Below are 57,671 nucleotides of genomic sequence, written 5' to 3' on the forward strand. Positions count from 1 at the left end.
CTTCTGATACCTCCAGCCGACTTCTCAATCGACCTTCGCAGGCGTACAGAACGCTCCTCTACCACTCACGCTTACGCGTAAATCCGTAGCTTCGGTACTATGCTTAGCCCCGGTAAATCTTCCGCGCAGACCGACTCGACCAGTGAGCTATTACGCTTTCTTTAAAGGGTGGCTGCTTCTAAGCCAACCTCCTGGCTGTCTGGGCCTTTCCACATCGTTTCCCACTGAGCATAGATTTGGGGACCTTAGCTGACGGTCTGGGCTGTTTCCCTTTTCACGACGGACCTTATCACCCGCCGTGTGTCTCCCGTGCTTGCACTTTCTGGTATTCGGAGTTTGCATCGGGTTGGTAAGTCGGGATGACCCCCTAGCCGAAACAGTGCTCTACCCCCAGAAGCGATACACGAGGCGCTACCTAAATAGCTTTCGAGGAGAACCAGCTATCTCCGAGCTTGATTAGCCTTTCACTCCGATCCACAACTCATCCCCTACCTTTTCAACGGGAGTGGGTTCGGTCCTCCAGTGTGTGTTACCACACCTTCAACCTGGTCATGGATAGATCGCCCGGTTTCGGGTCTACACCTTGCGACTAAACGCCCTATTAAGACTCGGTTTCCCTACGCCTCCCCTATTCGGTTAAGCTTGCCACAAAATGTAAGTCGCTGACCCATTATACAAAAGGTACGCAGTCACCCCACGAAGGGGCTCCCACTGCTTGTACGCATACGGTTTCAGGTTCTATTTCACTCCGCTCTCCGCGGTTCTTTTCGCCTTTCCCTCACGGTACTGGTTCACTATCGGTCAGTAAGGAGTATTTAGCCTTGGAGGATGGTCCCCCCATATTCAGTCAACGTTTCACGTGCGCCGACCTACTCGATTTCACTAAAAACAGGTTTTCGTGTACGGGGCTATCACCCTGTATCGCCGGACTTTCCAGACCGTTCCACTAACCTAAATCTAGCTTAAGGGCTAGTCCCCGTTCGCTCGCCACTACTTAGGGAATCTCGGTTGATTTCTTTTCCTCCGGGTACTTAGATGTTTCAGTTCTCCGGGTTCGCTTCAGTGAGCTATGTATTCACTCAAAGATGACCAGCTTATGCTGGCCGGGTTGCCCCATTCAGAGATCGCCGGATCAAAGGTTGTTTGCCACCTCCCCGACGCTTTTCGCAGGCTACCACGTCTTTCATCGCCTCTTACTGCCTAGGCATCCACCGTATGCGCTTATTCACTTGACCATATAACCCGAATACGTCTGTATTTTGGTTATCAGTCGCTGACATGTTCGCTGATGTATTGCTTGAGAACGCTTTGCGTTTTTGACGTTCGTCTTGGCCTTGCGGCTGACGCGCGTTTCAATTCGCATTACGCTTCAGTTTTGATCGTTTCCGATCAAGACTTTACAGATTTCCATATTGTTAAAGAGCTATTGATACGAATATCAATGCTATAAACCCTGAGTTTCGATCACGGCCTTCCGGCATTGATCATCAAGTCTTATAGCGTTGCTATCGGTATCTTGGCAGGTTCGACGCGACGTTTATCCACTCATGTGGCTATGGTGGAGCCAGGGAGGATCGAACTCCCGACCTCCTGCGTGCAAGGCAGGCGCTCTCCCAGCTGAGCTATGGCCCCGATGTGATTAAGACTTTCGCCTTTTTCGTTAGTTGGTGGGTCTGGGAGGATTTGAACCTCCGACCTCACCCTTATCAGGGGTGCGCTCTAACCAACTGAGCTACAGACCCAGGTGCGTCTTTCAATCGAAATAATTTGTTGTGAGCACGTATCAGGTGTTCTGTCTTTGTAAGGAGGTGATCCAGCCCCAGGTTCCCCTAGGGCTACCTTGTTACGACTTCACCCCAGTCATGAATCACAAAGTGGTAAGCGCCCTCCCGAAGGTTAAACTACCTACTTCTTTTGCAACCCACTCCCATGGTGTGACGGGCGGTGTGTACAAGGCCCGGGAACGTATTCACCGCGGCATTCTGATCCGCGATTACTAGCGATTCCGACTTCATGCAGTCGAGTTGCAGACTGCAATCCGGACTAGGATCGGCTTTTTGGGATTGGCTGGCTCTCGCGAGTTCGCAACCCTCTGTACCGACCATTGTAGCACGTGTGTAGCCCTACCCATAAGGGCCATGATGACTTGACGTCGTCCCCACCTTCCTCCGGTTTATCACCGGCAGTCTCCCTAGAGTTCCCGGCCGAACCGCTGGCAACTAAGGATAAGGGTTGCGCTCGTTACGGGACTTAACCCAACATCTCACGACACGAGCTGACGACAGCCATGCAGCACCTGTCTCTCGGTTCCCGAAGGCACCAAGTCATCTCTGACAAGTTCCGAGGATGTCAAGGGTAGGTAAGGTTCTTCGCGTTGCATCGAATTAAACCACATGCTCCACCGCTTGTGCGGGCCCCCGTCAATTCATTTGAGTTTTAGCCTTGCGGCCGTACTCCCCAGGCGGTCAACTTAATACGTTAGCTCCACCACTAAGTTCTTTAAGAACCCAACGGTTAGTTGACATCGTTTACGGCGTGGACTACCAGGGTATCTAATCCTGTTTGCTACCCACGCTTTCGTACCTCAGCGTCAGTTTGAGTCCAGAGAGCCGCCTTCGCCACTGGTGTTCCTTCAGATCTCTACGCATTTCACCGCTACACCTGAAATTCCACTCTCCTCTACTCAACTCTAGTTCCCCAGTATCAAATGCAGTTCCCAGGTTAAGCCCAGGGCTTTCACATCTGACTTAAAAAACCGCCTACGCACGCTTTACGCCCAGTAATTCCGATTAACGCTTGCACCCTCCGTATTACCGCGGCTGCTGGCACGGAGTTAGCCGGTGCTTCTTGTATGGGTAATGTCAGTCTACCGGGTATTAACCGATAGGTGTTCCTTCCCATTGAAAGTGCTTTACAACCCTCAGGCCTTCTTCACACACGCGGTATTGCTGGATCAGGCTTGCGCCCATTGTCCAATATTCCCCACTGCTGCCTCCCGTAGGAGTCTGGGCCGTGTCTCAGTCCCAGTGTGGCTGATCATCCTCTCAGACCAGCTACGGATCGTCGCCTTGGTAGGCCTTTACCCCACCAACTAGCTAATCCGACATAGGCTCATCTATTAGCGCCAGGCCCGAAGGTCCCCGGCTTTCCTCCGTAGAGCGTATGCGGTATTAGCGTGAGTTTCCCCACGTTATCCCCCACTAATAGGCAGATTCCTATGCATTACTCACCCGTCCGCCACTCATCCAGGTGCAAGCACCCTTCAGCGTTCGACTTGCATGTGTTAAGCATACCGCCAGCGTTCAATCTGAGCCATGATCAAACTCTTCAGTTTAATTTTGCTTTGTGACTATATGATTAGCCACCAATCTTGACTCGATTACAGAACGTCATTTAAGCTTTAAATTGACGCGGTCTGTACCGATAATTTCCAACAGAAACTTCTCCGATACATGCCCACACAAATTATTTCGATTCTTCTTGTTAAAGAGCTAAGGGCATTCATTCCGCCCTGTTGAGCCGATGCATTCTACAGCATCTCAACTCATTGTCAAATTTATTTTTTCGAGGCCTTCAAAAAACAACACCCCGAAACCATAAATCAGGGCAACCAAAAACTTTACCCCTCTCGAAGCATTTGCTTTCAAACAACCCCGAAGAGCCGACCATTCTACAGCCCTCAGCATGAATGTCAAGAAATTATTTCGACTTTGGCGAATTTCCTCTTACCTACCTGATAAACATGCTGACTAGACAAAGCCAACACCGCTTTCGTATCCTCCAGTTTTTCACCATCAATTTTGACCGCCCCCTGCTTGATCATCCGCAGCGCCTCGGATGTACTGGCCACCAAACCCGCCTCCTTCAATAGGTTGGCTATCGGCAAACCCGCCGAATCGGCCTTGAGTTGAATTTGCGGCATATCATCCGGCATAGCTCCGCGTTGAAAACGCGCCTCAAATTCTTCCAGAGCTCTTCTTGCCGCCTCAGCGCCATGAAACCTAGCAACAATTTCTTGCCCCAAACTGACCTTAAAGTTTCTTGGATTAGCACCTTCGCCACATTCACGCCGCCACTTCTCGATTTCGGTCATCGGCTTGAAGCTCAGCAGCTCGAAATAACGCCACATCAATTCATCGGAAATCGACATGATCTTGCCGAACATATCATCCGGCGCATCGGCGATCCCTATATAGTTGTTCAATGACTTGGACATTTTCTGCACACCATCCAGACCTTCCAGGATTGGCATCGTCAACACCACTTGCGGCTTTTGTCCATGCATTTCCTGCAGATGCCGCCCCATCAACAGATTGAATTTCTGATCAGTCCCACCCAACTCGACATCGGCCTTCATCACCACCGAATCGTAGCCTTGAATCAATGGATACAAAAACTCATGGATCGCAATCGGCTGGCCATTTTTGTAACGCTTATGAAAGTCATCCCTTTCCAACATGCGCGCCACAGTATGTTTGGCTGCCAACTGAATCACTTCAGCACTGGACATCACCCCCATCCACTCCGAGTTGAACTTGATCTCGGTTTTTTCTGGATCGAGAATCTTGAACACCTGCTCTTGATAGGTCTTGGCATTTTCCACCACATCCTCTCGACTCAACGGCTTGCGAGTAACATTTTTACCCGTAGGATCACCAATCATCGCGGTAAAGTCGCCAATCAGAAATTGGACTCTATGTCCCGCATCCTGAAACTGCTTGAGCTTATTGATCAACACGGTATGCCCCAAATGCAAATCCGGTGCCGTCGGATCAAAACCCGCCTTGATGGTCAGAGGCCTATTTTCTTCCAGTTTTTTAATCAACTCCGCTTCGAGTAAAACTTCATCTGCGCCGTATCGCAACTGCGCCAAGGTTTCTTGCACCAATTTCTTCTCCTGAAAACCGATAAATTTCCCGCATTATAAATTATCGCTTCGCGAATCAAGGACAAAAAATCCCCATTAAGTTGGCCATAACCCGGAAAATTGCCTACAATGAACCGCTCGACAACCATTGAAGTGTGATTGCTGTGAAAAACAGAATACTCAAGACGGTACTCCTAAGTACCTGTACCGTCGTTGCCGCTAGCGCAAGTTATGGATTAATTCCGCATAAAAACTTTTTCGAAGACACCCGAAACCAAGAACAAGAGCGACTAATCTCTTCCAAAGTCAATCAGTACACCAACTACGTCGCCCCGGCCGACCCAATCGAAGAAGCCGCTTTTTCCGAAGACCTGGAACATACCGTCAAATCCGGCGAAAATTTATCCACCATATTCTCGGCATTGAATCTAAGCCCCGAGGATTTACACAAAATCATCCATTCCAATGATACCGGCAAACAATTCGCCGATGTTCTCCCCGGTCAAGACGTAGTGGCAACGGTTGACGCCGAAGGCAAACTGGAACAACTGACCTATGCCAAAAACCCTTTTGAAACCCTGGTCGCCACTCGCCATGACGATGGTTTCGACGTCAAATTGTTCAGCAAAAAAATTGATTATCAAATCAGCAGCGCCAAAGCCACCATCCATTCGTCCTTGTTCGAAGATGGCGTAAAAGCCGGCCTGTCAGAGAAAATCATCTTGAAATTGGCCGATATTTTCGCCTGGGACATCGATTTTGCGTTAAATTTACAAGATGGCGACGAATTCACCGTGGTCTATGAAAAGCTATTCGTGGACGGTAAGGAATTCGATACCGGCGAGGTATTGTCGGTAGAATTCGTCAACCAAGGTAAAACCTACGCCGCCGTCCGTTTCGAAGACAACCAGGGGCATACGGGTTATTACACACCGGAAGGCAACAGCTTGCGGAAGGCGTTTTTGCAAACACCGATGGATTTTGCCAAGATCAGCTCGCATTTCAATCTGCATCGCAAACACCCGATTCTGAACACGATCCGCGCACATAAAGGCGTTGATTATTCTGCCTCCATCGGCACGCCGGTCAAGACCACCGGCGACGGAAAAATCGTATTTCAAGGGGTCAAAAATGGCTATGGCAATGTCGTAGAAATTCAACATTGGCAAAAATATTCCACGCTCTATGCCCATTTATCCCGTTTCAAATCCGGCCACAAAGTTGGCAGCGCTGTCAAACAGGGCGATGTGATTGGCTATGTCGGCAAAACCGGCTTGGCAACCGGGCCACATTTGCATTATGAATTTCGCATAGCAGGTCAACACGTCAACCCGTTGACGGCGAAATTACCGCGCTCTTTGCCGATGGATAAATCACTGTTAGCCAAATTCAAGGCCCAAACCCAGCCATTGATGGCACAATTACACAAAGCCAAAGGCGGCGAGTTGCTTGCAAAAAACTAAGCCCTCATCGGAACTTTATATTGGCTTAATGTCCGGGACCAGCCTCGATGGCATCGACGCTGGTCTCGTCGATTTAAGCAACGACCAAACCAAGGTCCTTGCCTTTCATTATCAACCTTTTCCGGCCGAACTCAGGCAACAGATTCATCAACTCAGCCAGCCAGACCAGCCCGTTTTACTTGAAGAATACGGCGCTATCGATGCCGAACTAGGCCAATTATTTGCCGAAGCTACCTTGGCCTTGCTCGAAAAAGCAAAAGTTTCGGCGACATCTATTTGCGCCATCGGCAGCCACGGACAGACGGTTTATCATGCCCCGAATGGCCCTCACGGCTTTTCCTTACAAATCAGCGACCCGAACCGCATCGCCCAAATCACCGGCATTACCACTGTCGCCGACTTCCGCCGCCGCGACATTGCCGCTGGAGGACAAGGCGCCCCGTTAGTGCCCGCCTTTCATCATGCCATGTTCAGCCGGCCCGACCAAGCCATAACGGTACTCAATATCGGCGGCATCGCAAACATCACGGTACTCAAGCAAGACGTCATCCTCGGTTTCGATACAGGCCCTGGCAATACCTTGATGGATTACTGGTGCCTACAAAACCTGGGGCAGAATTATGACGCTAATGGTAACTGGGCGAGCAAAGGCAAAGCTAATGACGAGTTGCTATCGCACTTGCTCGACGACACATACTTCCGCGCAATTCCGCCCAAAAGCACCGGTAAAGAGTATTTTTCTCCCACCTGGCTGGAACAAAAGCTCTCGCCTTTCCGGGCCGGCCCGGCCGAAGACATCCAGGCCACATTGTGCCAATTCACCGCCAATAGCATCGCTGATGCCATTTTGAAGTATGCCGCCGACAGTCATGAAATCTTAGTCTGTGGTGGTGGCGTACATAATCTGCAACTATTGTCCATGCTGCGAGAACGACTGCCGGCCCCGATGACATCCACAGCCGAATACGGCATCGATCCCGACCATGTCGAAGCCATTGCCTTTGCCTGGTTAGCCAAACAGACCCTACACAATAGACCGGGCAACTTGTGCAGTGTAACCGGCGCCCGTACGCCAGTGGTGCTCGGTGGAATTTATCCAGGCCGCAACTGATTAAGGTACACTTTTCCAAGATTCAGTGACTTTAACGGAATTTATTCCCCACCCATTGCGAAATTTAGCGTCCATACAGGGATTATGATCCATGAAAAAAGCGCCGTTACCTCCATCGGAACTTTATAAGTCGTGTAACCTCGAGCAATTGCATTTCACTTCTACGGATGAACTGGAAGACATTGACATCATCGTCGGCCAGGAACGCGCGCTGGATGCTCTGAAGTTTGGCATCCGCATCAAAAAAGAAGGCTATAACATTTTCGCGATGGCGCCCGATGGCACCGGCAAGCTGACCACAGTCAAACAACTGGCCGAACACGAAGCCGCCCGCCAACCCGTGCCACTCGACTGGTGCTATGTCCATAATTTCAGTCATCCGGCAAAACCGACGGCTATTCACCTGGAACCAGGGCAAGGCAAGGTATTTCAGGAGGACATGGCCGAACTGATAGACGAATTGAGCGTCGCGATACCGGCTGCTTTCGACGGCGATGAATACCGTTCCAGGGCTGGCGAACTGGAAAGCGAATCCCGCCAGCGCGAATTGAATGAAATCAGCCAAATTCGAGAAGAAGCCGAACAAGCGCATATCATTTTTACCGAAACCGCCACCGGCTATGCCTTTTTGCCCGCCGACGAGAATAATGAGCCTCTGACGCCGGAACAATTCAACAAACTGGACAAGGAACAGCAGCATCGCTATCAGGAAACCGTCCTCAAATTGCAAGAACGGGTACAAGCCGCGATCAAAAAATTCCCGGTCTGGCGAAAGGAAACCAAGCGCAAACTGCAAGCCTTGAATCGAGAAGTGGCCGAACTGGCGGTCAACCATTCCATCGATGAATTAAAGGATAAATACGCCAAATCGCAAGCGGTATTGAATTATCTGACCGCCGTGCAAAAAGACATCATCGACCATGTGCGCGACTTCATTCCGCACAGCGAAAAAGTCATTTCCTTCATGGAATTGCCACAAGAGCCCAACCCGTTCAAACGCTATCAGGTCAACCTGATGGTCGATTTGAGCCATAAACGTTCGGCGCCGGTGATCTGCGAGGATTTGCCGAACTATGGCAATCTGCTCGGCCGCATCGATCACCAAGCCCACATGGGGTCACTGGTTACCGACTTTACGATGATCAAACCCGGTGCATTGCACAAAGCCAACGGCGGCTATTTGATCATCGATGCCCGCAAGGTCTTGATGCAACCCTACGCCTGGGAAACCTTGAAGCGCAGCCTGAAATCCGGCGAAATCCGCATAGAATCCTTAGAGCGCGCGCTGAGCCTGATCAGCACCTCATCCCTGGAGCCGGAACCGATTCCGCTGGACATCAAAGTCATCCTACTAGGCGACCCCATCATCTATTATCTGCTGAGTTTCTACGATCCGGAGTTCCAGGATTTCTTCAAGGTAGCCGCCGATTTTGCCGGCAGCGTCAATCGTGGCGATAACATCATCGATTACACGCGCATGCTGGCCACCATCGCCCGCCGGGAAAAGCTGCGCCCGTTGAGCCAACAAGCCGTGGCCCGTGTCATCGAGCACAGCGCCAGAATGGCCGGCGACGCCGAAAAATTACTGACGCATCTGCGCAGCATAAAGGATTTGCTGACCGAGGCGGACTTCTGGGCCGCCGAAAACGGCCATACCCAAATCACCCACAGCGACGTGCAGCAAGCCATCGATCAAAAAATCAAACGCCTGGATAAAATCCGCGAACGCATCTACGAAAACATCCAGCGCGGCACCATCATGATTGACACCAGTGACAAAGTGGTCGGTCAAATCAATGGTTTGTCGGTATTGCAATTGGGCGAATTCGCCTTCGGCCAACCGTCCAGAATCACCGCCACCACCCGTATGGGCAGCGGCAAGGTAGTGGACATCGAACGAGAAACCGAGCTGGGCGGCGCCATTCATTCCAAGGGCGTGTTGATTCTGTCCAGCTTCATCGCCTCCCGTTACGCCCGCACCACACCGTTTTCGTTATCCGCCAGCCTAGTGTTCGAACAATCCTACGGCCACGTCGAAGGCGACAGCGCTTCGCTGGCGGAATTGTGCGCAATCCTGTCGTCTTTGGCGCAAGTGCCTTTGCGCCAGGATTTGGCAATGACGGGTTCGGTCAACCAGCTCGGCCAGGTCCAACCCATCGGCGGCGTCAACGAAAAAATCGAGGGTTTCTTCGACGTCTGCTCGGCTCGCGGCCTGACCGGCAACCAAGGCGTCATCATTCCCGCCGCCAACATACCGTTCCTGATGTTGCGCTGGGACGTCGTGCACGCCGCCCAAAGCGGCAAGTTTCACATTTATGCGGTGAATACCGTCGATGAAGCCCTGGAGCTCTTGAGCGACATGGAAGCCGGCAACGCCGACGACCAAGGCCAGTACCCGGCGGATTCCTTAAACGCCAAGATCGATGCGCAGTTGCAGCAGTTTACGACGTTGCGGAAGGCGTTTAGCACTAAGGAAGGGAATGGGGCGGAGAAATAATCCAGCTTGGATACGCCGGGCAATGGCGATGCGCATCGATTACACTATGAAGCATCCTTTCGGATACAAAAATGGTAAGCAATGCGTACCCTACATGACTGCTTGGTCAAGATGGTAATCGCTGGTAAACTCATCGAAAACCGAGATGCGCATGGCAACGATTACGTTCGACACCCACGAATTTATCAAAGAGCTGAAAAAAGCCGGTTTCAGTGAAGAGCAGGCGGAAGTCATTACCAAATTGCAAAAAACCGCCGTGGCTACGACACTCGAACAGGCAAGGCACGATTTCGAGTTGGACGACTTGGCGACCAAGCGTGACTTAAAGGCGCTGGAAACCGAATTAAAACGCGATATCAAGGAACTAGAGCTCAAGCAGGATGCAAAACTGGCAGAAACCAAGTCGGAACTGATACGTTGGGTCGTTAGCGTTGGCCTACTACAGACGGCGCTAATAGCCGCCCTATTGCTCAAAATCATATCAGCGCTTCCAGGCTAATCCGGTCGCTACGATGCTACCCTTTTCGCACCTTTCTTGGACGCATCAAGGGTACAGCGCCACCGTTTCCAGGCCCTGATTCTCACGCAAGCCAAACATCAAATTCATGTTCTGAACGGCCTGCCCCGACGCGCCTTTCACCAGATTGTCGATCACCGACAAAATCACCACCGTGTCGCCGCCTTGCGGTTGATGCACGGCGATTTGGCAGCGGTTGCTGCCGCGCACGTTGCGGGTGTCGGCATGGCTGCCGGCCGGCAATACGTCGACGAAATACTCGTTTTGATAACGCTGTTCGAACAAGCCTTGTAAATCCACTTCGCCGGTCAACCGCGCATACAAAGTCGCATGGATGCCGCGTATCATCGGCGTCAGATGCGGCACGAAGGTCAGGCCGATATTTTGTCCGGTTGCCAATTGCAAGCCTTGCTTAATCTCGGGCAAATGCCGATGTCCCGGCACGCCGTAAGCCTTGAAGCTTTCGCCGGCTTCGCTCATCAGCGACGGGATTTCCGCCTTGCGCCCCGCTCCGCTGACACCGGACTTGGCGTCGGCGATCAAATGGCCGGCGTCGATGACGCCGGCTTCCAGCAACGGCAAAAAACCCAGTTGCACGGCGGTCGGATAACACCCGGGACAAGCGATCAAGCGGGCTTGCTTGATCGCCTCGCGGTTGATTTCCGGCAGACCATAAACGGCTTCGGCGACCAAATCCGGGCTGGCGTGGCTCATGCCGTACCATTTTTCCCATTCTTCAATGTCCTTGATGCGAAAATCCGCCGACAGGTCGATGATTTTGATCCCGCGCGCCAGCAAGTCGGTGGCCATGTTCATCGCCGTGCCGTTCGGCGTGGCGAAAAACACCACGTCGCAATCGGCCAGATTGTCGAATTCCGGCGGCGAAAACACCGCATCACACAAACCGCGCAGGCTGGGGTAGGTCTTATCGACTCTTTGTCCAGCATCGGCGCGCGACGTCACCGCCGCGACCTCGACTTCCGGATGCAATGCCAATATCCGCAATAACTCGACGCCGGTGTAACCGGTACCGCCCACTATGCCTGCTCGTATCATGTTGTGTTCGTCTCGCTGAATAAACTAGGCCCGAACCGCCGTCGACTCGGGCGTAAAGCCGCATATAATAAGGCTTATCGTGTTTACTAAAAACCCCAAACCATGCGCGCGATCAAAATCGTCGAAAACACCTTGCAATTAAGCGAATTGCCTAAGCCTGCGCCCGCCCAACACCAGGTGTTGATACAAGTGGCCGCGGCCGGCGTGAATCGGCCGGATTTGCTGCAACGTCAGGGTGCCTATCCACCGCCGCCGGACGCTTCACCGATTCTGGGTCTGGAGGTCGCCGGCACGATTGTCGAAATGGGCGACGAGGTCAAAAACTTTCGGGCTGGTGATGCGGTGTGCGCACTGGTCACGGGCGGCGGCTACGCCGAATATTGCCTGGCCTCCGCAAGCTGCTGTTTGCCGATACCGGACGGCTTTTCTTTAACAGAAGCCGCCGCACTACCGGAAACTTTTTTCACGGTCTGGAGCAATGTGTTCGAGCGCGGCCGCTTGGCGCCAGGCGAAACCCTATTGGTACACGGCGGCGGCAGCGGTATCGGCACCACAGCGATACAACTGGCTCAGGCTTTCGGCAACAAGGTTTACGTGACTGCGGGCAGCGCCGACAAATGCCAACGCTGCCTGGCGCTAGGCGCGGATGCCGCGATCGATTACCGGCAACAGGACTTCGTCGAAAGTATTCATCACCTGACAGAGGGCAAAGGCGTCGACGTGATTTTGGACATGATCGGCGGCGATTACTTCCCGCGTAATCTCAAATGCCTGGCCACCGATGGCCGACTGCTGCAAATCGCGATACAAAACGGCATGAAAAACGAAATCAACCTGTGGGCCATCATGGCCAAACGCCTGACTGTCACCGGCTCCACGCTCAGAACCCGCGACGACGCCTTCAAAGCCAATATCGCCAGACAATTGCGCGACAAGGTCTGGCCCTTATTGGAAGCCGGCAAAATCAGGCCGGTCATCGATTCTATCTTCCCGCTGGCCGATGCGGAGCACGCCCATGCCCGCATGGCAAGCAACCAACACTTCGGCAAAATCATCCTGGAGATTTAAATGAGCTATACCACACTGATATCCGCCAACGAACTGGCCAAGCATTTGGATCAGCCCGACTGGGTAATTTTCGACTGCCGCTTCTCGCTGGCGGACGCCGGCCTCGGCACCAAAGCCTACCGCCAAGGCCATCTTCCCGGCGCCCGCTATGCCGACTTGAATAAAGACCTGTCGTCACAGGCCTTGAGTCATACCGGCCGCCACCCATTGCCAGATTTTGCCGTGTTGGCGAAAAAATTGGGCGACTGGGGCGTTTCCAACCGTAGCCAGGTCGTGGTTTACGACGACGCCGGCGGGGCCTTTGCCGGCCGCCTGTGGTGGCTCCTGCGCACGATGGGCCATCAAGATGTCGCTGTGCTGGACGTCGGCATCCAGCAATGGCAAAAGCAAAACTTACCGATGACCACGCATTTACCGAAGGTCACTCCAGCCCAATTTCGCTGCTATCTGGACGCCAAACAATGGGTGAGCGCTACGGAAGTCGAAAACGGCCTGGCAAGCCGCACGATTACCTTGATAGATGCCCGCACGCCGGAACGCTATGCCGGCCTGCAAGAACCTATCGACCCCGTGGCCGGCCACGTACCCAAAGCCATCAATAGGCCGTTTCAATTGAATCTGGATAACAACGGCCTGTTTCTGCCGGCCGAAGACCTGAAAAAACAGTTCCAGCGTCTGACCGAATCGCGGAAACCCGAACAGGTCGTTCATATGTGCGGCTCGGGCGTGACGGCCTGCCATAACCTGCTGGCGATGGAAATTGCCGGCTTGAGCGGCTCCAGACTTTACGCCGGTTCGTGGAGCAAATGGATAACGAATAAAAATCGCGCCGTAGCGAAATCCGTATAACGGCGCGACCTGGATTGACATGAGATGATGAATAGCGTTTTAACCATAAACACAATTGAACGCGCGCTCCCAATGCGACTAGGGCGCGCGACGCAGTAAGTGTTTTAATTCAAAACGCCCGCAAGGGAACGTCGGTAAAAAATCAGCGTTCCTCCGCGGCCATCTGTCTATGGTATTCCGCCATTTGCCGGCTTTCCTTGGCCGCCATTTCCAAATCCCTGATCATTGCGCTTGCCTGAGATTTTAAATCTTGAATTCTTTTGCCATATTTCCAGGGCCTTGCCAAATATTCCTGCAACATTTGCTGCTCTTCTTTGGCATCGGCATCCAGCGTATTCGCAATGTCTTCATAATGCTCGGCAAGACGCAGATGTGCTTCTCGGCTATCCGCCGTCTGCACCTCTTTGGCCCAGCTTTGCGGCTTGGGGCCTGTCTCGGTTGCGCAAGCGGACAATAGACTCAACGCACCAATCAAAACGGTTAGTTTTTTTAGCTTCATTGCTCCTTTCCTCTGTCGTTGACCTTAAAAAAACCGCCATCCACGGACAAGCTTCTCCGAAGATGGAACCAGATTTTCTCATATCCGGCGTGAACGTTTCGGTGCGGCATGGTATTGGTCGATTTTCAGCATGGCTTCTTCAAAGGATTGCACCATGTTGTCAAATGCGGAAACCGGCACTACCTCGCCATCCGCCGACTCGCTCGCGCCCTGATGGGTATTTTCCATTGGGTCATTCGTTTCGGCAACCCGTTCATTGGCATCGGCTTGATCTACGTTGAGATCGGCCGATGCCTCGACGACCTCATCGATCTCCAAAGCATAATGGCTGCTATCGTGTTTACCATCGTTGATCAGATGGCGCCGGTATTGCAAAAAGGACTCGCGCGTAAACACGTACGGGTCCAATGCGGCTTCGTTGATGAAGTTCAATGCTCCTTCGGCATTTGCGCGATCGCTGATCCCCTCGAGAATCTCGGTACCGGGAACATAGGTGCCAGGGTTTGCGGCTTTATCGACGATCAAACCGCCGCCATCACGAAGCGTTGTAGGCCCCATGATGGGCAGAACCAAATAAGCGCCCTCCTCGACCCCCCAAACCGCCAGGGTTTGTCCAAAATCCTCGATGTTATGATGTAAGCCAAATTCACTAGCAACATCGATCAATCCGCCCATGCCAATAGTCGTATTGGTTAGGAAGCGGCCGGCATCCGCGGCACTTTGCTGGAACTTGCCCTGCAGAACGTCGTTCAACACCACGTTGATACCTTTCAGGTTGCTGAAAAAATTGCTCACCCCGGTTTCCATGAAATCGGGCGTAATAAACTTGTAACCATCCGCGACCGGTTTGAATAAATATTTATCCAAACCCATGTTGAACGCATACACGGAACGGTTAAAGTCCTCAAAAGGATCAACCTGGCTGACATCCGTCGACAGAGTGTCCACGGCCGAGGCTTCCGCGCGTTTCTCGGTACTCGCGCATCCCGTAAACACCAATGCGCTTGCGACAACAAATGCTTGAACGACATATGCCCGGTTCGCATTTGGATAGGATCGAATAGCCATCGTAGCCCCCTCGTTTGACTTTGTGGATTTGAGCGACTATCAAGGATAAACCATGATAATCCAAGTAGTATTGAATCGATACAGTTAATATACCACTTTAGTCGGCTGTGTCGTACAAATTCTGTAATTCTGCTGCTTTCAACACAAATCACCGAGAACAAGCGCCGGTTGCCATCGCGCATCATCACGCAAATCCGACATCTCACTGGCAAAGCACGACCAGCCACGGAAAGGCTGAGGAAGATATTGTTGAACCTAGAAAAATCATTTGGTCCAAAAATCACGAAAAGTTTCAAACAGTCATCACACCTAAGAGCAGCACCGGACAGGTGAATCGATAAGATTCCTAACGCAATGATTTATTTCGTGTATTTCGTGATTTTCGTGGACTTACTGTCGTTTTTAGGCTGAAGGGAAAGAAAAAATCAGTGCGTACTATTTAGCCCCTGGAAAACCCAATTGCTTCCAGGCTTCATATAGCACGACGGCTACGGTATTGGACAAATTGAGACTGCGGCTTTCTTGGCGCATCGGCAAATACAACTTCAAGCCGGCTGGATACCCCTGTAAAAACTCCGCGGGCAGGCCGCGCGATTCCGGACCGAACAACAAGGCGTCGCCGATTTGAAATTTTATCGCGTCATAGCCAACCGAGCCTTTGGTGGTCAGTGCAAACAAACGCTTGGGCCTACCTCGTTCGATATAGTCGCCTAACGAAGCATACTGCCTGACGCTGACCCATTCATGATAATCCAGCCCGGCCCGGCGCAGACGTTTGTCGTCCAGTTCGAAGCCGAGCGGCTGTATCAAGTGCAGATGCGCGCCGGTATTCGCACACAAGCGTATGATATTGCCGGTGTTCGCGGGGATTTCCGGCTCGAACAGGACAATGTCCAGCATGCTTTATTCGTCGCCCACATCGACTGGCGAAAGCTTCCAGATGTCACGGTTGTAATCGGCAATGGTGCGATCGGTAGAAAATTTACCGCTGGCCGCCGTGTTATAGATGCTCATTTTGGTCCAATATTCCTGGTCGCGCCAAGCTTCATCGACCCGTCTTTGCGCATCGAGATAGCTGCGAAAATCGGCAATCGTCATCCATGGATCGTTAGGGCTTTTAATGGATGCCATAATATCGTCGAAAATCCCCGGCTCGAACTGGTTGAAATGACCACATTCCAACAAGCGCATCACCCCTTGCAGATCGGGATCCTGATCGATGTAGGTTTGCGGATTGTAATGCGGCCTCAAGGCTTCGACTTCCGCCTCGGTCAAGCCGAACAGGAAGAAGTTCTCCTCGCCGACTTCCTCACGAATCTCGATATTGGCGCCATCCAGGGTACCGATGGTCAACGAGCCGTTCATCATGAATTTCATGTTGCCGGTGCCTGACGCCTCCTTGCCGGCGGTGGATATTTGCTCGGACAAATCGGCGCCGGGACAGATTTTCTCCATCGCCGATACCCGATAGTTGGGCAAGAATACCAACTTGAGTTTTTCCCCCACTTCGGGATCGTTATTGATTACGCTGGCGACATTGTTGATCAATTTGATGATTTTCTTGGCCATCACGTAACCGGGCGCGGCCTTGCCACCGATCAACACACAACGGTCCACCCAGTTGGCGGTATCGCCGCGTTTGATGCGATCGTACAGATGAATGACGTGCAAAACGTTCAAAATCTGCCGCTTGTATTCGTGTATGCGTTTGACCTGCACGTCGAACAAGGCATTGACGTTGATGTCGATATCCAGCTCGGCTTTCTTGAAATCGACCAACCGCTGCTTGCTCTGTTGATTCAAATCCCGCCATTTCTTGCGGAAAGCCGCATCGTCGGCATAAGGCCTGAGCTTGGCCAGTTGCGACAAATCGGTAATCCAGCCGTCGCCGATGGTTTCGGTAATGAACTCGGCCAGTTCCGGATTGCACCCCGCCAGCCAGCGTCTGGGCGTAACACCGTTGGTTTTGTTGTTGAATTTGTGAGGCCACAATTCGTAAAAGTCCTTGAACAGGCCTTCTTTCAATAGCTTGGAATGCAACTCGGCCACGCCGTTGACCGAAAAGCTGCCGACGATTGCCAGATACGCCATGCGTACTTGTTTTTCCGACCCTTCCTCGATCAACGACATGCGCGCCAAACGCTCGCCGTCGCCCGGCCAACGCGCCGACACCTCCGCCAGGAAATGCGCGTTGATTTCAAAGATGATTTCCATCAAGCGCGGCAGCAAAGTTTGCATCAGGTTGACCGACCATTTTTCCAGCGCTTCCGGCAACAGCGTGTGATTGGTATAAGCCATGGTCTGCCGGGTAATGTTCCAGGCTTCGTTCCAGGACAAACCATGAATATCCATCAACAAACGCATCAACTCCGCCACGGCGATGCAGGGATGCGTGTCGTTCAATTGAAAACAATTTTGCTCGGCAAATTTGCTGAAATTACGGCTATGACGGCCTATCCAGTTGGCGATCACGTCCTGCAAACTGGCGGATGCCAGCAAATATTGCTGCTGCAGACGCAAGGCCTTGCCGTTTTCGTTGGCATCGTTGGGATACAACACCATCGTAATGTTTTCTGCTGTGTTTTTCTGCGCCACCGCTTCGGCATAATCGCCGGCATTGAATTCCTGCAGATTGAATTCCTCGGTAGCCATCGCTTTCCACAGGCGCAAGGTATTGACCGTGCCATTTTTGTAACCCGGCACCGGGGTATCATAAGGCATCGCCAGCACATCACGGGTTTCTATCCAACTGGTACGTTTACGGCCGTATTCGTCGATATGGGTTTGGGTACGGCCGCCGAATTTGACGCGGGTCATGTACTCCGGCCGTTCGATCTCCCAGACGTTGCCATTGCGCAGCCAGTGATCGGGCTTCTCGATTTGCTCGCCGTTGACGATCTCCTGGGTAAACATGCCATATTCGTAGCGCAAGCCGTAACCCATCACCGGCAATTTCAGGGTGGCGCAGCTATCGATGAAACAGGCCGCCAAGCGCCCCAAGCCGCCGTTGCCCAAGCCGGCATCAGGCTCGCTTTCCATCAGCTCTTCCGCCTCCAGGCCCATGTCGTACAAGGCTTGCTGCACTTCGCCGTCAATGCCCAGATTCAACATGGCATTACTCAAAGACCGGCCCATCAAGAATTCCATCGACAGGTAATAGGCTTTCTTGCAGTCGGTATCGCGATAGACGTTATAAGTTTTTTTCCAGCGTTCAACCAAGCGATCGCTAATCGTTAGCGACAGCGCTTCGTAGGCATAGTGCGGAGATCGACAATTCTCGTCACGCCCCAAACGGTGGCTGTAGTAGTGCTTGAAATCGGCGGTGATATGCTCCCTTTCCATCCCCAGTTTAGGCAGCTTGGTGATGTCCGCTTTGGGGTTACTCATACGAAAGACTTTGGATGGCATCGTTTTACCCTTCTGGAAGTGAATAATGGAATTTTGAAAACCGCCGACAAGTAAACCATGCGCCAGCCCACATGGCCGGCGCATGAAGGCAAGGCCAAGATCAGCGACTCAACTCAACTTACCGTGACATTGTTTGTATTTTTTTCCCGAACCGCAAGGGCAAGGATCGTTACGTCCGACTTTTTGCTCATGCCGGATGAACGGCTGTTCGCTGTTTTCCTGCGCGACCAGCAAAGGATCGGCTTCCGGCTCGGCTTCGAACGCGGAATGCGCCTCGGCATGTTCAAAATGCATTTCCATCGGCGCCTGGCGTTGTTCGTCGATGGCCTGCACATCCTCTTCACGTGTGACTTGGACTTTCGCCAGAATGGTCACGACTTCCGATTTGATGTGATTCAACAAGCTGTTGAACATCTCGAAGGCTTCGCGCTTGTATTCCTGTTTCGGATCCTTCTGCGCGTAGCCGCGCAAATGAATACCCTGGCGCAACTGGTCCATCGCCGCCAGATGCTCTTTCCAGCTATTGTCCAGCACTTGCAGCATGACCGATTTCTCGAAATGCCTGATCACATCGGCACCGATGCTGGCCGCCTTGGCCTCGCCTTCTTCCTCGGCTTTGCCAACGATCAATTGGCGCAATTTAAGCTCATTCAAACTCCTATCCTTCTCCAGCATCTCGGCTATCGGCATTTGCAGATTGAACTCCTGCTGCAAATAATGTTCCAAGCCGCGAATGTTCCATTGCTCTTCCATGGTTTTAGGCGGAATGAACTGGGTGATCGCATCGTTGATCACGTCGGCCCGGATGGCGGAGATGATGTCGCTGATATCCTCGGCCGCCATCAATTCATTGCGCTGCGCATAAACGACTTTACGCTGGTCGTTGGCCACGTCATCGTAAGCCAAAATTTCCTTACGAATATCGAAGTTGCGGCCTTCGACCTTGCGTTGCGCGCTTTCGATGGAGCGTGTCACCCAGGGATGTTCGATGGCCTCGCCTTCCTGCATGCCCAGTTTCTGCATCAAACCGGCCACCCGCTCGGAGGCGAATATCCGCATCAAATCGTCTTCCAACGACAAATAAAAACGCGACGAACCGGGGTCGCCCTGACGGCCGGAACGGCCGCGCAACTGATTGTCGATACGCCGGGACTCGTGACGTTCGGAGCCAATTACATGCAAACCGCCGGCGGCGATGACTCTTTCGTGCCTATCCAGCCAGGCCCCGCGTACGCGTTCCTTGTCGGCTTCGCTGGCATCTTCGCCCAGCGCCGCCAATTCCGCGGACAGGTTTCCGCCCAACACGATGTCGGTACCGCGACCGGCCATGTTGGTGGCTATGGTCACCGCGCCCGGCATGCCGGCATTTTCGACGATATGCGCCTCGCGCTCGTGTTGCTTGGCATTCAACACTTCATGCGGGATGTTGTGCTGCTTCAGCAGACTGGAAATCAACTCGGATTTCTCGATCGAGGTCGTGCCGACCAACACAGGCTGTCCCCGCGTGTAGCAATCCTTGATGTCTTCGATCACCGCATTGTATTTTTCCCGCGCCGACAAATAAACCAAATCGCCCATGTCTTTGCGGATCATCGGTCTGTGGGTCGGAATCACCACCACTTCCAAACCGTAAATCTTGTTCAGCTCGAATGCCTCGGTATCGGCGGTACCGGTCATACCGGACAGCTTTTCATACAGGCGAAAGTAATTCTGGAAGGTAATGGAGGCCAGGGTTTGATTTTCTTTTTGAATCGTGACGCCTTCCTTGGCTTCGATGGCTTGATGCAAGCCTTCGGACCAACGGCGACCGGTCATCATGCGACCGGTAAATTCATCCACGATGATGATTTGATCGCCTCTAACCACATAGTCGACATCTTTTTGAAACAAGACATGGCCGCGCAACGAAGCATTCAGGTAATGCATCAGACGGATATTGGCCGGATCGTAAAGCGTGGTACCCTCTTCGATCAGCCCCATCTCGGCCAGCATGTGTTCGACGCGCTCGTAGCCGGATTCTGTCAAATGCACCTGGCGGGATTTTTCATCGACCAAATAGTCGCCCGGCATCTTGTCCTGCATCTCCGGATCGTCAGCTTTTTCCTGCCGAGTCAAAAAAGGCACGATCTGGTTGGTTTTAAGGTAAATGTCGGTACTACCTTCGGACTGCCCCGAGATGATCAGCGGTGTTCTGGCTTCGTCGATCAAGATCGAGTCCACCTCGTCGACGATGGCGAAAAACAGGTCGCGCTGCACTTTCTGCCCCAAGCTAAAGGCCATGTTGTCGCGCAGGTAGTCGAAACCGAATTCGTTGTTGGTGCCGTAGGTGATATCGGCGGCGTAGGCGGCTTTGCGTTCGTCGTGATCGAGGTCGCTGACGATGACGCCGGTGGTCAAGCCCAGAAAACCGTATAATTGGCCCATGGTTTCGGCGTCGCGGCGAGCCAGATAATCGTTGACGGTCACGACATGAACGCCCTTGCCCGGCAAGGCATTAAGATAAGCGGCCAGGGTTGCCATCAGGGTTTTACCCTCACCGGTTTTCATTTCGGCGATTTTGCCGCTATGCAACACCATGCCGCCGATCAGCTGTACGTCGAAATGGCGCATGCCGAACACACGGGTAGACGCTTCACGTACCACCGCAAAAGCTTCGGGTATCAGGCTGTCGAGTTTCTCGCCATTGGCCAGGCGATCGCGAAACTCTTGCGTCTTGGCTTTTAATGCTTCGTCGGACAGTTTTTCGAAATCAGCGGCCAAGGCATTGACTTTTTTGACCAGCTTGCGTTTTTTCTTGATCAGCCTATCGTTACGGCTACCAATTACCAATTTAACCAGCTTCCCCAGCATGATACTTCCAGTGTGTGAGTGAATTCAAAGCCGTCGATTATAAACCCTATACACACTCTGTCACCACAAAACAAGCCATAAGAGCAGAAAAGCCAAGCCAACGTAAAGTAATTACTGGCTTTCGATAATCTCCAGACAACGTTGCAAGGTAAAACGAACGATGAACAATGACATTGCACTCGGATACAACAAATAATGTTCCGGTGCGACCAAGCTCGCCAGCACCAAACAGGCAATCAGCCTGGTATCGAAACGCGCCAGATTGTGTTGCAAATAAATCAGGGATTCCCGGGACGCGGGGTCGAAACGCGCGCTTTTGTTGATGATGGCTAGCGTCAGCCAACCCGACAGCAATGCGTAATACAGCGGAAATAAATAAAACATCGGCGCGTCGCGACTGAATAAGGGCTGCCAGTTGCCATACCACGCCGACAGCGCGCCCACTGCAAAACCGTCATGCCAAACCGCACCGGACAATTTTTTCCACCAACCCAAAAACAGGAACAATACAGCTGCCGCGCTACCGGCCATCCAGACCCACTGATCGAGCAGAAAAGACAAATAGATGCTCTGGCTTTTCACCAAAAATGCCAGCAACAAACAACAGACAATGAAAATAGGCATGAATGCTCGGTTCTACGAATGAAAACAATGGGTTTATGGGTCGACACCCCATCGCTGTTGCAAATACTCGCTACGGGTATCGAAGATACGCTGGAGTTTACCGCCTATCAGCAGCGCGTGCATGTATTGTCCAAACCAAGCCCAAGGCATCGCATAAAACACGATGTCTTCCACCACAATACCGTCGTCGGCTTCGGTCAAGCACACTTCATGACTCCAAAATCTGAACGGCCCCACGGCTTGCTGATAGACGAATCGATGCGGCTCATCGCAGTGACTCACTTCCGATAGCCAAGCCATCGGCATGCCGAAGACTACCTTCATCCGATAACTAATCCCTGAATCCGTGACTCCACATATTGCCAGACCTTTTATTCGTCATACTCTTCCAAAATTCGCTGAATTTAAAAGTGTGGTCCAGGCAATCGAGTTTAACGGCTAGAAATGCAGCGTATTATCTGGAATATTTTCCCTGCATGATTCAATTTGATGGACTTTAGGCGCAGGATTCCCAAGCCACTGTGAATTTGCGGCGTTGTGCTATCGATGGCAGAGCGATCAGTCGCTAGCCGGCGGCGAGTTTGGCGTAGGTGGATTCAAAAGCGATGAAACCGGGACAGCTCTGTGAAAAGCGCAGCTTCAGCCGGTGCCCGCTACGGATGAGTCGCGCGGCCAGATACATCAGTTCCTGGATCACGGTTTTGATACGCCGCCGCTTGGCAGGATGCCTGACCGGGCTTTGTTCGCCCAGCAAGCCGATCAGGCCTATCCAGCGCAGGATGTTGTAGCTATAGGCGCTGAGGCTCATGATCAGGTCGTTGGTGGCAAACTTGCCGGATGGCAGGCGCTCGATATCCAGATCGGTCTTGAATTCGCTGTGGAATTGTTCAGCGGTGGCATGGTCGCGATAGAGGGCAATAACCATGGCATCGTCGTAATCGGCCACCGGCAGACTGGTCCACCAGCCTTCGATTTCGATATCCGGTAGCACGAGGGCTTGGCCTTGAGCCGTGATGGTGCGCTCGGTGATTTGCATGACCCTGCGACAGGTATAGGTTTTACCGTTGCGAGTGTGTTGCTCCATGACACTGAACAAGGCCACGCGTTTGCCTTCGCGCGGTGTGGTCCACTGGCCGTGTTGTTCGGCGTAGGCCAGCCAGGCGTCGGCATCTTGTTTACGCGGGTTCCATTTGATGATGAAATCGACCTGATCGGCTTCGTGTAAGTCGATGCGATTGTCGAGCGCGTCGTGACCGCCATCCAGCCGGACCAACAAAGGCAAAGTCGTCAAACGTTTCGCGGCGGCGAGTCCGCGCTCCAGCGCATAGCGGAATTCGTATTGGCAATGCTGCTTGCCTTCGCGCAGTTCATTACCAATACACCAGCCCTCTTTACCCAGATAGAGGGCAATCGGGGCGTAGCCGTCAAAACCTTTGTAGGTTCGGGAGACGCCTTCTTTGCAGGTTTTTTCGTTGTTCATGGGGTAAACATCGATATCCAACGCGACATGGCCTGTGGCTAACGGCGTTACCGGCACCTGGGCGTGAGCCAGAAAATCGAGGTTGCTTTGATAAATGATCGGTAATAAGGCGTCAGCGTGTTCATCCAGCCGCTGTCTGAGGCGAGCGCTGGAGGGTACTTGATGAATGGCGAGCGCGGCTTTGAAATAGTCGTCGTCGCGATGGTTTTCGATGGCTTCGAAGTCGCTTTTGCCCAGGCTAAGGGTGCCTATATAGCTTTTGATAATATCGGCGTGAGCAATACCGTGCCGTAGCGGAATACCTTTTTCCAGCGCCTGATTGAGCTGGCCATATTGATTCAAACATAAACCGACCAAGGCTAATCCAGAATGGCTGGTATAAAATTCAGTTTCAGATTGCTCCAGGATAAACCGCTTCATGAATCACTCGCCGGGTGAATGGAAGAATAGCGGTATTATCCCAGAATAAGCGTTTTAAATCATTGCGTTGCGGCCGTGGATGACCTTTTAAGTCACGGATTCAGGTAATCATTAGCCCGGCATAAATTTTTTCCGGCACCCTTGAGGTGATTTCGACATTGAAAAAATGGCTCTTCCGTATTTCGCGGAGTAGCCCCGACATATAGGGTTATGCATAACCGAACAACCGTCTCCCTTCGATATCAAGCCAGATATGCTGAAACAGGCGGACGGTATTGTAAATGCCAAAGCAGCGTCGTTTGATGCTTTTGATTTTGTTGTTAAGCCCTTCAACAAAGCCACTGGTTTCCCGGCGAATGAAATAGTTGGTGATTTCATTTCGCCAGTTTTGATAGGTTTTGACAAACGCATCAAAGCCCTTCAACTTCAAGACTTTGATATGCTCCATCCAGCGATCCAAGGCTTTTTCGGCCTCAGCCTTATTGAGTCGGCGCTCAAAAATACCCGTCAAAAGCTCCCGTTGGATATAGACTTCTCGCAAAATGGGGGCTTGCTGGAATAGAAAAAGCAAAACGGTTTGCTGATCGGCAGAGAGTTCCATCCAGCGCTTCCGAAAAGCCCACATCGCGCCTTTCAGCTTGGCATAATCCTCGGCAGACAGGGTATTCTTGAGTTTTTTCATTTCCGCCTTGCGGACCTGGTCGGCGCCGTCTCGATAATGCTTGGCGACATGGAAGCGATCAACCACCACCTCGACGCCGGGCAATGTCTCATAGACGGCGTTGCGATACCCTTCATACATGTCCACGCAGACGCGTTGTAACGCGTGTTGCTGTGCCTCGGGAATATTCTGCAAAAAGGCTTTAACCGTTTCTTTTTTGCGGTCGGGCAGCACCGCCAGAATCCGCTTATGGTCCTCGGTATCGATAGCCGACACGATGACCACAAAATCTTGATGCCCTTTTTTCAAAGCGATTTCATCCAGTCCCAGCAAGCGAATGCCTTGGATGGCAGACCAATCAACTTGTTGGGCCACGTGCCGATTGATAATCCCTTCCGCCGCTTCGGCGCTGATGCCGTGCTTCACGTCCATGTCGGTCACGCTGCTGTTGATCAATTCACGCAATATCCACTGCTCATACGCTTTGGTATGGGGGCTTTTCCAGTTATACCAGCCACATTGTTGCGTGGTCGTCGGACCTTTGGGGCAGTCAGGGCATCGATAGCGCTTGGGGGTTAGCTTGATCCAAACCGGCCGATCGAAAATCGACAAATGACGCAAGGTGATTTCTCTGCCATAGCCATAAAACTTATCGATCCTCTGGCCGCATTGATGGCAGGTTGCACTGGTTAACGTACTACTGACCGTGATGATGAACTCGCCTTTGGCGGTGGTTTCAACTTTTTCGATACAAACATCAGGTATATCCAGCGGTATTTGAAGTAGCGACTGTGTCATCACGATACTCCAGCGTTAAATTGTCGACCTTAGCAAAACTCACTGTGGCAGGCAAAGACTATAGCACTACATGTAGTGGTTTCTCCGCAAAATACGGAAGAGCCGAAAAAATCCGGGGTAATCTCGTTCAAATAATAAGGCGACGAGAAGAAATCCCATGCCATTTGTCGAGACAGTTTGAGTTTTTGCCGGCGATAGAGTTGATAAATTTTCATGACCAAAGAAAAAATCAAAAAACAGGTTTTGCATCAATTTACCGTAAAAAGAATCTTGTGAGCACTAAAATGCCTAACCGAAATAATCGACATATTATTTTCACGCCACTCCTCCAATAAAATAATTTTGCTAAATTTGAAATATTAAATTGACAAACCCCGCAATCAGCCTAGAATGGACTCCAGCTAGAAAAAAGATTTACCCTTGTTTACCGATTCGATGTTTCTATTGTAGTTCTTCGTCCTGTTTATCATTCAGTAATTCCCCTTTTACCAGCGCACTCCGCCTTACACCAAGGCTTTAATTTTTTACCTTATTTACAGGACTCAATTATGTCAACAATGACTACCGGCATCGTCAAATGGTTTAACGCAGACAAAGGCTTCGGCTTTATCGAGCAAAAACAAGGCCCAGATGTTTTCGTACATTTCAAAAACATCCTGAACCCCAACAACAACTTCAGAACCCTGGACGAAGGCCAGCATGTTCAATTCAAATTGGGCCGTGGCCCCAAAGGTCCGCAAGCCGAAGAAGTGAGCATCATCTAATTCGTTAGAGCTGGCAGCGCTTCCTCGGCGCAGCCAGCTCGCTTCGGCGAAGGCAGACACCGCCACGCATCCACCTCGAATCCTCGCTAAAATCCATTCCGCACGGCAAATCGGCATCACGCTAGATACAACCGATATCCAATCGCCAAAAGATGAACAGCGAATCCGCACTGACAACAACCAAAACCAATCATCCCATGAAAACTTGTACCTTACCGCCACCGCGTATTAATTGGCACTACGACACTTACTTCATTGCCCAACAGGCCAAACTCAAAGCCAAGAACAGCAAGAATTAACCACCTTGGCCAAGCAACAATCAGCCAAGATAATTAGCCTCGCAAGCTGGAGCCGTTTGGTTTAAAGTGGACGCAATCGTGTTGATGTCAACCGGAGAGCGTTCGATGTTAAAGCCTGACAACAGTTTCAAACTACTAACCCTTCTGTTGCTTTGGCTGGGTTTTACCGGCAGCGTTGTTGCCGAGGCACTCAGCATTGGTCAGCCTGCACCGCCGTTTGAATTGATCAGCCATGAAGGCAATGCATTCAAATTGTCCGATCGCCAGAACCAAGGCTGGACCATCCTGTATTTTTATCCCAAGGCCGGCACGCCTGGCTGCACGACGCAAGCCTGCGCCTTTCGTGACGCCATCCAGGCCATTCGCCAGCAGAACGCCGAGGTTTATGGCATTAGCACCGATGAGGTAGAAGACCTGTCGGCGTTTCATAAAGAACACAAACTGACCTTCAATTTACTCTCGGACCCCGACGCCAAAGTCACCGAAGCCTACGGCGTCAAAATGCCAGTGCTGAACATGGCCAAACGCTGGACCTTCATTCTCGATCCCTCGCTGGTAATTCGGCAAATCGATGACGACGTCGACCCGGCGCTCGATGCCGAACGTGTCGCGCAAAGCCTGAAAAAATTACAAGCCACCCACTGATTTCGGCACTAAGGTTATTGTCATGAACAGCCCGCAGCCAGTAAACAACGATGACCTATTCGATCGTTTTCTGCACACGTCGCTTGACCAATTGCTTGTCGAACACCAAGCCCATGACCCGCAACAAAAGGTTTTGGACTTGTTCCGCCGCAGCGCCGACAGCGTCCCGGCGTATCGCCAATTCCTGCAAAACCATCGGATAAGCCCAAACCAAATCGACAGCTACCCAGCCTTTCAGACTTTACCGCTGATAAACAAAGCCAACTACATGCAAGCCTTTCCGCTACCCGAGCGTTGTTTCGGCGGCAGCTTGCTCGGCGCGGATAGAATCGCGGTTTCCTCCGGCTCCACTGGCCAGCCAACTTTTTGGCCACGCTCCGCAGCTTATGAACTAGATGTTGCGGTACGTTTCGAGCAGGTCTTTCGCGATAGTTTTGTCGCCGACCGGCGCAGCACGCTGGCGGTGGTTTGCTTCGCGCTGGGAAACTGGGTTGGCGGCTTGTTTACCACTTCTTGCTGCTGGCATTTGGCACGCAAGGGTTATCCACTGATGGTAGCGACGCCGGGCAACAATAAAGCCGAAATTTTTCGCGTCGTGCGCGAATTGGCACCCTATTACGATCAAACCGTGTTGCTGGGTTATCCACCCTTCGTCAAGGACGTCATCGATGCCGGCACAATCGAAGGCATCGCATGGCCCGATTACTCGACCAAACTGGTATTTGCCGGCGAGGTATTCAGCGAGGAATGGCGAGAGCTGGTTGGCCAACGCATCGGTTCGACCGATCCATGCTTCGACTCGGCCTCCCTGTACGGAACCGCCGATGGTGGTGTGCTCGGCAATGAAACGCCGTTTAGCATCGCCATTCGCCGCTGGCTAGCCCAGCATCCTGAAGCGGCCAGGCAATTGTTCGGCGAGTCGCGCCTGCCGACTCTGGTGCAATACGATCCTCACAGTCGGTTTTTTGAAGTCCATGAGGATACCCTGGTGGTTTCCGGCGAGAACAGCGTGCCATTATTGCGTTATCACATCGCCGATAAAGGCGGTCTGATCAGTTACCAGGACATGTGGTCATTTTTAAAGCAACTCGGCATAGAGTCTGTCGGCGATCTGGGTTTGCCCAGCTCATTCCAACCGCGCCATCTGCCGTTTGTGTATGTATTTGGCCGGGCCGATTTCACCGTGTCCTATTATGGCGCCAATATCTTTCCGGAAAATGTCACCGTGGGCCTTGAGCAACCCGAATTAATGCAATGGCTCAGCGGCAAATTCGTCCTCGAATCCGCCGAAACCACAACCGGCGACAAGACCTTGCATGTCGCCGTGGAATTATTACCAGACATCGAAGCCTCTCCCGAAATGGCGACGAAAATCGCCGAATCCATCAAAATCCAACTGCTTCGTCTGAACAGCGAGTTTGCCAACTACACGCCCGTGGACAGACAGTTGCCGCAAGTTACGCTGCACGCCTTTGCCGATCCGGATTATTTCCCGGCCGGCGTCAAACACCGTTATAGCCGCCGCAAACCGGAATAATTTTCCTGTTCGGTCATGTCATCGGATAAACTTTAGGGTTTACGACGAAACGGTTGCCAACGCAGCCCATTCTTAACTTGTTCATGGCTTGATTTGAGGAGCAACATGATTATCAAACCTCGCGTACGTGGCTTTATGTGCGTCACTACCCATCCGGTTGGCTGCGAAGCCAATGTCAAACAGCAGATAGACTATGTCAAAGGTTGCGGTCCTATCGCCAATGGCCCGAAAAACGTCTTGGTTTTGGGCGCGTCCACCGGTTACGGCTTGGCCTCGCGCATCGTGGCGGCCTTTGGTTCCGGCGCGAAAACGCTGGGCGTGTTCTTCGAGCGCGAAGGCACGGCTGACAAACCAGGCACTCCCGGCTGGTATAACTCCGCGGCGTTTCACAAGTTTGCCGAGGCCGAAGGCCTTTACGCCAAAAGCATCAATGGCGATGCCTTTTCCGACGAGATCAAGCTAAAAACCATTGAAGCGATCAAGCAAGACTTCGGCAAGGTCGACCTGGTGATCTACAGCTTGGCTGCGCCACGCCGTACCCATCCCAAAACCGGCGTCACCCATAACTCCACGCTGAAACCGATCGGCAAGGATTTGATACAGAACGGCATCGACACCGACAAGGAAGTCATCAAATCGTTTACGTTGCCGGCTGCCACCGAGGAAGAGATAGCCAACACCGTGGCCGTGATGGGCGGCGAAGACTGGCAGATGTGGATAGACGCGCTGGCCGAAGCCGACGTGTTGGCGGAAGGCGCCAAGACCACGGCCTTTACCTATCTGGGCGAAAAGGTCACCTGGGACATTTACTGGGACGGCACCATCGGCGCGGCGAAAAAAGACCTGGACAAACGTGTCATCGATATCCGCCGCAAGCTGGCAAGCCTGGGTGGCGACGCACGTGTGTCGGTGTTGAAAGCCGTCGTCACGCAAGCCAGCGCGGCGATTCCGGTGATGCCGCTATATCTGGCGTTGCTGTTCAAGGTCATGAAGGAAGAAGGCACCCACGAAGGCTGCATCGAACAGGTCAACGGCCTATTCCGCGACAGCCTGTACGGCGCCAGCCCGATACTCGACGACGAAGGCCGCTTGCGCGCCGACCTCAAGGAGTTGCAACCGCAAGTACAAGACCAGGTCAACGCCTTATGGCAACAGGTCAACAATGATAATATCAACGACTTGACCGACTTTGCCGGCTACAAACACGAATTCCTGAAGTTGTTTGGCTTTGAAGTCGAGGGCGTGGATTACGACGCCGACGTCAATCCGGAAGCCCCCATCCGCAATCTGGCTTGATACGCTGTATCGTGAGGCGCGGCATTGCCGCGCCTCACGGCAATCGCGATCGTTACGTTACCCCTGATGGTTCACAGCACCTGTCTCTGTGTGTTGCAAAAGACAGGCGCGTCGAGGTCATTCGCCCATGCTTCCCGCCACATTGTCCAAACCCTTGTCAAGATTAACCCGGCGCGCCCTGCTGCTCGTGACCTTGGGATTTTCGCAAACCGCTTGCGACGTGTCACAACTGAACAACCCCTATCCTGCCACGGACAGCGACAAGAGCGTGTTGTATTCCTCGTTTGCCGAACGCCCGAAACACCTGGACCCGGCAGTTGCTTACAGCAGCGACGAATATGGTTTCATTTGCCAGATTTACGAGCCGCCGCTGCAATACCATTATTTGAAGCGACCCTATGAATTGCAGGCGTTGACGGCAGATCAATTGCCCGTCGTTCGCTATCTGGACAGTCAGGGCAAGCCCCTGCCCGACAACGCCAGCGATCAGGCCATTGTCTATAGCGAGTATCTGATCACGCTGAAACCCGGCATTCATTACCAGCCACATCCAGCGTTCAGTAAAAACGCACAACGGCAATTTTTATACCATCATCTGAATGCCGAACAATTGGCCGAGATCGACAGCTTGAGCGATTTCAAAATCCAGCAAAGCCGGGAATTGGTCGCGGAAGATTACGTTTATCAGATCAAGCGGCTGGCATTTCCTAAAATTCAGTCGCCGATCGCCGAATTGATGGCCGGTTACATCGACGGTTTCGCCGAGTTTGCCGAACAAACCGCGAAACTGGACATCCAGGACTTGAAAAACCAGCCTTTGCGTGGCGTCGAGGCCATCGGCAATTACCAATACCGCATCCGCATCAAAGGTAAATATCCGCAATTTCAATACTGGCTGGCGATGCCGTTTTTTGCGCCGATGCCGTGGGAAGCGGATGCGTTTTACGCACAACCGGCGTTGAAAAACAAAAACATTACGCTGGACTGGTTTCCGGTCGGCACGGGGCCCTACTGGCTGGCGGAAAACAATCCCAACCGCCGCATGGTCCTGAGCAAAAATCCCAACTATCACGCGGACTTTTATCCTAGCGAAGGCGAACCCGGCGACCGCGAGGCCGGCTGGCTGAATGACGCCGGCAAGCCCTTACCGTTCGTCGATCAGGTGATTTTCACGCTGGAAAAAGAAACCATTCCCTATTGGGCCAAGTTCTTACAAGGCTACTACGATGCGTCCGGCATCGCCTCGGACAGTTTCGACCAGGCCGTGCAGTTTTCCGCGACCGGCGACCCGAAACTGACGCCGATGATGCAGAAAAAACAGATTCAGCTCCAAACCTCGGTCGCCACGTCGATTTTTTACCTGGGTTTCAACATGCTGGACCCGGTGGTGGGCGGTGATTCCGAACAAGCCCGCAAGCTGCGCCAGGCGCTGTCGATTGCCGTCGATTACGACGAGTTCATCGCGATATTCGCCAATGGCCGCGGCGTGGCGGCTCAAGGCCTGCTGCCGCCCGGCATTTTCGGCTATCGAGAGGGTGAGGCGGGTATCAACCCGGTAACGTATCAATGGCAAAACGACCAAGCGCAACGTAAATCCATTGCAGCGGCTCAACAACTGATGAGCGAAGCCGGATATCCGAACGGCATCGACCCTAAAACCGGTGAAAAATTATTACTCTACTTCGATTCAACCGCGACCGGCACCGACGACCGCGCCTTGATGAATTGGTATCGCAAACAGTTCGACAAACTGGGCATACAACTAGTCATCCGCGGCACCGACTACAATCGCTTCCAGGAAAAGATGCGCACCGGCGCCGCGCAGATTTTCGTCTGGGGCTGGAACGCCGATTATCCCGATCCGGAAAATTTCTTCTTTTTATTGTACGGCCCCAATTCCAAGGTCACGCACGGCGGCGAGAATGCAGGCAATTACGCCAACCCGGAGTTCGACCGCCTGTTCGAGCAAATGCGCAACATGGACAACGGCCCCGAACGCCAAATCATCATCGACCGCATGCAGACTATCTTGCGTCAGGATGCCCCGTGGTTGTTCGGCTACTATCCGAAAGATTTTGCCTTGCTGCATAGCTGGTACAAGAATCTGAAACCGGCGCGCATGGTCAACAATCGTCTGAAATACAGCCGCATCGATACCGCGTTGCGTGAACAAAAACGCCGCGAATGGAATCAAGCCGAGTTTTGGCCCTTAGGCTTGGTATTACTGGGATTGGCCGGAGCGATTTATCCGGCGGTAAAGGCCTATCGGCGGCGGCAGCTGGAAACCTGACGGCCAATACCCGGCATGACCGAATCGTTGAAGTTTCGCCATGCCGGTTGAACCTAGAAAAATCATTTGGTCCACGAAACACACGAAAATCACGAAAAGTTGCAAACCGTTATCATGCCTAAGAGCCGCACCGGACAGGTGAATCGATAAGGATCGATAAGCTTCATGACACAATGATTTCTTTCGTGTATTTCGTCATTTTCGTGGACTTACTGCCGTTTTTAGGTTGAAGGGACTCAATGAATATGCACTTGCCGGGTTTTGGTCTTGTCGCTTCTGCTGAGGGTATAGTCGTCCTTATCGCCAGGCATGGGCTTGCCGTCGCTGTTTAGCGTAACCAACGCACCTTCGTCTTCAATGCTGTATAGCCGCCTGGCGGCCCCTTCCTTGTTGGGCGTCAAGGTCAGGACATGCTTCTTATCGTCCCAATCGTATTTGCCTTTTTCATAATATTCCCGGGTGGATTCCTTGGCGTACTGGGTAACCAATAGATAGTTGTTTCTAGGCTTCAACGACAGGGTCTGCTTGATGCCATCGCAATCCTTCTGCTCGCAAGGCAAATAGCCATAAAAAACGCCACGAAATCCGCCGGTCTGATCTTCGGCATTGTCATGCATGGAATGATTCATGTTTTTATGCCGAATACTTTCGCGGGCTTTGAGCGCCTCTTCTTGAAGTTCCATATCGGATTTCGCCCAAGCGACATTGAGCGAGGAAAGTATTACGCCGAATAAAATCAACGTGACTTTTTTGTTAGCTTTTCTGTTTAAGGGTTTCATAGGCGATTAGTCCGCTTCTGTTGCAAGAAATAGTTGATCGAATTGCGCAGCTTTTTTGCCCGCGCCGCCGGCTACAGCATACCAGCATAAACTTTTCATGCCGTCTCGACAAATTGCGGTTGCCTGCAAAACGGCAAAGTTGCGAGAATGAAGCATTGATCTCAACCACCGCGGTAATTGTCAACCATTCATGTTCACCTACATCACGCGCCGCCTTCTCTATGCCATTCCGCTGTTGATTGCGGTGAATATACTGACCTTCGTGCTGTTTTTCGTCGTCAATAGCCCGGACGACATGGCGCGCATGCAATTGGGGCAAAAGCACGTCACCGAGCAAGCCGTTCAAAACTGGAAGCGGCAGCATGGCTATGATTTACCGCTGCTGTGGAACGACGCCGAAGAAGGCGGCAAACATCTGACCGAGACCGTTTTCTTTCAAAAATCCGTGCACCTGTTTTTGTTCGATTTCGGCATTTCCGACAGCGGCCGCAATATCGGCACGGACATTCGTCAGCGCATGTGGCCCAGTCTGGCGCTGGCCTTGCCCTCCCTGCTAGTGGGTCTGCTGGTCAACATTACGCTGGCCTTGTTGATGGTATTGTTCCGCAACAGCTACCTGGAACTCGCCGGTAGCGTGGCATGCGTGGGCTTGATGTCGGTGTCATCGCTGTTTTATATCATCGGCGGCCAATTCTTCATTGGCAAGCTACTGAAACTGGTGCCGATTTCCGGTTACGACTCGGGGTTTGCCGCCATCAAGTTTTTAGTATTGCCCGTCATCATTAGCGTAGTGGCCGGCATCGGCGCCGGCGTGCGCTGGTATCGCGCCTTGTTTCTGGAAGAAGTGGAAAAAGACTATGTGCGCACGGCCCGCGCGAAAGGGTTGTCCGAAACCCAAGTATTGTTCAAGCATGTGCTGAAGAACGCGATGATTCCTATTCTGACCGGCGTGGTCGTAGTGCTGCCGTTGCTATTCATGGGGAGTTTGATCATGGAATCCTTTTTCAGCATTCCGGGCCTTGGCAGTTACACGATAGACGCCATCAACCGTCAGGACTTTGCCATCGTCCGCTCCATGGTATTTCTGGGCTCCGTACTCTATATCGTGGGCCTACTGCTGACCGATATTTCCTACACCTTGGTCGATCCACGCGTGAGGTTAAGCTGATGCTGGTATTATGGACCGATGCGCTGATTTATCTTTTAGTGCTGGCCAGCCTATTGCTGGCGTGGTATCTAAATAGCCAGCCCCACATGCGCAGACCCTTGCAAAAGATCGCCGAAAATCCTGTGGCCACGGCTTCTTTTACGTTATTGCTCTGTTTCGTGTTAATCGGGCTGGCCGACTCGATTCACTTCAAAGACAGCCAGAACAACGGCAATGAAGCCATCAGCGTGCTGGATGTTGCTTGCCATGCGATGCGCGATCACACCGAAAAAACCTATTCCGCGCCATTTGCGGCCCATGCCTATGCCAAGGAAACTATCGTATTGGCCGACGGCACGGCCCACTGGGATTATCCCCGCCTGCAATACGGCGGCGCCCACCTGGCCGACCCGGAACGGGAACTGACTGCCGACGTATTGAACAAAACCCTTGGCGGTTTCAGTAAAGGCGCCGGCTTGATGCTGATGATCCTGTTGCTGGCCTGGGCCGACAAGCGCGAGCGCCATCAGCGCTTTATCCGCAGCGCCAGCGGCAAGGCGACCTGGATCGTGCTGTTCATCGTCGTTTCGCTGACCTACACGCTGTTTTCTCTGTCGCAGTATTATCATGTGCTCGGCACCGACAAGGTCGGCGAGGACGTGCTGTACCAAAGCCTGAAAAGCATACGCACCGGTTTGGTGATAGGCTCATTGACCACCCTGGTAATGCTGCCACTGGCGATCGTGTTCGGCATCATGGCCGGTTTCTTCAAGGGTTGGATAGATGACGTCATCCAGTTCGTCTACACCACGCTGAACTCGATACCCGGCGTATTGCTGATCGCCGCCTCCATCCTGATGGTGCAAGTCTATATGACCAACCACCCCGATGATTTCAACAACTTGTTGGTAAGGGCCGACATGCGGTTATTGTTTTTATGCCTGATTCTGGGCGTGACCAGCTGGACAGGGCTATGCCGGCTGCTGCGCGCCGAAACCTTGAAACTGCGCGAGATGGAATATGTTCAGGCCGCGCATGCCTTGGGCGTCAAGCCGGCGATGATCCTGTTTCGCCACATTCTTCCCAACGTGATGCACATCGTCTTGATCAGCGTGGTGCTGGATTTCAGCTCGCTGGTATTGGCCGAGGCGGTATTGTCGTATATCAACATCGGCGTCGACCCCACGACTCACAGCTGGGGCAACATGATCAATGGCGCGCGTCTGGAAATGGCCAGGGAACCCGTGGTCTGGTGGTCGCTGACGGCGGCCTTCGTGTCCATGTTTGCGCTGGTGCTGGCGGCCAATCTGTTCGCCGACAGCGTCAGGGATGCGTTTGACCCACGGAGGACCGAACGTGGCTGATGCATTATTGAAAGTCAAGGGCCTGCAAGTTGCCTTTGGCAATGCCAAAGTAGTCGACAACATCGATTTTCATATCAATCCCGGCGAAACCTTTGCGTTGGTCGGCGAGTCCGGTTCGGGCAAGTCCATCACGGCATTGTCTATTTTAAGGCTACTGCCGAATGCAGCCCGCATGCAGGCAACATCGATCAGCCTGCAAGACCAGGAGTTGACGCATATCCCGGAAATCGAGTTCTGCAAGCTGCGCGGCCGCCGTATCGGCCTGATATTTCAGGACCCTATGTCGTCACTGAATCCAGTCATGACCATAGGCGAGCAGATTGCCGAAGTGCTTGAGTTGCATTTTCAGCTGGCCAAGCCACTGATCAAACAACGAATACTGGAATTATTGCGACAGGTGGAAATTCCGGAACCCGAGCGCCGTATCAATGAATATCCTCATCAATTGTCGGGCGGCCAGCGTCAGCGTGTGATGATTGCGATTGCGTTGGCCGGCGAACCGGATTTGTTGATTGCCGATGAGCCCACCACGGCGCTGGATGTGACGATACAAGCGCAAATCCTGGCGTTGTTGAAACATCTGCAACGTCAGACCGGCATGGCTCTGTGGCTGATCAGTCATGACTTGGCGCTGGTTTCCAATATCGCCGACCGTATTGCCGTGATGCAGAACGGTAAAATCGTCGAATCCGCGCCAACACGGGATTTTTTTAACCAAGCTCAACACACCTACAGTCTGAAACTATTGGCGGCATTACCCCGCATGGACAGTTGCATCGGTCGGCAAACTCAAACCAAACCTGCGCTACTAAAAGTCGAGGATTTCAAAGTCTATTACCCGGTTCGCAAAGGCCTGTTCAAACGCGTGGTCGGACACGTCAAAGCCGTGGACGGCGTCGATTTTGTGTTGCAAGCAGGCAAGACGCTGGCCTTGGTCGGCGAATCCGGCTGTGGCAAAACCAGCCTGGGCAAGGCATTATTGAATCTTATCCCGCTGCATGCCGGCCAAGTATGGTTCGACGGCATCGATTTGACTGAACTTGGCGGCGAAGCCCTGCGCCGGCGACGCGCCGAAATTCAAATCGTATTTCAAGACCCATTCGCGGCGATGAATCCTAGAATGCTGGTTGGCGACATCATCGCCGAAGGCCTGAATGCGCTGCGGCCGGACATTTCACGCCCGGAAAAGCAAAACCGGGTTGCCAAACTGTTACAGCACGTGGATTTGCCCGCGGACGCGGCATTACGCTATCCCCATGAATTTTCCGGTGGCCAGCGTCAACGCATCTGTATAGCCCGTGCCTTGGCAGTGGAGCCCAAATTGATCGTCTGCGACGAGCCGACCAGTGCCCTGGACGTGTCGGTGCAGGCACAAATCATCGAGTTACTGAAAAACCTGCAAAAAAGCCAGGGCCTGAGCTATTTGCTGATCACGCACAGCTTTGGGGTGGTCGCGGAAATGGCCGATGAAGTGGCCGTGATGTATCAAGGCAGAATTGTCGAGCATGGCCCGGTGGAACAAGTGCTGACCAAACCGATGCATGAATATACGCGAGCCTTGCTGAGCGCCGTACCGACATTACGGACGGACAGCCTCGCAATCTCCGGCAGGGAGACAATCTAACGAGCGGATAGCCCCGATGAACGGTGCAATACCGCGTCAATATATCAACGGATAGTCTTCCAACTCTTCAAGAGATTCAAAAATCGCCCAAAGCTCTTCCAGAGTGAATGAGTCAACGTTCGGGATGGCTTGGTCGGGTTGATAGGCAAGCTCATCGCGTACCAGCGCGGCGAATTTCGCTTTAAGCTCGTCAAGAGAAATCGGCTCTGCTTGATTCCACAACAATGCCAGCTTTTTATTCTCGGAACGCTTTAAGAGAAATAAAGCTTTTATGTATGATGCATGGCGCATATCAACGACCCCACCCGATTACGCAAAGAGGTTGTCATTTTAGCACCCAATACATTAAGTGTATTCTGTAAAATATTGATATAAATCAAACAAAACCATGTTTTTATGAGCTTCATGTAAAGCCGCCGAATGATTTCCTTTAACCATCGACCTGACCAATAGACAGGATAAACGGTCAACCTAGAAAAATCATTTGGTCCACGAAACACACGAAACCTGTCCTGAGCAGGATCGAAGGAATCACGAAAAGTTTCAAACAGTTATCCCCCCCAAAGAGCAGCTACGAACAGGTGAACCGACAAACTTCATAACGCAATGATTCCTTTCGTGTATTTCGTGCTTTTCGTGCTTTTCGTGGACTTTCTGCCGTTTTAGGGTCAAGCAAAATCGACAGGAATGAGCGCGCGCTGATCATAAGATCGACAAGCTCATTCCTGCATGTCGGCAAGACTGACATATAGGGACAACATCCCCGTTCAAGTCACTCACAGGGTGACCGGTTTACACAATGTGTTCGCGGATGGCCGCTTCTTTTTCTGACACTAGATTTTTATCCAGCGACATAGCGACCAGGTTTTTAACATGGTCGTTCAACGCATGCCTCAAGGCCCCCAAAAATGCCGGAGCGGCAACCAAAACCAATTTGTCGTAAGCACGTTCGACCCGCCCGTGCTCAAGCCGGTCGGCGATTTGCTTGGCAAAAACGTCCGCTTCGTGTTGAGCAATGTCGGTAGGGGCTTCGAAAGCATGCCCACCACTCGCCAATCCACCCTGACGATCGGAGACCTCCTCCTGATCTCGCATCCTCCCTTCCGCATGAACCATACCCTCCATTTCTTGCAGGGACTCTGTTCGACTCGGCATATTGAAAAATCTTGCCCTACTGCTATCCGCGACTATTACCCATGTGATTGTCATAAAGACCTCCATCATTATTATGATTGAATAACGCCGAATGATCGGCGGCAAAGCCTCCAAGCCCAATTCGATTGTATGCCTTTTTGTTACCCGCCGCTATCGGGACTATCGATAGCGGATGATGCTCGAGCGGCACACTCGACTTTATCGAATCGAGCTTGATGTCTTTCTAGCAAAGTTCGCAAAACCAATGCATTTAACGGCGCGGCGCATTCCGTATCATTATTGAAATAAACATGAACCACCTTGCCTTGCGATTGCCAAACTGCAATACGGTCGGCCCAATCGGATAGTTCGTTATCCGCGTAACTCGACACATAGGTTCGGCTATGGCCGTGCAGGCGCAAATAAACCAAGTCGGTGGTCACGTGCCGCCAAATCGGCCAATCAGCGGCGTCGGCTTGACAGATGGCCACATTGGCTCGCGCCAGACAATCAGCCGTTTCATCATCAAACCACGAGACATGCCTGAATTCCATGCTGTGCCGAACTTCGCGCCATTGCCCCAATGCATCGACGAAATCGCTTAGCCTCGCAATATCTTTTTTCAGATTGGCGGGCAATTGCCAAAGCACCACGGCCAATTTTTCGCCCAACGCCTGGGCATGAGCTTTTTCGATCAGTATCGACTTCTCGGCCGCGCGCAATTTTTTGTTATGTGTCAGGTAACGGTTGGCTTTCAATGCGAAACGAAAATTGGCAGGGGTTCGCTGAAACCAGTCTTGCAAAGCTTTATGCGTTTGCAAGCGATAAAAGCTGGCGTTGATTTCCACTGCCGCAAAATGCTCCGCGTAAAACGTGAGCCAGTCCTTTTGGGCAATACCTTGGTAAAAACACTCCCGCCAATGCCGATAGCACCAGCCACTCGTTCCGATGTAACAAAGAGCCATTTACATCAGCCCTTGATGCAAATCAAGGGCTCCAGTTGGGCGACCTTTCGAGCCAATCCGGCACGGTCTGCCACGTCCACCACTACACTAACGTCCTTGTAGGCTCCCGGGGCCTCTTCGGCCACGCCCCGCAGCGACGGGCTACGGATGATGATGCCGCGATCCGCCAGGTCATCGACCAGAGCGCTACCCTGCCATTGCTTGGTGGCTTGGTGGCGGCTCATCGCTCTACCCGCGCCATGACAGGCCGAATTGAAGGCGCGTTTTTCACTTTCCTGCGTGCCGCACAGCACATAGGAACTCGTTCCCATTGAACCGCCGATCAACATCGGTTGGCCAACCTGGCGGAACACCGCCGGCAGATCGGGATGCCCCGGCCCGAACGCGCGTGTCGCCCCCTTTCTATGCACGAACAGCGCCTTTTTCTGACCGTTGATCGCATGTTGCTCAAGCTTGCACGTGTTATGCGAGACGTCATATAGCAAACCCAAATGCACGCCGGGAAACACCGTCTTGACTGCATCGCGCGTCAAGTGCGTGATGATCTGCCGATTGGCCAGCGCACAATTGATCGCCGCCCGCATCGCTCCCAAATATTGCTTGCCCAGTGGGGACGTTAGCGGGGCACAGGCCAACTCTCGATCCGGTAAATCGATCCGGTATTGACTTGCCGCTATCGCCATGTCGCGCAAAAATTCGGTGCCGATCTGATGCCCGAGACCCCTGGAACCACAATGGATGCTGATCACGACGTCGTCGACCCGTAACCCAAATACATTGGCGACATGTTGGTCGTAAACCTCGGCGACCCGCTGCACTTCCAGATAATGATTGCCGGAGCCCAGGGTGCCCATTTCGTCTTTCTGCCGCTCGCGGGCTTTGGGCGAAACATAACTCGCTACCGCGCCGACCATGCGACCGCCTTCCTCCATGCGTTCCAGGTCGCTGTCCTCGCCCCACCCCTGCTCCAAGGCCCACTGCGCACCGCCGGTCAACATGCCATGCATGAGGTCGTGATTCAAATGTATCCGGCCCTTGCTGCCGACACCCGCCGGAATGGCTTTGTACAGGGCATCGGCCAACTGCTGTTTGTACGGCCTCACGTCCGCAAGCTGCAAACCGGTATGCAGGGTGCGGACGCCGCAGGAAATGTCGAATCCTACGCCGCCAGCCGACACCACACCGCCTTGGTCCGGATCGAAGGCCGCGACGCCACCGATCGGAAAGCCGTAACCCCAATGCGCGTCCGGCATCGCATAGGCTGCCTCGACGATTCCAGGCAAACTTGCGACATTGGTGATTTGCTCGTAAACCTTTTGATCCATGTCGCGCAGTAGCGAGGCATCGGCATAAATCACCGCCGGCACGCGCATCGCGCCATGCGATTGAATTTCCCAACAGGTTTCGTCGCGCTGTATCAATTGTTGTATATCCACCTGCGTCTCCTAAACGTCGACGACACATTGCGCCAGCCAGGCACCATCTTCGCGCTGCGCTACCTTCAATTCGGTAAAAGTCGCCCCCTTGATCTCGACGGCGGGCTGATGCTTTTGTTGATCTACGCTTTCGCCAACGGCTGTTGCGGTCAAGCGATTGTCCAGAATCGTCACTTGATACTGACCAAACAATAGGTTTTGCACCGCCATCTGGTAAATGAGTTCGTTGATCCAACCGAGAAACAGCAATTCCGCATCGGGGGCCTGGCATTCGATCAGCACGGACCTGACGGATGCGACGTTTCCCGGCTCGGTAATCACGGCCGTCATAGCCAGCGCCGCTTGCGCGAAGGCTTGTTCCAACGTGGCTCCGACACCGCGGATGCCAATGTCCGCGCCGTGCTCGAAATGCTCCCAATGGGGGGCTTGCAACATGCTGGTCATGCACTCGTTTCCCGCACGACCTGATCAGGGAAAAACCCCACAGCCAAGCCATACAAGACAAGCGCCAGCATGATCAGTACGGTAAAACCGTATTGCATCGCGAGCAAGGTCGCCAGAATGGCACTCATCACCGACGCGCAACCGTTGATGCCCCAGGCCCAGGGAATCAAAGCGGGCGAAGTCTGCCCCAGTTTCGCCAGTGCCAGCGGAAATGGCATGCCCATGCAAAACCCCAATGGCGCGATCAATATCACCGACAACAAATAACGACTGCTAACGCCGATTCCCAACGCAAAACCGGCAATGCCATCGAACCCCAGCACATATATCAAACACAAAGCGGCTATCCCTGCCACCGGCAATAGCACCGGCGATCGTGTTGCAATGCCAAGACACTTTGGTGAGAAATGGCTACCCAGCCCCGCGCTGACCAAGAAGGTACTCAACACCACGGTGATCGCATATAAGGGATGATGCAGAATCAGGATGAATTTTTGTATGAAGGCAATCTCGATGAACATAAAAGCCAAACCTAGGCAAAAGAAATACCCCAAAACCCGAAAATGACCGCTGGCTCCTTGGACGATGCCCAATTTGGCCTTACAGAACCACAAAGGCAAGACGATCAATAAAACACTTGCCGCGACTGCCTGCAGCAAGGCAGCCATCAATAGCAAATAACCGCTTTCTAATAGAACGCCTCCGCCGCCACGCCATAACGACAGGATTTCCGGCAGAGTCCGCCATTTGAAAAAATGAAACAGATAGGGCTTGTCATCCGTCGCGGGTTCCACATTGAATTTATAGGCCGCCATAAACCCACGGCTATCGTCGCCCAATAATGCCGTCATGGCCTGATACAGGTAGGGCTGCTGCTGGATATTGAAGCGATTGACATCCTGCTCGAGGATGCCCGGGTAATACACCGGATCGAAACTGCGCACCCGACTAAATTGCCCAGCCTTATCGATTTCATCGGCTGAGATGACACCGTTTTTGATCAGCAAGGTGCTGGTTTGCCAGCCGCGTATCATGAGAATTTGCTGGCTTGGATTTTCCACCTTGGCCTGTTTCAGCGCATCGATCACCGTGGCCAATAATTTGACCTCATCCCGCGGTGGAACCTTGATCCAGCGCGTAATGCTCAAAAACCCGTCTGGCTTGACATGGCGTAGATAGGCCTGAATGGCCTGCCGAGTATAGAGATAATTTTCCGCCAAGGAATATACGCCTGCCGCCGACGCACCAAAACCATCCAGCAAGGACAAATTGATCAAGTCGAAGTTTTTGCCGGTGCTGGCCAGATACCCGCGTGCCTCATTCACATGAACCGAAACCTGGGGCCTGGCATAAAGATGTCCGGCGAAGTCCGCGTATTTTTCCGTCACCAAATCAACGACTTGCGCATTCAGTTCAACCGCGTCGATATGCGCTACGGCATGGTAAAGCGCTTGTAAAACGTCGCTACCGGTGCCGGCACCGAGAATCAAAACCTCGGCGGGCCGTTTGAGATGGTATGGCAGCGCGGAAGTGGTTTGGTCCAGATAGTTGATGCGGGTTAAATTGCCATCGAAGGCGGTGATGGCGGCCATATTGTCCGCATCGATGAAAACCGCCAATTGTTCGGGCGGCTCGGCAGTCGCGTTCAAGCTCAAGCCTGGTGCATGGCGCACTGGAATACCGCCGCTACTGACCACGCTGATCTCCCCCAACGGACTGGAATAGCGCTCGATGATTCGCGAGCCAGGCAGCCGTAATAGCTGGTTTTGACCTTTGTACGGCGAGATATTCAGCGAGGTAACGTTCGTCAACACCAGCACCACCGCAATCACCAGAATCGCTGGCGTGCCGAACCACAAAGCGCTCTCGCTGGTTTTCTCCCGCGTGCCGTAACACCCGACGATCAACGCTGCCCCGGCAGCCAATAACATCAATACCGACAGAATCGTTTGCGGAAACAACAAAAACAACAACAAGATGATCAATAGGCTGCCGGCACCGGCACCCAATAGATCGGCCATATAAATAGCAGACACCGCCTCCTTGTAACGGTAAAACGCCAAGCCAATGACATTAGCCGCAAAAAAGAACGGGATCGCAAGCAATAAATACATCGCGCATAGATAAAGCCATTGCGCCGGCGTCCACAGCATTTCGGCCGGATTGAACGGAACCGCCTGCGCCAATAGAAAACAAAGCGGCGCGGCGATGCCGAATAACATCATATTGGCAACGAAAACGCGCTCAAACCGCCGCATCAGCCACTCGCGATTCAGCGCCAGCACCACACCGCTGACACCATAGCCCAAGAGCGCAAGACTGATGATCATGAACGCGAAGTGATGCCACTGAATGATCGCAAACAAGCGCATCAACAGTACTTCGTATGCAATGGCCGACAAGGACATCAGGGCGATGGCGAGTAAGTTTGCCAAGCCCGGCTTGGTGTTAATGGCTCAGTGCGCCCCCGTCAATGGCACAAAACTGACCGGCAGAATTTGCCGCGTGGTGATGCTGCCATCTGCTGCTTTAGTCAACAGCACCAGATATTGGGTCATGAAGGGAGCGCCGACGGGAATGATCATGCGCCCGCCGGGCTTTAACTGCTTGATCAGCGGCGGAGGAATGTGGCTGGCTACTGCCGTCACCACGATGCCATCGAACGGCGCAGCGCTCTCCCAGCCGTAATAACCATCGCCGATGCGGGTATGTACATTCTGATAACCGCTTTGCTTCAGATTATCGGCCGCTTGCTCGGCCAGCGCTTCGATGATTTCGATGCTATACACGCTATCGACCAGCTCGGCCAAAATAGCCGCCTGATAGCCCGAGCCCGTCCCGATTTCCAGCACTTTATCGCCAGGCTTGGGTTTTAACAGGTCGGTCATGATGGCCACGATATAAGGCTGCGATATCGTCTGCCCGTGCCCGATAGGCAAGGGCCTGTTTTCGTAGGCGAATGAACGTTGATTACGCGGCACGAAAGCATGACGCGGCACCTTGCCCAAGACGTTGAAGATTCGCTGATCCAAGGTTTCTTGTTGCAGGAAATCCCGCGTGGATGCTACGTGCTCCTTGATGACGCCGACCAATTCCTGCCGTTGCCGCTCGTAATCGTCTTGCGCGATGACATGGCTGGAAAACAACAGCAATAAAATGCCGATCAAGATAAGCCAGAAAATCAGCCGCATTGCTTTTTTCATAACCCTAACCTCCTGGCTCGAGCGCCATGACTCGGATAGTGCGCAAAACTGCAATCTCGGGAAACCGTGGAAACGCATTTCCCTGATTGCCAGTCAAGCGATTTGGGTTTATTGTTCGTGCATATCGCCTAGGCTCAGTTTAATGCGATTTTCGAAAATAGCTACCCTTATCGAGGTCAACGATGGTTTCCAGCAAATCCGGCTTGTTCATCCGCCTTGTGATTGCGACAGGCTGCCTTTTTTATGTCGCGTCCGTTCGGGCCGAAGGAGAACCCAATATGGCACTCAGCCTAAGTTCAAAAGACTTTGTTCATCAGGGTGAAATTCCGCAAACCCTTACCTGTGACGGCAACGACAGCTCGCCGGCATTGTCCTGGTCTGGCGTACCCGCGCATGCCAAAAGCCTGGCGTTAATCATCGATGATCCCGATGCACCGGATCCCGCCAACCCCAAAATGACTTGGGTGCATTGGATTTTGTACAACATTCCAGTCTCCGCAACCGGACTACCCCGGGCCTTAGACGCATCTGACTTGCCGCTAGGCGCCTTGCCAGGAAAAAACGACTGGGGAAAGACCGGCTACGGTGGCCCCTGCCCCCCGATTGGCCGCCATCGCTATTTCCACAAGCTCTACGCGCTGGATATCGAATTGCCAAATTTGCATCATCCCACTAAAGCGCAATTGGAAGCCGCCATGGCTGGTCATGTCATCGAAAAAGCAGAATTGATTGGCACTTATCAGCGCTAAGTGCATGACCCAAAATGACACTATCAGCGTGCCAGAAGAATGGCAAAGCGTTGTCTCATATCGTCGATATGAGAACCTTGCCAATAAATCCGCCGACAATCGTCGCAGCGATAAAAATCGTCATAATAAAGTTTGGTTTTGGGTTGCAACTGCTCCAAGACATCCGCTTTGGCGACGGGCACCAGCACGCCATTACACATCAGACAACGCGCGAACGGCTGGATGACATCATACAAATCGAAGCGCCGGATGACTTCTTCCACCTGATGCTCTACCGTAACCGCGCGCACCCAATAGCCCTGGGTAATGCGTTTGGCAAACAACAAGCGCCTGTCGCGGGTCAATACGATGCGCTGCTGATTCTCGGCGATGTTTGCCACCTCGGCATCGCGATAATCATTGCGATACAAGCTATCGAAACCCAACAAACGCATACGCTTGGCAAGTTTGCCCAAGTTGACGTCGACGATGAAACGGGGAGGCCCACTGATGCTTTCACGCAATCTGGCCAATGGCAACATATTTAGCTGTTTGAAAACAGGATAGACCGCGACGCGATCGTTAGCCCGCAATTGATAATCGAACCCCACCGAGTGGCCATTGACGATAATCAGTGCCACCTCGGTATGAGGCACACCAAAGACTTCTATGGGGTCCTTGATACCGGGATGACCATTGAAACGATAGGCCAAATCCCGCTTGCGCCGTGACGGCGGCAAAAAATCATTCAATTCCGCGTAGAAACGAAAATCGGCGGTATATTCCAATGGCATGGCCCTGCCTATTCAAAGGAAACATCTACTAAAAGCGTCCACTCCCAAGCCCTGACTGATTAGCACAGACAGGCGGTGTTGTTGCACGGCTGCTGGGAGATACACTCCATTTTTCGGCGCGAATCCGCTGTGGCCTGCAAGTAGTTGTCAATAAGATACCAAGGAAAACCTGTCGGAGAAACAACCCCCATTGACCGGCAATACAGCGAATACAAGGCAAGGAAAATCCGCCATGCGTGCACCGTATCGACAGATCGCACCAAAATTGAGCACAAAACGGCAAAATGCACCATATTTGTGCATTGTGCCCAGCAATAATCTTTCCTGCCCCAAGTCAGAACGAAGCATTATGATTGGCGTGTAAATTGCTGGAAAATTTTTAGATCACTCGAACCTTAAATCACGTGCACAAAAGAATACTCGACCACCTCAACGCGGCAATCCTGTTATTCAACAAGGATTTTCGCTTGATTTACATCAATCCGGCCGGCGAAATGCTGTTCGCCGACAGCGCCAAGCATTTGCTGGGCAATCCGGCGCAGAAGCTCTTTAAGACCGCGCACCAAGGCTTATTCACCGACTTACAACAGCGGTTGAATCAGCACGAACCATTGGTTGACAGAGAATTGATACTGGAATCATTGAACCAGTCGATTACCGTAAACTTGAGTGCGACGCCGATATTGGAAGACGGTGAACTTTGCGAAATCCTGATCGAATTGCAACAAGTCGACCGGCATTTGCGCATCACCAAGGAAGAACAACTGCTGGCGCAGCAAAATACCAGCCGGATGCTGGTCAGGGGCCTCGCCCACGAGATCAAAAATCCATTGGGCGGCTTGCGTGGAGCCGCACAGTTATTGGATCTGGAATTACGCGATCCGGAACTGAAGGAGTACACCCAGATCATCATCGCCGAATCCGATCGCCTGCAAGAGTTGATGGACAAAATGCTGGGACCTAACAAGCCGGCTCATAAACACTTGTTGAACATCCACGAGGTACTGGAAAGGGTCAGACAATTGGTAACGGCCGAGGCCGGCAGCGACATCAAATTGATGACCGATTACGACCCCAGCATCCCGGAATTGTTTGCCGACAAGAACCAGCTGATTCAAGCCTTTTTGAACATCGTCCGCAACGCGATACAGGCGCTGCAATCCACTGGAAAGATCACCCTCAGAACGCGTATCCAGCGGCATATGACCATAGGCCGCAAACGCTATAAACTGGCGGTAAAAGTCGACATCATCGATAACGGCCCCGGCATTGCCCCCGGTTTGATGGGACAAATTTTTTATCCAATGATTACCGGCCGGGCCGAAGGCACGGGCCTGGGCTTATCGATTGCTCAATCCTTGATCAATCAGCATAACGGCCTGATTGAATGTGAGAGCGAGCCGGGAAATACGGTATTCTCGATTTATTTACCCATAGTCGGCGAAGCCGAAAAGACAGTATCGACATACTAATGTTTCAATCCTTGTTCGTCTAAGTTAGGGAGACACTCATGCCATTGCCAGATAAAGTCTGGGTTGTCGATGACGACAAATCGATACGTTGGGTGCTGGAAAAAGCCCTGCAGAAAGCCAATATCGAGACTCGTTGTTTTGCCAATGCCGCCGATTTATTAAAGGAACTGGCGCTGGAATTGCCGCAAGTCCTGATTACCGATATTCGCATGCCCGGCATGGACGGATTCGCGCTGCTGAAAAAAATTCAGCACGAGCATCCGGCCTTACCCGTCATCATCATGACCGCCCACTCCGATCTGGAAAGCGCGGTGTCGGCTTTTCATGGCGGCGCTTTCGAATACTTGCCCAAACCCTTCGACATCAACGAAGTCGTCGAAACGGTTCACCGTGCCTGCATTCACGGCAAGCAACAAAACGACAAACAAGCACCGCCAGAAGGTATCGGAGAAACGCCTGAAATCATCGGCGAAGCGCCCGCCATGCAAGAGGTTTTTCGCGCCATCGGCCGATTGGCGCGCTCGCACATCACGGTACTGATCAATGGCGAATCCGGTACCGGCAAGGAACTGGTCGCCAAGGCCCTGCACCGGCACAGCCCGCGAGCCGATCAGCCCTTCGTGGCGTTGAACATGGCCGCCATCCCCAGGGACCTGATGGAGTCCGAGCTATTCGGTCACGAGAAAGGCGCGTTTACGGGCGCCCAAGCCCGGCGGGTTGGTCGTTTCGAACAAGCGAATAACGGCACCTTGTTCCTGGACGAGATCGGCGATATGCCGGCGGAACTGCAAACGCGCCTGCTGCGAGTCTTGGCGGACAATGAATTCTATCCGGTCGGCGCGCATGCGCCGATCAAGGTCAATGTCCGCATCATTGCCGCCACCCACCAAAACCTGGAAGCCTTGGTGGCGCAAGGCCGCTTCCGGGAAGACTTGTTTCACCGCCTGAATGTCATCCGCATCCATATTCCGCCGCTACGCGAGCGTAGCGAAGACATTGGACTGTTGATGAGACATTTCCTCTATCAAAGCGCGAAGGAACTGGGTACCGAAGTCAAAACCCTGAAACCCGAAACCGAAGCTTTCCTCAGCAAGTTAAAGTGGCCTGGCAACGTGCGCCAGCTGGAAAATACCTGTCGCTGGCTCACCGTGATGGCCTCTGGACGCGAAATTCATATCGAGGATTTGCCGCCCGAACTCAGCCAAAACCCGCTGGACACTGGCGGCGAATCCGTTCACAACGACTGGGAAAGCCTGCTGCAGCGCTGGATCAAGCAAGAATTGGCGGCCGGTAAACAGGATATCGCCAAACACGCCATCGCCAGCGTCGAAACACTGTTGATTCAAACCGCCTTGCAGCATACCCACGGCAGAAAACACGAGGCCGCACTCATGCTGGGCTATGGCCGCAACACCCTGACGCGCAAATTGAAAGAACTCGACATACCGGAGTAAAAACTCAAAACCCCTAGAACTTTTATCTGCCGAAAGCATCGGTGTATACTCCCTTCACTACACTCAACCTTTTTCAACACGGCAGGGTTTAATCTCATGGCAGATAAAATGGTAAGCAAACATCTGATGAATCTTGAAAAACAATTTGCTTCGACGGACCCTGTGTTACAGAAAGCCGTAAAAGTCTTTCAAGAATTGGATGACCTGGAATTTGAACTGGGCTTGCTGGATAACGATGAGACCACCGCCCGCCGGTGTTCTTGGTGGCCGTTGATCAGCACCCTGGGCGGTTATTCGCCCGCGAAGTCCGAATTCATCGATCGTTTTCTCGACGCGCATTTACACACCACCCGCCACAAGTTCACGGTGTTGCAGTACACCCCGCAGACCAACAGTGCCACGCTACCCGGCACCGCGCTGGATGCCGATCATCGCCTGCCCTTTTATAAGATCAGCCGCGAAATCGAACAAGCCCGTCCCGGTGAAGGCAGTAAGATCAACAGCTATCTGGAACTCGTCACCGTCCATAGCAATAAACTGAAAAACAAACTGATCATAGACACCCCGGTACTGAATCCGGCCGCGGAAAACGTCGCCAACACCAAGCTCAGACAACACGTGATTGCCATTTCCGATCTGGTATTGGTGTTTACCGATTTGTTCGATACCGATCCGGAATTCAACAAAGATACGATTGCCGGTATCGTCAAACATCAGGATACCAACAAGTTTCTCTACGTGATCGATCACTTCGAACTGAACCTGGATGAAAACAAAATCCACGAAATCATTGCATCGTGGCAAAGACGATTGAACGACTTTGGTATTTTCACCGGCCAATTCGTGGTTCTGTCGCAAAACGGCAATACATCATTGATCGAACAACGCATCAACAATCTGAACAGCGACCGTTCCTATCGCGTGTTGGACGCGTTGGAAACAAGCATCCGCTCGGTCGACGACGTGGTCATGGATGAAGTCGAAAGCGCGCTGGTAAGCTGGAAAGAACGCAGCAACGCCACGACCTTGATCATTCTCAGCTTCGTAATCATGCTGATTTTGTTTGCCGAAATCGCCGTGGGCATCCTTGATCTGTTTTTCGACCCCATCATCGGTCCGGCCATTATCGTCGGCTTGATCGCGATCATGACCCCGCTGCATCTTCTGGTCAGTAAGGTGCATGCCAAATTCATCATCAAGCAGCTGCATAAGCGCCAGAAACAGCTGAACCTGAGCGAAGATTTGTCGGGATTATTTGAAAAAAGCCTGACCTTCTGGCGCATGTTGCTGCCGATCACCAAACCTGTTGGGGACAACAAGAAAAACCGCAAAAAGTTGAATGGCTTAATGGAACAAACCAAGGATCTGGTGCAGGCCTTGAACGATCAGTTCAGCCGCAGCCAGCACCAGGACTATCAAGCCCACTACGACCTGCAAACAGAAGAGGAATACTGATTCCAGTAAACGGGGCGCGTCATGGACCTTATCAAACAGTATCTGCCGCTGTGCTGGTTTGATGTCTCGCCATTGCAGTTACCCAAGTCCGCAACCTTTTTTAAAAACAACCTGATTTTTAACTTTCTGATTTTATGTTTCATCCATTTCAATATGACGGATGACATCGAATCGATTTCGGAAGTATTGATCGAAATCTTATTAAACCTGGGGTTTATCGCTTTTACGCTTTGGCTCAATGGTTCGACGCAATTCTACGCACAAGTCGCCTCGGCCATATTGTTTTCTGAAAATGTAGTAGCTATCGTGATAATCCCCATCGTGTTTTGGGCCACCGTCGCCGAGAACTGGTGGGGTTATGGCTCGCTGTTGCTCGCTTTGGCATGGAATTGGGCGATGATCGCCGAAATCTACAAAAAAGCCCTCGACATCAATTTGATGGCCGGCATCGTGATGGCCTCGTTTTATTTCATATTCAGCTTTGGCGGCGGCTTTGCGATCAACAGCTTCTTGACCGGTTAACCCAACCTCGCCACTAAAACTTCTCCGCATTCCACTGTACGCTATCCATCGTGCTCTGGCAGAGCCCCGGCTCCTGTCCTTCCACCCAGCCCTTCCCTTCGGCAAAGTCTTCCGGCAAATCGGCTAAAGTCGGACCAAATTTCCGGGTTTTACAACCTTTCGCCTGTGGATTGTCGCAACAGCATTTCATCGCTGCCACGTGCTTTTTGTATAGGGCCAAATCGACATCGACGGGAGGCATCCAGCTATTGCGCGAACTGGTTGTCATCCAAGCACTCAACGCCGTATTGGGATGATTGGTCGCCGAATCAATCAGATAACCGCAAGTCCCCGAACTCGTCATGTTATGGCAGCTGGTACAAAGCTGTTTGGCGCCGTCTATCGGCTCGGTCGTCACCTGTACGATGTCATGAGTATAAAAATAATCCTTGAACGGTTCACCCACGGGTAAAAACGGTAACTTGGCCATTTCCCGTATATCAGGCAAGCCATGTTTAGAATTGATATAAGGGCTGTATTTGACACCGTGCGCATTGTGGCAACCGACACAGCCGGCCGACGCGGTAAACGCCGGCGATTTGAACGCCTGATTGGCATCGCGATACCAAAGCTCTTCGGGAAACCCCTTGGGTGGCTTGGCTTGCTCCGGATTATATCGACTCAAGTATGCGTCTTTTGGCGGCAATGGCTTGTCCAGAGGCGGCAAGAATCCGACTACCGCATCGCCATATTGAGTGACATAACAGCTTTTTCCGGTAGTCTTATTCCGTAAAATAATGCCTATGTCGTTGAAGGTGTTGTACAGGTAATACAATTCTTTTTTTTCGGCAAGCGGTGCTTTCTCAAACTGTTTTTTTCTTTGCTCCTGATTCATGCCCAGATTGGCTTCGGTTTGGCGAAACCAATTTTTTTCCGCTTGGCTGCCTTTTTGCCGGCAGTTCAAAATCATGATGTTTTGCTCGTCCAGATTCAGGACTTGGAGATGTGAATAAGTCCAGCAGCCTTGATCTCCGCCTAACCAATGCGGGTTATCGCATTTTTTAGCCTTGGAAAGCAGTCCCCAGTTGTCTTCTTTGATTTCCTGCTTATTGACATAAATCGGCACCTGCTTACCATCCAAACAGGACAATACCGGCAAGTCACGCGTGATCCCCAGCTCGGCCTTACATTCCTTGACGTATTGATAAACGTCATAATCAGACACCGTTTCATCGGTATTCGGCCGAATGAATAATACCAATGACAATAAACCAAGCAGACCCAGTGCTATCGCAGTTTTCATAGTGTCACCTCCTGGGATTGAAGGAATCAGGTTGTTTTCTGCCGCAAAAAATAGGCGATAGCCCGATTTATTTCAATAAGCGAAACATATTGGAAAAATCGTCGGTCCAAATGATACTTTCCACGGGTGCCGCACTCATTTCCTTGAATTTCTGCAAAACCGGTTGCTGCATGAAGCTCTGGTTCTTGCTGAGCAGCGCCCAATCGGCACGATACCAGCCCAATTCCTCGGAAGGTTCTGATTGCACCAGCAAATACGCATAGCCGGCGCGCTTGGCCATACCGCTCACCAAGGGTCTTAAATCCAAATAATGATTGGTAATATGAATGGCCAATACGCCATCGGGGCGTAAGTGGCGCAAATACAACTGCAGCGCCTGCTCGGTCAGCAAGTGCATCGGAATTGCATCGCCGCTGAAAGCATCCAAAACCAATATATCGAATGCTTGTGGTGCTTCACGCTCCATTGCCAAGCGCGCATCGGACACGACGATGTCGTAGCGGGCGGCCGTATTCTTGATGTAGCTGAAGTAAGTCTGCGCCAATTCGACCACTGCGGGGTCGATGTCATAGATACGAAAATAATCATTCGCTTTACCGTATGTCAGCAAAGTACCGGTGCCGAGTCCAACCACGCCAATCCGGCGCCCATCCGCGCGCGCAAAATGTGTCAGCGCCAAACCTACCCCCGATTCATTGCCGTAATAGGCCGTCGGCAACTGTTGCTTTTCGGGCGCCAAAAACTGAAAACCATGATCGATGGCGCCATGCCGCAATAAACGCTTAGCCAAGGTCGGGTTTTCAACGGCACGATCTTCCACGCGCAGGACACCGTAAAAATTGCGATTGACCCGGGTTTTTTCTGCCGCCGTCTGAAAGGCATGATTGGCCAGATTACCGCCCAACCAGATCAAGCCCGCGCCGGCCAGCAACCAGACCAGCGGCCGTCGCCTCTTGCGCTCCAATAACTGACTTTCCACGCCAATCGCAAACAGTGTCAGCAGACAGCAGGCAAACAAGGCGATATGGAATTCAAAATACAACGGAAACACCTGCGGCGCGAGCAGCGCGACAAAGATGCCACCCAATGCACCGCCTGTGGAAATCACCAGATAATAAGCCGTCAATTGACTCGGCTGGGGCCGCAAGCGATAAAGTTCGCCGTGACAAGTCATGCAGCAAAAAAACAAGCCAGCACCATAAATACCGACTTGCGCTTCCAAGGTAAATCTTCCGCCGCCGTAAAGTACTCCGATCAAGGCAATGGCTGCGACGAATAGTGCCGGGATAAAAATACGCCGCTGATACCAATCATGGCGGGCGAAACAAAAAATAAACGAAATCACATACAAACTCAGCGGCACGATCCATAGAAACGGAACGCTCGCCACATCCTGGCAAAGCTGATTGGTGACCGCCAACAACAAAGCCGAGGTGGCCGCGGGCAATACCAACCATAAAAGCCATAACATTGTGGGCGACAATCGATCGGCGATCCGCGTTTCATCGTCTAGCGCCATCGGCGTGGCCACGATGGCTTCGGCCTTGGCCAGGCGCCGAAAATCCAACGCGATACCCGCGCTTAACAGCACATAAATCACAAAGCCCGCCGACCAACCCAGGGTTTGCTGCCCCAGTTTAAAATAAGGCTCGAATACAAAGGGGTAGCTCAATAGCGCCAGCAAGGAGCCAAAATTGGACAAGGCATACAACGTGTAAGGGGAGCGATAAGGGTTGATGCGAACAATCCAGGCTTGCAGCAAGGGGCTGGTGGTGGAGAGAATGAAAAAGGGTAAACCGATACTGCTCAGCAACAGCAGCAGAATATTCAAGGTAGGCTGTTCGCTGCTATCGGGCTTGAACGATTGCTCGGGAGTCACCGGCAACGTGAACAACGCAAGCAACAAAAAAGCCGCATGTAGCACCCCCTGACGCCGAACCGGAAAATGTTCCAAATTGAGGTGGGCATAGGCATAACCGGCCAGCAGCAAAACCTGAAAGAACAGCATGCAGGTAATCCATACCGCAGGACTCCCCCCGAACCAGGGCAATATGAATTTGCCGATCAAAGGCTCGAGTTGAAACAATAAATAAGCGCCCCAGAAGCTGGTAAACGCATACACTCCCCATCGAACACCAGCATTCAAAGAACCTTGCATCATTATCCCCCAGCAACAAAACCACAATACACTCGGATTGATTCAGCCCAACTTCCTTGACACTTATCAAACCACCCGTGTTGGAATTATTTAGCCATACTTTTCAGTATTTCGCCAAATGTGACACAGGCACGTCTCCCGAATACGAGGCAAGAAAGCGTTTGATCACAGGAATGGCTTTCCTATCATCGATTCCGACATGGCATTCAACCTAGAAAAATCATTTGGTCCACGAAAATCACGAAAAGTCTCAAACAGTTATCACGCCTAAGAGCTAAGAGCAGCATCGAACAGGTGAATCGATAAGCTTCATAGCACAATGATTTCTTTCGTGTATTTTGTGATTTTCATGGGCTTACTGCCGTTAGGTTCAATCAACACTGGAAAGAAATGAACCAATTCTGCATTTGAAGCAGCAGAATCCTGACAAACCCAGTCAGAGCCTCGACCCGATCGCTGGAACCCAAAAAGCTATGGAAGTGCTTTGAGCGCGGAACTTAGCAGCTCATCCAGCCTGATGCAGGAGGTGTGATGCTCAATGCTGTCTGTGCTCCAGATGGCCCTGGCGCCGGCGGCTCGAATCAGCATTTCGGCATCGCCGCAGAACAAGGGATGAATGACCACGGCATATACCGCCCCTGCACCTGCTGCTTGCAGCAAGGCTACCGTCCTGGCCATGGTTCGACCTGTGCTGGCCATGTCATCGACGATGACGACGTCCTGCCGAGTAAAGTCCAAGTCAGGCAAGGTGATTTCGACCTCACGGTCGCCACGCCGTATCTTATCGGCAACGGCATAATCGAAGCCAATGACGTCCGCGATGCCGGCCACCCATTGTTCGGATTCGCTATCCGGCCCCAATAACAACGCCTTATCGAAGCGATTGCGGAGAAATTCGCTGAGCGTGGGGCTTGCGGAAATACTGATCGCGTTATCCAAAGGAATCGCCTGCCGCAGACGGGAAATGCGATGCAAATGCGGATCTACGGTGACGACGTCATCGAACAGTTCGGCCAGCAGTTCGCCGATGATGCGCTGGCTAACCGCCTCGCCCGGTCGGTTGGCAACGTCCTGACGCATGTAACACAAGTACGGCGCGACCAGTGTCAGGCGCTTGGCGCCCAGCTCTCTGGCGGTGCGCGCAAATAACAACAATTCGATCAATTTATCATTGGGCTGGTTCAGACTGCGGCAAACGATAACGTGCTCGGGCAAGTCAACCGGCAGCCGAATGAGACTTTCGCCATCGGGAAAGTGATGCACCTCGACGCGCTCGCATGGAATATTGAACTTTTCGGCCAACCTTTGGCTAGGTGCGCAATAATCGGGAAAAGCGAGCAGCAACATGTTCAATAAAAAGGCACCAGGGGTTTCAAGATATGTTCTTCATTACCGATCGTATAGCCGCTGTCGCCGACCGCAAGTTTTTGTGCGAACTTGAAGTCGGCCGGAAATTCGGCATGAATACGGTAAATCGGCTCGCCTTCATGAACTTTATCGCCGAGTTTTTTCAATAAATCCACGCCTGCCTTTTTATCCATTGGCGCGCCGGCGATACGGGCGATTTTGGCCATCTGGAAATTATCGATATGTGTCACTACGCCGTCTTGTTCAGACAATACCTCATGACATAGAGTACCGGGCGTCAAATCGATCGGCTTCGCGCCTTGTGCCTGGATTAAATCGTTCATTTTCGCCATGGCCCTTCCAGAGTCGAGGATGTCTCGCGCAATCGCATACCCCTGTCCGCCTCTGACATCTGGATCGAATTCGATGATCCGTCCGGCTAATTGCAAAGATTTTTGGCGCAAATCGAATGGCGCGTCGGGATTGTTTTCCAACACTTTCATGATATCGCGCGCCTCCAGCACGGGTCCTATGCCGAGGCCAATAGGCTGGCGACCATCGGTGATCATGACTTCCAGATGAAGATTCAGCCGATCGCCGACGAATTCGAACAATTTGCGTAACGCCAAGGCTTGCCGCATGTATCTGACTTTTGCGGTCGGTCCAACCGGGATATCGATCAACAAGTGCGAGGAACCGGCAGCCAATTTCTTCGACAGGATCGAGGCCACCATCTGCCCTTGTGAGTCAATACCGAGAGGTCTTTCGACCGAAATCAGCAAATCGTCGACCGGCGCCAGTTTGGCGGTACCGCCCCAGGCCAGGCAGCCGCGATATTGGCGCACGATGTCATGCAGATGCTCCGGCTGCAGGTTGACTTCCGCCAACACTTCCATGGTATCGGCTGTTCCCGCCGGCGAAGTGATCGCACGGCTCGAGGTCTTGGGAATCAACATACCGTGGGCAGCCACGATGGGCACGACCAGCATCGAAGTCCGGTTACCCGGTATGCCACCGATGCAATGTTTGTCTGCGACCAACGCTTCATGCCAGTTCATGCGCTCGCCCGATTCCAGCATTGCGCGAGTCAAATACAGCAGTTCGTCGCGGTCGAGGTTGTTTTGTCCAGTCGCCACCAAAAAAGCCGCCATTTCCATCTTTGAATAACGGGTATCGACGATGTCTTTGGTAATACTGTCGAAATCCTCCTGGCTTAAACGTTCGCCATTGATCTTGCGTCTTACCGCGTCCATCGATTCGGGTGCCTCGGCATGCTCGACGGTCACCAGGGCTTTCTCGGCGATGTTCAACTGATTGAACGCCTGCTCGGAAAGTCCAAGCTCGCCGGGCAGCACAATGGAACTGTCGTCAACCACATTGAGCACGGCCAATACCTTGGCGCCGTTGGCACAAACCTTGATTTTCGACAATGCCTGAAAACCTTCGGCCCTGTAAATCGCGCATTCCCTATTCAAATACGCTACATTTTCGTGGTAGGTGTCGATGCCAATGCGCCGAATTTGCAACGTGTCGTTACTCATGAGTCGGTAAGCGAAGGGAAATTGGTTGTCTCATAGAGTGCGGCTAGAGTAATTAGGGTAATCAGCGCCTCGACTCCTCTTGGAATAAACAGACATGTCGGCGCTGGCGTCATGAGCATAGCATTGTTGAATCGCGTTTTAAAACTTCGAACCCCAATGAGTTCAAGTTTACGTTTGGCTTGTCGCACCTGAATAGCCTCCCCCATTAAAAAATTACGTGGTTGAAATTATTCTCGCAACTTTGGTAATTCCTTGTATGCTTGAGCTCTGTAGAAATTGCTTTTGTCTATCGGCGAGGAGATGAACATGAAAAAAATGGCTTTGTTTATACTGGCTCTTTCATTTTGCTTTAGTGCTTCACAGGCAAAAGAATCGGTTGCCGGAAAGAGTGAGGCAAGTGCTCGACAACAGTTACCTTATGCAGTCGACCAATCCGTGGAATCCTTTTCTCAAACGGTGCATGGCGGCATTATGCATATCACCGCGAAATCGGCCGGCGACACCCAGCAAATCAAGCGCATCCAGCAATATCTGCGTAAAACCGCCGAGGAATTCAAAAAAGGAGATTTCTCATCGACCGAGCGATTTCATGGCCCTGATATGCCGGGGCTGGCTCAGATGAAAGCCGCGAAGCCCGATGACATTAGATATGAATACAAAGCCTTGTCTAACGGCGGCCAAATCCATTTCTCCACCGAATATCCCCAGTTGCTTAATGCGATACATGCCTGGATCGACGCCCAAATCGCGGAACA

44 protein-coding genes, 2 tRNA genes and 2 rRNA genes (2 of these 48 running past the window's edge) are annotated in these 57,671 nt (G+C 52.3%); 20 read left to right on the forward strand and 28 right to left on the reverse strand.

The window, feature by feature from the left end:
* The 5 genes from NM686_RS17995 to tyrS all read right to left on the reverse strand — a co-directional run.
* Positions 1-1,235: ribosomal RNA gene (locus NM686_RS17995) — 23S ribosomal RNA — on the reverse strand; it reaches 1,656 nt to the left of the window's first position.
* Between the two features lie 321 nt (positions 1,236-1,556).
* A tRNA-Ala gene (locus NM686_RS18000) sits at positions 1,557-1,632 on the reverse strand.
* 33 nt (positions 1,633-1,665) lie between these two features.
* Positions 1,666-1,742 (reverse strand) — tRNA-Ile (locus NM686_RS18005).
* A gap of 59 nt (positions 1,743-1,801) precedes the next feature.
* Positions 1,802-3,334, reverse strand: a 16S ribosomal RNA gene (locus tag NM686_RS18010).
* Together the 16S and 23S rRNA genes with 2 tRNA genes alongside form the textbook arrangement of a ribosomal RNA operon.
* A 357-nt stretch (positions 3,335-3,691) precedes the next feature.
* The gene (tyrS, locus tag NM686_RS18015; RefSeq protein ID WP_255189218.1) at positions 3,692-4,885 is read right to left on the reverse strand and encodes a tyrosine--tRNA ligase; all 1,194 of its coding nucleotides are present in this window, start codon (positions 4,883-4,885) and stop codon (positions 3,692-3,694) included.
* 146 nt (positions 4,886-5,031) lie between these two features.
* Between tyrS and NM686_RS18020 the strand changes: the two genes are divergently transcribed.
* From NM686_RS18020 to NM686_RS18035, 4 genes are all read left to right on the forward strand, one after another.
* Positions 5,032-6,330: an OapA family protein gene (locus tag NM686_RS18020; protein WP_255189219.1), complete on the forward strand. Its 1,299-nt coding sequence runs from the start codon at positions 5,032-5,034 to the stop codon at positions 6,328-6,330.
* Complete coding sequence (locus NM686_RS18025; protein WP_255189220.1) at positions 6,317-7,441, forward strand: anhydro-N-acetylmuramic acid kinase; 1,125 nt, start codon at positions 6,317-6,319, stop codon at positions 7,439-7,441. The genes NM686_RS18020 and NM686_RS18025 overlap by 14 nt, the downstream gene beginning before the upstream one ends.
* A gap of 91 nt (positions 7,442-7,532) precedes the next feature.
* The gene (locus NM686_RS18030) at positions 7,533-9,938 is read left to right on the forward strand and encodes a Lon protease family protein (RefSeq protein WP_255189221.1); all 2,406 of its coding nucleotides are present in this window, start codon (positions 7,533-7,535) and stop codon (positions 9,936-9,938) included.
* A gap of 151 nt (positions 9,939-10,089) precedes the next feature.
* On the forward strand, positions 10,090-10,437 hold the full coding sequence (locus NM686_RS18035; protein WP_255189222.1) for a coiled-coil domain-containing protein: 348 nt from the start codon (positions 10,090-10,092) through the stop codon (positions 10,435-10,437).
* A gap of 45 nt (positions 10,438-10,482) precedes the next feature.
* Here the strand turns inward: NM686_RS18035 and argC are convergent, their stop codons facing one another.
* Positions 10,483-11,511: an N-acetyl-gamma-glutamyl-phosphate reductase gene (argC, locus tag NM686_RS18040; RefSeq protein WP_255189223.1), complete on the reverse strand. Its 1,029-nt coding sequence runs from the start codon at positions 11,509-11,511 to the stop codon at positions 10,483-10,485.
* Between the two features lie 102 nt (positions 11,512-11,613).
* On the opposite strand from argC, the gene NM686_RS18045 reads away from it, so the two are divergent.
* Positions 11,614-12,579, forward strand: a complete 966-nt coding sequence (locus NM686_RS18045; RefSeq protein WP_255189224.1) for an NAD(P)H-quinone oxidoreductase — start codon at positions 11,614-11,616, stop codon at positions 12,577-12,579.
* Positions 12,580-13,428, forward strand: a complete 849-nt coding sequence (locus NM686_RS18050; protein WP_255189225.1) for a sulfurtransferase — start codon at positions 12,580-12,582, stop codon at positions 13,426-13,428.
* Between the two features lie 142 nt (positions 13,429-13,570).
* On the opposite strand, the gene NM686_RS18055 is transcribed toward NM686_RS18050, so the two are convergent.
* The 9 genes from NM686_RS18055 to NM686_RS18095 form a co-directional block, all read right to left on the reverse strand.
* Positions 13,571-13,927: a hypothetical protein gene (locus tag NM686_RS18055; RefSeq protein ID WP_255189226.1), complete on the reverse strand. Its 357-nt coding sequence runs from the start codon at positions 13,925-13,927 to the stop codon at positions 13,571-13,573.
* Between the two features lie 78 nt (positions 13,928-14,005).
* Entirely contained in the window at positions 14,006-14,995 is a 990-nt protein-coding gene (locus NM686_RS18060) for an MlaA family lipoprotein (protein ID WP_255189227.1), read from the reverse strand.
* Between the two features lie 435 nt (positions 14,996-15,430).
* Complete coding sequence (trmL, locus tag NM686_RS18065; RefSeq protein WP_255189228.1) at positions 15,431-15,895, reverse strand: tRNA (uridine(34)/cytosine(34)/5-carboxymethylaminomethyluridine(34)-2'-O)-methyltransferase TrmL; 465 nt, start codon at positions 15,893-15,895, stop codon at positions 15,431-15,433.
* A gap of 3 nt (positions 15,896-15,898) precedes the next feature.
* Positions 15,899-18,403, reverse strand: coding sequence for a glycogen/starch/alpha-glucan phosphorylase (locus NM686_RS18070; protein ID WP_269021882.1), 2,505 nt, complete (start codon positions 18,401-18,403; stop codon positions 15,899-15,901).
* 108 nt (positions 18,404-18,511) lie between these two features.
* The gene (gene secA, locus NM686_RS18075; RefSeq protein WP_255189230.1) at positions 18,512-21,253 is read right to left on the reverse strand and encodes a preprotein translocase subunit SecA; all 2,742 of its coding nucleotides are present in this window, start codon (positions 21,251-21,253) and stop codon (positions 18,512-18,514) included.
* 111 nt (positions 21,254-21,364) lie between these two features.
* Positions 21,365-21,877 (reverse strand): hypothetical protein, encoded by a 513-nt coding sequence (locus NM686_RS18080; RefSeq protein ID WP_255189231.1) that lies wholly within the window; start codon positions 21,875-21,877, stop codon positions 21,365-21,367.
* Between the two features lie 33 nt (positions 21,878-21,910).
* The gene (locus NM686_RS18085) at positions 21,911-22,201 is read right to left on the reverse strand and encodes an SRPBCC family protein (protein ID WP_255189232.1); all 291 of its coding nucleotides are present in this window, start codon (positions 22,199-22,201) and stop codon (positions 21,911-21,913) included.
* 241 nt (positions 22,202-22,442) lie between these two features.
* The gene (locus tag NM686_RS18090; protein WP_255188233.1) at positions 22,443-23,777 is read right to left on the reverse strand and encodes an IS1380 family transposase; all 1,335 of its coding nucleotides are present in this window, start codon (positions 23,775-23,777) and stop codon (positions 22,443-22,445) included.
* A 208-nt stretch (positions 23,778-23,985) separates the two neighbouring features.
* On the reverse strand, positions 23,986-25,236 hold the full coding sequence (locus tag NM686_RS18095; protein WP_255187011.1) for an ISL3 family transposase: 1,251 nt from the start codon (positions 25,234-25,236) through the stop codon (positions 23,986-23,988).
* A 548-nt stretch (positions 25,237-25,784) separates the two neighbouring features.
* Here NM686_RS18095 and NM686_RS18100 point away from each other — a divergent pair.
* The 5 genes from NM686_RS18100 to NM686_RS18120 all read left to right on the forward strand — a co-directional run bounded on the left by NM686_RS18100 (position 25,785) and on the right by NM686_RS18120 (position 32,067).
* Positions 25,785-26,000, forward strand: coding sequence for a cold-shock protein (locus NM686_RS18100; RefSeq protein ID WP_329959151.1), 216 nt, complete (start codon positions 25,785-25,787; stop codon positions 25,998-26,000).
* A 404-nt stretch (positions 26,001-26,404) separates the two neighbouring features.
* Entirely contained in the window at positions 26,405-26,944 is a 540-nt protein-coding gene (locus NM686_RS18105) for a peroxiredoxin (protein ID WP_255189235.1), read from the forward strand.
* A gap of 22 nt (positions 26,945-26,966) precedes the next feature.
* On the forward strand, positions 26,967-28,481 hold the full coding sequence (locus NM686_RS18110) for a phenylacetate--CoA ligase family protein (RefSeq protein ID WP_255189236.1): 1,515 nt from the start codon (positions 26,967-26,969) through the stop codon (positions 28,479-28,481).
* A 105-nt stretch (positions 28,482-28,586) separates the two neighbouring features.
* Positions 28,587-29,777 carry an enoyl-ACP reductase FabV gene (gene fabV, locus NM686_RS18115; protein WP_255189237.1) on the forward strand — a complete coding sequence of 397 codons (1,191 nt, stop codon included), beginning with the start codon at positions 28,587-28,589 and terminating at the stop codon, positions 29,775-29,777.
* Positions 29,778-29,904: 127 nt separating this feature from the next.
* Complete coding sequence (locus tag NM686_RS18120; protein WP_255189238.1) at positions 29,905-32,067, forward strand: ABC transporter substrate-binding protein; 2,163 nt, start codon at positions 29,905-29,907, stop codon at positions 32,065-32,067.
* Positions 32,068-32,303: 236 nt separating this feature from the next.
* On the opposite strand, the gene NM686_RS18125 is transcribed toward NM686_RS18120, so the two are convergent.
* The gene (locus tag NM686_RS18125; protein WP_255189239.1) at positions 32,304-32,750 is read right to left on the reverse strand and encodes a copper resistance protein NlpE; all 447 of its coding nucleotides are present in this window, start codon (positions 32,748-32,750) and stop codon (positions 32,304-32,306) included.
* Positions 32,751-33,036: 286 nt separating this feature from the next.
* Between NM686_RS18125 and NM686_RS18130 the strand changes: the two genes are divergently transcribed.
* Genes NM686_RS18130 through NM686_RS18140 form a run of 3 tightly spaced genes read left to right on the forward strand, consistent with a single transcriptional unit; the run spans position 33,037 to position 36,981 of the window.
* Positions 33,037-34,014, forward strand: a complete 978-nt coding sequence (locus NM686_RS18130; RefSeq protein WP_255189240.1) for an ABC transporter permease — start codon at positions 33,037-33,039, stop codon at positions 34,012-34,014.
* Positions 34,014-35,357: an ABC transporter permease gene (locus tag NM686_RS18135; RefSeq protein WP_255189241.1), complete on the forward strand. Its 1,344-nt coding sequence runs from the start codon at positions 34,014-34,016 to the stop codon at positions 35,355-35,357. The genes NM686_RS18130 and NM686_RS18135 overlap by 1 nt, the downstream gene beginning before the upstream one ends.
* The gene (locus NM686_RS18140) at positions 35,350-36,981 is read left to right on the forward strand and encodes an ABC transporter ATP-binding protein (RefSeq protein WP_269021884.1); all 1,632 of its coding nucleotides are present in this window, start codon (positions 35,350-35,352) and stop codon (positions 36,979-36,981) included. Before NM686_RS18135 ends, NM686_RS18140 begins: the two co-directional genes overlap by 8 nt.
* 36 nt (positions 36,982-37,017) lie before the next feature.
* Here NM686_RS18140 and NM686_RS18145 read toward each other — a convergent pair whose 3' ends face one another.
* The 7 genes from NM686_RS18145 to NM686_RS18175 all read right to left on the reverse strand — a co-directional run bounded on the left by NM686_RS18145 (position 37,018) and on the right by NM686_RS18175 (position 44,241).
* Positions 37,018-37,272, reverse strand: coding sequence for a hypothetical protein (locus NM686_RS18145; protein ID WP_255189243.1), 255 nt, complete (start codon positions 37,270-37,272; stop codon positions 37,018-37,020).
* 501 nt (positions 37,273-37,773) lie between these two features.
* The gene (locus NM686_RS18150) at positions 37,774-38,190 is read right to left on the reverse strand and encodes a host attachment protein (RefSeq protein WP_255189244.1); all 417 of its coding nucleotides are present in this window, start codon (positions 38,188-38,190) and stop codon (positions 37,774-37,776) included.
* Between the two features lie 86 nt (positions 38,191-38,276).
* On the reverse strand, positions 38,277-39,080 hold the full coding sequence (locus tag NM686_RS18155) for a DUF72 domain-containing protein (protein WP_255189245.1): 804 nt from the start codon (positions 39,078-39,080) through the stop codon (positions 38,277-38,279).
* A 5-nt stretch (positions 39,081-39,085) separates the two neighbouring features.
* A complete protein-coding gene (locus tag NM686_RS18160; protein WP_329959152.1) occupies positions 39,086-40,516 on the reverse strand; it encodes an RtcB family protein in 1,431 nt (476 codons plus the stop codon).
* 9 nt (positions 40,517-40,525) lie between these two features.
* Positions 40,526-40,960 carry an archease gene (locus NM686_RS18165; protein WP_255189246.1) on the reverse strand — a complete coding sequence of 145 codons (435 nt, stop codon included), beginning with the start codon at positions 40,958-40,960 and terminating at the stop codon, positions 40,526-40,528.
* Positions 40,957-43,395: a spermine/spermidine synthase domain-containing protein gene (locus NM686_RS18170; protein WP_255189247.1), complete on the reverse strand. Its 2,439-nt coding sequence runs from the start codon at positions 43,393-43,395 to the stop codon at positions 40,957-40,959. Before NM686_RS18170 ends, NM686_RS18165 begins: the two co-directional genes overlap by 4 nt.
* Before the next feature lie 21 nt (positions 43,396-43,416).
* Positions 43,417-44,241, reverse strand: coding sequence for a protein-L-isoaspartate(D-aspartate) O-methyltransferase (locus NM686_RS18175; RefSeq protein WP_407942363.1), 825 nt, complete (start codon positions 44,239-44,241; stop codon positions 43,417-43,419).
* Positions 44,242-44,441: 200 nt separating this feature from the next.
* Between NM686_RS18175 and NM686_RS18180 the strand changes: the two genes are divergently transcribed.
* Positions 44,442-44,912, forward strand: coding sequence for a YbhB/YbcL family Raf kinase inhibitor-like protein (locus NM686_RS18180; protein WP_255189249.1), 471 nt, complete (start codon positions 44,442-44,444; stop codon positions 44,910-44,912).
* A gap of 23 nt (positions 44,913-44,935) precedes the next feature.
* On the opposite strand, the gene NM686_RS18185 is transcribed toward NM686_RS18180, so the two are convergent.
* Positions 44,936-45,685, reverse strand: a complete 750-nt coding sequence (locus NM686_RS18185) for a Mut7-C ubiquitin/RNAse domain-containing protein (protein ID WP_255189250.1) — start codon at positions 45,683-45,685, stop codon at positions 44,936-44,938.
* Between the two features lie 404 nt (positions 45,686-46,089).
* Here NM686_RS18185 and glnL point away from each other — a divergent pair, with 404 nt between their 5' ends.
* From glnL to NM686_RS18205, 4 genes are all read left to right on the forward strand, one after another.
* Positions 46,090-47,157, forward strand: coding sequence for a nitrogen regulation protein NR(II) (glnL, locus tag NM686_RS18190; protein WP_255189251.1), 1,068 nt, complete (start codon positions 46,090-46,092; stop codon positions 47,155-47,157).
* Positions 47,158-47,195: 38 nt separating this feature from the next.
* A complete protein-coding gene (gene ntrC, locus NM686_RS18195; RefSeq protein WP_255189252.1) occupies positions 47,196-48,611 on the forward strand; it encodes a nitrogen regulation protein NR(I) in 1,416 nt (471 codons plus the stop codon).
* Positions 48,612-48,737: 126 nt separating this feature from the next.
* Entirely contained in the window at positions 48,738-50,066 is a 1,329-nt protein-coding gene (locus NM686_RS18200; RefSeq protein WP_255189253.1) for a P-loop NTPase family protein, read from the forward strand.
* A gap of 21 nt (positions 50,067-50,087) precedes the next feature.
* Positions 50,088-50,588, forward strand: coding sequence for a hypothetical protein (locus tag NM686_RS18205; RefSeq protein ID WP_255189254.1), 501 nt, complete (start codon positions 50,088-50,090; stop codon positions 50,586-50,588).
* A gap of 13 nt (positions 50,589-50,601) precedes the next feature.
* Here the strand turns inward: NM686_RS18205 and NM686_RS18210 are convergent, their stop codons facing one another.
* The 4 genes from NM686_RS18210 to NM686_RS18225 all read right to left on the reverse strand — a co-directional run bounded on the left by NM686_RS18210 (position 50,602) and on the right by NM686_RS18225 (position 56,916).
* A complete protein-coding gene (locus NM686_RS18210) occupies positions 50,602-51,870 on the reverse strand; it encodes a hypothetical protein (protein ID WP_255189255.1) in 1,269 nt (422 codons plus the stop codon).
* A gap of 67 nt (positions 51,871-51,937) precedes the next feature.
* A complete protein-coding gene (locus tag NM686_RS18215) occupies positions 51,938-54,031 on the reverse strand; it encodes a fused MFS/spermidine synthase (RefSeq protein WP_269021886.1) in 2,094 nt (697 codons plus the stop codon).
* Between the two features lie 468 nt (positions 54,032-54,499).
* Entirely contained in the window at positions 54,500-55,375 is an 876-nt protein-coding gene (locus NM686_RS18220) for a ribose-phosphate diphosphokinase (RefSeq protein ID WP_255189257.1), read from the reverse strand.
* A 2-nt stretch (positions 55,376-55,377) separates the two neighbouring features.
* Positions 55,378-56,916 carry a thymidine phosphorylase family protein gene (locus NM686_RS18225; RefSeq protein ID WP_255189258.1) on the reverse strand — a complete coding sequence of 513 codons (1,539 nt, stop codon included), beginning with the start codon at positions 56,914-56,916 and terminating at the stop codon, positions 55,378-55,380.
* A gap of 306 nt (positions 56,917-57,222) precedes the next feature.
* Between NM686_RS18225 and NM686_RS18230 the strand changes: the two genes are divergently transcribed.
* A protein-coding gene (locus NM686_RS18230) for a hypothetical protein (RefSeq protein ID WP_255189259.1) crosses the window boundary here: on the forward strand, positions 57,223-57,671 show its 5' portion. 55 nt of this gene lie beyond the right edge of the window; only the first 449 of its 504 coding nucleotides appear in the window; its start codon is at positions 57,223-57,225; the stop codon falls past the right edge of the window.

The organism is Methylomonas rapida, assembly GCF_024360925.2.
GTDB classification, from domain to species: Bacteria; Pseudomonadota; Gammaproteobacteria; order Methylococcales; family Methylomonadaceae; genus Methylomonas; species Methylomonas rapida.

Coding starts and splice junctions, on each gene's coding strand:
- NM686_RS18030 (WP_255189221.1), top strand. CDS start 7,533: ATGAAAAAAGCGCCGTTACCTCCATCGGAACTTTATAAGTCGTGTAAC.
- NM686_RS18035 (WP_255189222.1), top strand. CDS start 10,090: ATGGCAACGATTACGTTCGACACCCACGAATTTATCAAAGAGCTGAAA.
- argC (WP_255189223.1), bottom strand. CDS start 11,511: ATGATACGAGCAGGCATAGTGGGCGGTACCGGTTACACCGGCGTCGAG.
- NM686_RS18045 (WP_255189224.1), top strand. CDS start 11,614: ATGCGCGCGATCAAAATCGTCGAAAACACCTTGCAATTAAGCGAATTG.
- NM686_RS18050 (WP_255189225.1), top strand. CDS start 12,580: ATGAGCTATACCACACTGATATCCGCCAACGAACTGGCCAAGCATTTG.
- NM686_RS18055 (WP_255189226.1), bottom strand. CDS start 13,927: ATGAAGCTAAAAAAACTAACCGTTTTGATTGGTGCGTTGAGTCTATTG.
- NM686_RS18060 (WP_255189227.1), bottom strand. CDS start 14,995: ATGGCTATTCGATCCTATCCAAATGCGAACCGGGCATATGTCGTTCAA.
- trmL (WP_255189228.1), bottom strand. CDS start 15,895: ATGCTGGACATTGTCCTGTTCGAGCCGGAAATCCCCGCGAACACCGGC.
- NM686_RS18070 (WP_269021882.1), bottom strand. CDS start 18,403: ATGCCATCCAAAGTCTTTCGTATGAGTAACCCCAAAGCGGACATCACC.
- secA (WP_255189230.1), bottom strand. CDS start 21,253: ATGCTGGGGAAGCTGGTTAAATTGGTAATTGGTAGCCGTAACGATAGG.
- NM686_RS18080 (WP_255189231.1), bottom strand. CDS start 21,877: ATGCCTATTTTCATTGTCTGTTGTTTGTTGCTGGCATTTTTGGTGAAA.
- NM686_RS18085 (WP_255189232.1), bottom strand. CDS start 22,201: ATGAAGGTAGTCTTCGGCATGCCGATGGCTTGGCTATCGGAAGTGAGT.
- NM686_RS18090 (WP_255188233.1), bottom strand. CDS start 23,777: ATGAAGCGGTTTATCCTGGAGCAATCTGAAACTGAATTTTATACCAGC.
- NM686_RS18095 (WP_255187011.1), bottom strand. CDS start 25,236: ATGACACAGTCGCTACTTCAAATACCGCTGGATATACCTGATGTTTGT.
- NM686_RS18100 (WP_329959151.1), top strand. CDS start 25,785: ATGTCAACAATGACTACCGGCATCGTCAAATGGTTTAACGCAGACAAA.
- NM686_RS18105 (WP_255189235.1), top strand. CDS start 26,405: ATGTTAAAGCCTGACAACAGTTTCAAACTACTAACCCTTCTGTTGCTT.
- NM686_RS18110 (WP_255189236.1), top strand. CDS start 26,967: ATGAACAGCCCGCAGCCAGTAAACAACGATGACCTATTCGATCGTTTT.
- fabV (WP_255189237.1), top strand. CDS start 28,587: ATGATTATCAAACCTCGCGTACGTGGCTTTATGTGCGTCACTACCCAT.
- NM686_RS18120 (WP_255189238.1), top strand. CDS start 29,905: ATGCTTCCCGCCACATTGTCCAAACCCTTGTCAAGATTAACCCGGCGC.
- NM686_RS18125 (WP_255189239.1), bottom strand. CDS start 32,750: ATGGAACTTCAAGAAGAGGCGCTCAAAGCCCGCGAAAGTATTCGGCAT.
- NM686_RS18130 (WP_255189240.1), top strand. CDS start 33,037: ATGTTCACCTACATCACGCGCCGCCTTCTCTATGCCATTCCGCTGTTG.
- NM686_RS18135 (WP_255189241.1), top strand. CDS start 34,014: ATGCTGGTATTATGGACCGATGCGCTGATTTATCTTTTAGTGCTGGCC.
- NM686_RS18145 (WP_255189243.1), bottom strand. CDS start 37,272: ATGCGCCATGCATCATACATAAAAGCTTTATTTCTCTTAAAGCGTTCC.
- NM686_RS18150 (WP_255189244.1), bottom strand. CDS start 38,190: ATGACAATCACATGGGTAATAGTCGCGGATAGCAGTAGGGCAAGATTT.
- NM686_RS18155 (WP_255189245.1), bottom strand. CDS start 39,080: ATGGCTCTTTGTTACATCGGAACGAGTGGCTGGTGCTATCGGCATTGG.
- NM686_RS18165 (WP_255189246.1), bottom strand. CDS start 40,960: ATGACCAGCATGTTGCAAGCCCCCCATTGGGAGCATTTCGAGCACGGC.
- NM686_RS18175 (WP_407942363.1), bottom strand. CDS start 44,241: ATGCGTTTCCACGGTTTCCCGAGATTGCAGTTTTGCGCACTATCCGAG.
- NM686_RS18180 (WP_255189249.1), top strand. CDS start 44,442: ATGGCACTCAGCCTAAGTTCAAAAGACTTTGTTCATCAGGGTGAAATT.
- NM686_RS18185 (WP_255189250.1), bottom strand. CDS start 45,685: ATGCCATTGGAATATACCGCCGATTTTCGTTTCTACGCGGAATTGAAT.
- ntrC (WP_255189252.1), top strand. CDS start 47,196: ATGCCATTGCCAGATAAAGTCTGGGTTGTCGATGACGACAAATCGATA.
- NM686_RS18200 (WP_255189253.1), top strand. CDS start 48,738: ATGAATCTTGAAAAACAATTTGCTTCGACGGACCCTGTGTTACAGAAA.
- NM686_RS18205 (WP_255189254.1), top strand. CDS start 50,088: ATGGACCTTATCAAACAGTATCTGCCGCTGTGCTGGTTTGATGTCTCG.
- NM686_RS18210 (WP_255189255.1), bottom strand. CDS start 51,870: ATGAAAACTGCGATAGCACTGGGTCTGCTTGGTTTATTGTCATTGGTA.
- NM686_RS18215 (WP_269021886.1), bottom strand. CDS start 54,031: ATGATGCAAGGTTCTTTGAATGCTGGTGTTCGATGGGGAGTGTATGCG.
- NM686_RS18220 (WP_255189257.1), bottom strand. CDS start 55,375: ATGTTGCTGCTCGCTTTTCCCGATTATTGCGCACCTAGCCAAAGGTTG.
- NM686_RS18225 (WP_255189258.1), bottom strand. CDS start 56,916: ATGAGTAACGACACGTTGCAAATTCGGCGCATTGGCATCGACACCTAC.